Annotated in this window: 58 protein-coding genes (1 of these 58 running past the window's edge); 29 read left to right on the plus strand and 29 right to left on the minus strand. The window is 32.6% G+C overall.

All coding sequences use genetic code 11. The annotated features are described in order from the left end of the window. From ABTV69_RS12885 to ABTV69_RS12945, 13 genes are all read left to right on the plus strand, one after another. Positions 1–2,415, plus strand: the 3' portion of a protein-coding gene (locus tag ABTV69_RS12885) for a L,D-transpeptidase family protein (protein WP_433829345.1). Its footprint begins 231 nt before the window's first position; only the last 2,415 of its 2,646 coding nucleotides appear in the window; its start codon lies off the left edge, out of view; its stop codon occupies positions 2,413–2,415. 4 nt (positions 2,416–2,419) lie between these two features. Next, positions 2,420–3,565, plus strand: a complete 1,146-nt coding sequence (locus ABTV69_RS12890; protein WP_433829346.1) for an SH3 domain-containing protein — start codon at positions 2,420–2,422, stop codon at positions 3,563–3,565. Positions 3,566–3,665: 100 nt separating this feature from the next. Then, positions 3,666–4,826, plus strand: a complete 1,161-nt coding sequence (locus tag ABTV69_RS12895; RefSeq protein WP_433829348.1) for a tetratricopeptide repeat protein — start codon at positions 3,666–3,668, stop codon at positions 4,824–4,826. A gap of 253 nt (positions 4,827–5,079) precedes the next feature. Continuing rightward, entirely contained in the window at positions 5,080–6,249 is a 1,170-nt protein-coding gene (locus tag ABTV69_RS12900; protein ID WP_433829350.1) for a hypothetical protein, read from the plus strand. 34 nt (positions 6,250–6,283) lie between these two features. Continuing rightward, positions 6,284–6,796 (plus strand): type VI secretion system TssO, encoded by a 513-nt coding sequence (gene tssO / locus ABTV69_RS12905; protein WP_433829352.1) that lies wholly within the window; start codon positions 6,284–6,286, stop codon positions 6,794–6,796. 48 nt (positions 6,797–6,844) lie between these two features. After that, entirely contained in the window at positions 6,845–7,294 is a 450-nt protein-coding gene (locus ABTV69_RS12910) for a hypothetical protein (protein WP_433829354.1), read from the plus strand. Between the two features lie 18 nt (positions 7,295–7,312). Then, the gene (locus ABTV69_RS12915; RefSeq protein ID WP_433829356.1) at positions 7,313–8,680 is read left to right on the plus strand and encodes a DUF5458 family protein; all 1,368 of its coding nucleotides are present in this window, start codon (positions 7,313–7,315) and stop codon (positions 8,678–8,680) included. 92 nt (positions 8,681–8,772) lie between these two features. Next, positions 8,773–9,297, plus strand: coding sequence for a hypothetical protein (locus tag ABTV69_RS12920; protein ID WP_433829358.1), 525 nt, complete (start codon positions 8,773–8,775; stop codon positions 9,295–9,297). 19 nt (positions 9,298–9,316) lie between these two features. Next, positions 9,317–10,030: a hypothetical protein gene (locus tag ABTV69_RS12925; protein ID WP_433829359.1), complete on the plus strand. Its 714-nt coding sequence runs from the start codon at positions 9,317–9,319 to the stop codon at positions 10,028–10,030. Between the two features lie 3 nt (positions 10,031–10,033). Then, complete coding sequence (locus ABTV69_RS12930; protein ID WP_433829361.1) at positions 10,034–10,465, plus strand: GPW/gp25 family protein; 432 nt, start codon at positions 10,034–10,036, stop codon at positions 10,463–10,465. 153 nt (positions 10,466–10,618) lie between these two features. Continuing rightward, on the plus strand, positions 10,619–11,005 hold the full coding sequence (gene tssD / locus ABTV69_RS12935; protein WP_029269192.1) for a type VI secretion system tube protein TssD: 387 nt from the start codon (positions 10,619–10,621) through the stop codon (positions 11,003–11,005). A gap of 130 nt (positions 11,006–11,135) precedes the next feature. Then, the gene (gene tssD / locus ABTV69_RS12940) at positions 11,136–11,528 is read left to right on the plus strand and encodes a type VI secretion system tube protein TssD (RefSeq protein WP_433829363.1); all 393 of its coding nucleotides are present in this window, start codon (positions 11,136–11,138) and stop codon (positions 11,526–11,528) included. Between the two features lie 259 nt (positions 11,529–11,787). Continuing rightward, the gene (locus ABTV69_RS12945; protein WP_433829365.1) at positions 11,788–13,620 is read left to right on the plus strand and encodes a type VI secretion system baseplate subunit TssF; all 1,833 of its coding nucleotides are present in this window, start codon (positions 11,788–11,790) and stop codon (positions 13,618–13,620) included. 66 nt (positions 13,621–13,686) lie between these two features. On the opposite strand, the gene ABTV69_RS12950 is transcribed toward ABTV69_RS12945, so the two are convergent. The 7 genes from ABTV69_RS12950 to ABTV69_RS12980 form a co-directional block, all read right to left on the minus strand. Then, a complete protein-coding gene (locus tag ABTV69_RS12950) occupies positions 13,687–15,471 on the minus strand; it encodes a cytochrome-c peroxidase (RefSeq protein ID WP_433829367.1) in 1,785 nt (594 codons plus the stop codon). A 69-nt stretch (positions 15,472–15,540) separates the two neighbouring features. Continuing rightward, positions 15,541–17,016: a hypothetical protein gene (locus ABTV69_RS12955; protein WP_433829369.1), complete on the minus strand. Its 1,476-nt coding sequence runs from the start codon at positions 17,014–17,016 to the stop codon at positions 15,541–15,543. Between the two features lie 156 nt (positions 17,017–17,172). Beyond that, positions 17,173–17,805: a 3'-5' exonuclease gene (locus ABTV69_RS12960; RefSeq protein WP_433829371.1), complete on the minus strand. Its 633-nt coding sequence runs from the start codon at positions 17,803–17,805 to the stop codon at positions 17,173–17,175. A gap of 2 nt (positions 17,806–17,807) precedes the next feature. Further along, complete coding sequence (locus tag ABTV69_RS12965) at positions 17,808–19,730, minus strand: DUF294 nucleotidyltransferase-like domain-containing protein (RefSeq protein WP_433829373.1); 1,923 nt, start codon at positions 19,728–19,730, stop codon at positions 17,808–17,810. 291 nt (positions 19,731–20,021) lie between these two features. Continuing rightward, positions 20,022–20,393: a DNA topoisomerase IV gene (locus tag ABTV69_RS12970; RefSeq protein WP_433829375.1), complete on the minus strand. Its 372-nt coding sequence runs from the start codon at positions 20,391–20,393 to the stop codon at positions 20,022–20,024. Positions 20,394–20,674: 281 nt separating this feature from the next. Beyond that, positions 20,675–21,250: a DUF1572 family protein gene (locus ABTV69_RS12975; protein WP_433829376.1), complete on the minus strand. Its 576-nt coding sequence runs from the start codon at positions 21,248–21,250 to the stop codon at positions 20,675–20,677. A gap of 17 nt (positions 21,251–21,267) precedes the next feature. Further along, entirely contained in the window at positions 21,268–21,612 is a 345-nt protein-coding gene (locus tag ABTV69_RS12980) for a winged helix-turn-helix transcriptional regulator (RefSeq protein ID WP_433829378.1), read from the minus strand. A gap of 124 nt (positions 21,613–21,736) precedes the next feature. Between ABTV69_RS12980 and ABTV69_RS12985 the strand changes: the two genes are divergently transcribed. After that, complete coding sequence (locus ABTV69_RS12985; RefSeq protein WP_433829380.1) at positions 21,737–22,558, plus strand: DNA alkylation repair protein; 822 nt, start codon at positions 21,737–21,739, stop codon at positions 22,556–22,558. Here ABTV69_RS12985 and ABTV69_RS12990 read toward each other — a convergent pair. The 5 genes from ABTV69_RS12990 to murQ all read right to left on the minus strand — a co-directional run bounded on the left by ABTV69_RS12990 (position 22,545) and on the right by murQ (position 24,890). Beyond that, the gene (locus ABTV69_RS12990; RefSeq protein ID WP_250835504.1) at positions 22,545–23,117 is read right to left on the minus strand and encodes a pentapeptide repeat-containing protein; all 573 of its coding nucleotides are present in this window, start codon (positions 23,115–23,117) and stop codon (positions 22,545–22,547) included. The genes ABTV69_RS12985 and ABTV69_RS12990 overlap by 14 nt on opposite strands. Before the next feature lie 65 nt (positions 23,118–23,182). Then, a complete protein-coding gene (locus ABTV69_RS12995; RefSeq protein WP_433829383.1) occupies positions 23,183–23,419 on the minus strand; it encodes a type II toxin-antitoxin system RelE/ParE family toxin in 237 nt (78 codons plus the stop codon). Beyond that, positions 23,404–23,634: a hypothetical protein gene (locus tag ABTV69_RS13000; protein WP_433829385.1), complete on the minus strand. Its 231-nt coding sequence runs from the start codon at positions 23,632–23,634 to the stop codon at positions 23,404–23,406. The genes ABTV69_RS12995 and ABTV69_RS13000 overlap by 16 nt, the downstream gene beginning before the upstream one ends. A 27-nt stretch (positions 23,635–23,661) precedes the next feature. Beyond that, positions 23,662–23,883, minus strand: coding sequence for a DUF6095 family protein (locus ABTV69_RS13005; RefSeq protein ID WP_433829387.1), 222 nt, complete (start codon positions 23,881–23,883; stop codon positions 23,662–23,664). A gap of 194 nt (positions 23,884–24,077) precedes the next feature. Beyond that, positions 24,078–24,890, minus strand: coding sequence for an N-acetylmuramic acid 6-phosphate etherase (gene murQ, locus ABTV69_RS13010; protein WP_433829389.1), 813 nt, complete (start codon positions 24,888–24,890; stop codon positions 24,078–24,080). A 561-nt stretch (positions 24,891–25,451) separates the two neighbouring features. On the opposite strand from murQ, the gene ABTV69_RS13015 reads away from it, so the two are divergent. Beyond that, a complete protein-coding gene (locus ABTV69_RS13015) occupies positions 25,452–26,192 on the plus strand; it encodes a helix-turn-helix domain-containing protein (protein WP_433829391.1) in 741 nt (246 codons plus the stop codon). A 156-nt stretch (positions 26,193–26,348) separates the two neighbouring features. Further along, positions 26,349–28,727 (plus strand): TonB-dependent receptor domain-containing protein, encoded by a 2,379-nt coding sequence (locus ABTV69_RS13020; protein WP_433829393.1) that lies wholly within the window; start codon positions 26,349–26,351, stop codon positions 28,725–28,727. Positions 28,728–28,827: 100 nt separating this feature from the next. Here ABTV69_RS13020 and ABTV69_RS13025 read toward each other — a convergent pair whose 3' ends face one another. After that, positions 28,828–29,496 carry a ZIP family metal transporter gene (locus ABTV69_RS13025; RefSeq protein ID WP_433829395.1) on the minus strand — a complete coding sequence of 223 codons (669 nt, stop codon included), beginning with the start codon at positions 29,494–29,496 and terminating at the stop codon, positions 28,828–28,830. 93 nt (positions 29,497–29,589) lie between these two features. Beyond that, positions 29,590–30,354, minus strand: a complete 765-nt coding sequence (locus ABTV69_RS13030; protein ID WP_433829397.1) for a class I SAM-dependent methyltransferase — start codon at positions 30,352–30,354, stop codon at positions 29,590–29,592. A 137-nt stretch (positions 30,355–30,491) separates the two neighbouring features. Here ABTV69_RS13030 and ABTV69_RS13035 point away from each other — a divergent pair, with 137 nt between their 5' ends. From ABTV69_RS13035 to ABTV69_RS13045, 3 genes are all read left to right on the plus strand, one after another. Then, positions 30,492–31,649: a THUMP domain-containing class I SAM-dependent RNA methyltransferase gene (locus ABTV69_RS13035; RefSeq protein ID WP_433829399.1), complete on the plus strand. Its 1,158-nt coding sequence runs from the start codon at positions 30,492–30,494 to the stop codon at positions 31,647–31,649. Between the two features lie 167 nt (positions 31,650–31,816). Then, positions 31,817–32,053 (plus strand): hypothetical protein, encoded by a 237-nt coding sequence (locus ABTV69_RS13040; RefSeq protein WP_433829401.1) that lies wholly within the window; start codon positions 31,817–31,819, stop codon positions 32,051–32,053. A 12-nt stretch (positions 32,054–32,065) separates the two neighbouring features. Then, positions 32,066–32,758, plus strand: a complete 693-nt coding sequence (locus ABTV69_RS13045; RefSeq protein WP_433829403.1) for an aspartate/glutamate racemase family protein — start codon at positions 32,066–32,068, stop codon at positions 32,756–32,758. A gap of 143 nt (positions 32,759–32,901) precedes the next feature. On the opposite strand, the gene ABTV69_RS13050 is transcribed toward ABTV69_RS13045, so the two are convergent. Genes ABTV69_RS13050 through rlmD form a run of 3 tightly spaced genes read right to left on the minus strand, consistent with a single transcriptional unit; the run spans position 32,902 to position 35,672 of the window. Next, complete coding sequence (locus ABTV69_RS13050) at positions 32,902–33,744, minus strand: DUF6048 family protein (RefSeq protein WP_433829405.1); 843 nt, start codon at positions 33,742–33,744, stop codon at positions 32,902–32,904. Beyond that, a complete protein-coding gene (locus ABTV69_RS13055) occupies positions 33,716–34,252 on the minus strand; it encodes a DUF6452 family protein (protein WP_433829407.1) in 537 nt (178 codons plus the stop codon). The genes ABTV69_RS13050 and ABTV69_RS13055 overlap by 29 nt, the downstream gene beginning before the upstream one ends. Before the next feature lie 7 nt (positions 34,253–34,259). Then, on the minus strand, positions 34,260–35,672 hold the full coding sequence (gene rlmD / locus ABTV69_RS13060) for a 23S rRNA (uracil(1939)-C(5))-methyltransferase RlmD (RefSeq protein ID WP_433829409.1): 1,413 nt from the start codon (positions 35,670–35,672) through the stop codon (positions 34,260–34,262). Between the two features lie 152 nt (positions 35,673–35,824). On the opposite strand from rlmD, the gene ABTV69_RS13065 reads away from it, so the two are divergent. Further along, the gene (locus tag ABTV69_RS13065) at positions 35,825–36,874 is read left to right on the plus strand and encodes a sensor histidine kinase (protein WP_433829411.1); all 1,050 of its coding nucleotides are present in this window, start codon (positions 35,825–35,827) and stop codon (positions 36,872–36,874) included. 50 nt (positions 36,875–36,924) lie between these two features. Here ABTV69_RS13065 and ABTV69_RS13070 read toward each other — a convergent pair whose 3' ends face one another. The 4 genes from ABTV69_RS13070 to epsC form a co-directional block, all read right to left on the minus strand. Further along, positions 36,925–37,326 (minus strand): hypothetical protein, encoded by a 402-nt coding sequence (locus tag ABTV69_RS13070; protein WP_433829413.1) that lies wholly within the window; start codon positions 37,324–37,326, stop codon positions 36,925–36,927. Between the two features lie 141 nt (positions 37,327–37,467). After that, a complete protein-coding gene (locus tag ABTV69_RS13075; RefSeq protein ID WP_433829415.1) occupies positions 37,468–38,454 on the minus strand; it encodes an aldo/keto reductase in 987 nt (328 codons plus the stop codon). 102 nt (positions 38,455–38,556) lie between these two features. Beyond that, the gene (gene cysM, locus ABTV69_RS13080) at positions 38,557–39,444 is read right to left on the minus strand and encodes a cysteine synthase CysM (RefSeq protein ID WP_433829417.1); all 888 of its coding nucleotides are present in this window, start codon (positions 39,442–39,444) and stop codon (positions 38,557–38,559) included. 1 nt (position 39,445) lies between these two features. Continuing rightward, positions 39,446–40,237, minus strand: coding sequence for a serine O-acetyltransferase EpsC (gene epsC, locus ABTV69_RS13085; RefSeq protein WP_433836707.1), 792 nt, complete (start codon positions 40,235–40,237; stop codon positions 39,446–39,448). Positions 40,238–40,428: 191 nt separating this feature from the next. On the opposite strand from epsC, the gene ABTV69_RS13090 reads away from it, so the two are divergent. After that, positions 40,429–41,130 carry a DUF1003 domain-containing protein gene (locus ABTV69_RS13090; RefSeq protein ID WP_433829419.1) on the plus strand — a complete coding sequence of 234 codons (702 nt, stop codon included), beginning with the start codon at positions 40,429–40,431 and terminating at the stop codon, positions 41,128–41,130. An 81-nt stretch (positions 41,131–41,211) separates the two neighbouring features. On the opposite strand, the gene ABTV69_RS13095 is transcribed toward ABTV69_RS13090, so the two are convergent. Then, on the minus strand, positions 41,212–41,496 hold the full coding sequence (locus tag ABTV69_RS13095) for a DUF2752 domain-containing protein (RefSeq protein ID WP_433829421.1): 285 nt from the start codon (positions 41,494–41,496) through the stop codon (positions 41,212–41,214). A 108-nt stretch (positions 41,497–41,604) separates the two neighbouring features. Here ABTV69_RS13095 and ABTV69_RS13100 point away from each other — a divergent pair, with 108 nt between their 5' ends. Together ABTV69_RS13100 and ABTV69_RS13105 are read left to right on the plus strand one after the other, a co-directional pair. After that, positions 41,605–41,778: a hypothetical protein gene (locus tag ABTV69_RS13100; RefSeq protein ID WP_172426676.1), complete on the plus strand. Its 174-nt coding sequence runs from the start codon at positions 41,605–41,607 to the stop codon at positions 41,776–41,778. Between the two features lies 1 nt (position 41,779). After that, positions 41,780–42,331, plus strand: coding sequence for a Smr/MutS family protein (locus ABTV69_RS13105; RefSeq protein WP_433829423.1), 552 nt, complete (start codon positions 41,780–41,782; stop codon positions 42,329–42,331). A gap of 147 nt (positions 42,332–42,478) precedes the next feature. Here ABTV69_RS13105 and ABTV69_RS13110 read toward each other — a convergent pair whose 3' ends face one another. Beyond that, positions 42,479–43,483, minus strand: a complete 1,005-nt coding sequence (locus tag ABTV69_RS13110; protein ID WP_433829425.1) for a hypothetical protein — start codon at positions 43,481–43,483, stop codon at positions 42,479–42,481. Between the two features lie 87 nt (positions 43,484–43,570). On the opposite strand from ABTV69_RS13110, the gene ABTV69_RS13115 reads away from it, so the two are divergent. Beyond that, positions 43,571–44,695 carry a cysteine desulfurase family protein gene (locus tag ABTV69_RS13115; RefSeq protein ID WP_433829427.1) on the plus strand — a complete coding sequence of 375 codons (1,125 nt, stop codon included), beginning with the start codon at positions 43,571–43,573 and terminating at the stop codon, positions 44,693–44,695. A 91-nt stretch (positions 44,696–44,786) separates the two neighbouring features. Here the strand turns inward: ABTV69_RS13115 and ABTV69_RS13120 are convergent, their stop codons facing one another. Both ABTV69_RS13120 and ABTV69_RS13125 read right to left on the minus strand, forming a co-directional pair. Next, positions 44,787–45,347 carry an L-threonylcarbamoyladenylate synthase gene (locus ABTV69_RS13120; protein WP_433829429.1) on the minus strand — a complete coding sequence of 187 codons (561 nt, stop codon included), beginning with the start codon at positions 45,345–45,347 and terminating at the stop codon, positions 44,787–44,789. Between the two features lie 371 nt (positions 45,348–45,718). Continuing rightward, the gene (locus tag ABTV69_RS13125; protein ID WP_433829431.1) at positions 45,719–46,681 is read right to left on the minus strand and encodes a hypothetical protein; all 963 of its coding nucleotides are present in this window, start codon (positions 46,679–46,681) and stop codon (positions 45,719–45,721) included. A gap of 60 nt (positions 46,682–46,741) precedes the next feature. On the opposite strand from ABTV69_RS13125, the gene ABTV69_RS13130 reads away from it, so the two are divergent. Beyond that, positions 46,742–47,509, plus strand: coding sequence for a lipopolysaccharide kinase InaA family protein (locus ABTV69_RS13130; protein WP_433829433.1), 768 nt, complete (start codon positions 46,742–46,744; stop codon positions 47,507–47,509). Here ABTV69_RS13130 and ABTV69_RS13135 read toward each other — a convergent pair. Continuing rightward, a complete protein-coding gene (locus ABTV69_RS13135; RefSeq protein WP_433829435.1) occupies positions 47,490–48,260 on the minus strand; it encodes a glycosyltransferase family 2 protein in 771 nt (256 codons plus the stop codon). The genes ABTV69_RS13130 and ABTV69_RS13135 overlap by 20 nt on opposite strands. Before the next feature lie 19 nt (positions 48,261–48,279). Beyond that, positions 48,280–49,344 (minus strand): glycosyltransferase family 9 protein, encoded by a 1,065-nt coding sequence (locus ABTV69_RS13140; protein WP_433829437.1) that lies wholly within the window; start codon positions 49,342–49,344, stop codon positions 48,280–48,282. Positions 49,345–49,471: 127 nt separating this feature from the next. On the opposite strand from ABTV69_RS13140, the gene ABTV69_RS13145 reads away from it, so the two are divergent. Further along, positions 49,472–50,221, plus strand: coding sequence for a glycosyltransferase family 2 protein (locus tag ABTV69_RS13145; RefSeq protein ID WP_433836710.1), 750 nt, complete (start codon positions 49,472–49,474; stop codon positions 50,219–50,221). A gap of 82 nt (positions 50,222–50,303) precedes the next feature. Here the strand turns inward: ABTV69_RS13145 and ABTV69_RS13150 are convergent, their stop codons facing one another. Continuing rightward, the gene (locus ABTV69_RS13150) at positions 50,304–51,119 is read right to left on the minus strand and encodes a 2,3,4,5-tetrahydropyridine-2,6-dicarboxylate N-succinyltransferase (protein ID WP_008462641.1); all 816 of its coding nucleotides are present in this window, start codon (positions 51,117–51,119) and stop codon (positions 50,304–50,306) included. Positions 51,120–51,358: 239 nt separating this feature from the next. On the opposite strand from ABTV69_RS13150, the gene ABTV69_RS13155 reads away from it, so the two are divergent. The 3 genes from ABTV69_RS13155 to ABTV69_RS13165 all read left to right on the plus strand — a co-directional run bounded on the left by ABTV69_RS13155 (position 51,359) and on the right by ABTV69_RS13165 (position 54,174). Further along, positions 51,359–51,991 carry a PAS domain-containing protein gene (locus ABTV69_RS13155; protein WP_433829439.1) on the plus strand — a complete coding sequence of 211 codons (633 nt, stop codon included), beginning with the start codon at positions 51,359–51,361 and terminating at the stop codon, positions 51,989–51,991. Positions 51,992–52,140: 149 nt separating this feature from the next. After that, on the plus strand, positions 52,141–52,554 hold the full coding sequence (ruvX, locus tag ABTV69_RS13160; protein WP_433829441.1) for a Holliday junction resolvase RuvX: 414 nt from the start codon (positions 52,141–52,143) through the stop codon (positions 52,552–52,554). 126 nt (positions 52,555–52,680) lie between these two features. Further along, positions 52,681–54,174, plus strand: coding sequence for a malate:quinone oxidoreductase (locus ABTV69_RS13165; protein WP_433829443.1), 1,494 nt, complete (start codon positions 52,681–52,683; stop codon positions 54,172–54,174). A 39-nt stretch (positions 54,175–54,213) separates the two neighbouring features. On the opposite strand, the gene ABTV69_RS13170 is transcribed toward ABTV69_RS13165, so the two are convergent. After that, on the minus strand, positions 54,214–56,436 hold the full coding sequence (locus ABTV69_RS13170) for an FUSC family membrane protein (RefSeq protein WP_433829445.1): 2,223 nt from the start codon (positions 56,434–56,436) through the stop codon (positions 54,214–54,216). Positions 56,437–56,505: the final 69 nt, after the last annotated feature.

The raw sequence follows: 56,505 nt of genomic DNA on the forward strand, positions 1-56,505 counted from the left end.
AGCTTAAACAGAAAAGGAATTCGCATTCTGGCAAGAAGAGGAGAAGATGTTGCACGACTCAATATAACCACGCACCCCGCTGAAAAACCAAAAATCGAAAGTATTGAACTGCTAAATAAAAATGGAGAGAAGCCTACAAAAACGCTTTCATACGGGCAGACTCTAAAAGCAAGGGTTCACTGCCTGCACATGGAAAGACACAAAGTATATGTGACACTTTGGGAAGACGACGCAAATGGACCAGGACATAATAAAGCAAATGAAAAAAATATAATAAAAACACTTTCAGGAGTGGTTAAAAACGGTAAAGCAGATGTTGACTTTTTATTAAGCCCCAGTTTTGCTAAAATTGCCAGACAAAACGGCCCCGAAGAAGGTAAAATTCATGAATATTACGTTACTGTAGATTTTAATAAAGATAAAATCGCAAGTAACAATGTAAACGTAAATGATCTTGAAACTCCTGTAGCACCATTTAAAGGCAAAGTTTCGGTGCAACAGCAAGCGCCAACTAAGCCAAAAGCTCCTGTGCAACAGCCAGCAGAGCCAAAAGCTAAAACTCCGGCTTCTGGTTCTTCATCTGCTCCAAAAGTAAAAGCAGAAATTACTAGAGTACATATTACAAACACATCAAAGCAACCTATAAAAGGAACTCATAAGGAAAAAGAAATTATGGTTTGGATAGATTCTCAAGGGCTTATTGGAAAAGAAATTCGTTTTAAGTTGTATGATGAAGACTATTTGAGCAACGATTTATTAGTTGATCAAAAGTTTAAAATAACCAGTGATATATTTCCAGTAACTGTACATTTAGACAGAATACTAAGAAGTAAAGGAGGTATAAATGGAGAAGGAGCTGAACAAGAATTGTTTGCAGATGTTGAAGTAATAGATACCAAACAACATGCAAAAAGTGCTGTAGTAGATGTAGATGCTAAAGTCTTTAAACCTGATCCTGTAGAGTCTACTAATAAAGTTGCGAAGGTTGGAGAGGCAGATAAAAATGAAGGGAAAAATGGTAAGAAGGGGGCTTGTGATGAATGCACTAAGCCTATTACAGCTAAACAATTAATTGATATTTTTCCCAAAGCTGATTCCGCAAAATTAGAGAAAGTAGCTGCAACATATACTAAATATATGAAAGATTTAGGGATGGATACTTGTTGGAATAAAGCACACTTATTTGCTCAAGCAAGAGTTGAATCTGGTTTAAGCTTAGATTTAAAAGAAGGAGAAGGATTTAATTATTATTATGAGAGCTTATCAATTTTTAAAGCATTTCAAAGTGAAGAAGGAAAAGAAAAAGCAAAATTATGGGGTAGACCAACAGTCAAGCCTAAAATACCAGGGGTTTCATTAGAGAATCAAAAAAAAATTGCCAATTGGGCATATTCTCCTCCAGCAAAAAAGGCAAAAGAAATTGGAAATACTGAAGCAAATGATGGTTGGAATTATAGAGGTAGAGGGTTAGTCCAGGTAACAGGAAAAGGTTTTTATGAATATTGTAATTTATATACAAAAAAAAATAATTTAGATGTTGTTAAAAAACCAGACTTAATAGGTGAAAGCATTGAGTTATCGATATTGAGTTCTATGATTTTCTTTAAGTGGAAGAATTTAAACACAATATCAAATAAAACGCATGATGTAATAAACAAAATTTGTCCTAAAGTTGGTAATGATGTGGCTCTTAAAGATGAAAAAGGTAATCCTTCATCAAATCATAAAGAAAAGCAAAGAGCATTTAATGATATTACATCAAAAGCATTTAAAATTGATAAATGTAAATGGGGAGAAAAAGTTGAAGTTCCTAAAACTAAAGGTAAATTTTCAACATATGATAATGAATACTCAGCAGATTCAAAAACTGCATATATTAATGTTATCGTTCCTAAGGATAGAAGAACTGAAGGTTTATTTGTATTATTTGATGATTCTGAGATAGTACTTAAAGGTTATGCATTGGCGATGGGAACTGTTAACGATAACTTTTTTGAAAGAAATGGAAAAGGAAGTACACCTACTGGACTCTGGTCTTCTTCTTATTCAAAAACTCACATTGGTGAAGCGAGTTATGGAGACCATGGTTTAATTCACATAAATGGGATGACTGGAGATGCAAAAAAAGCCACTGCACCAGGAAAGAGAGATGGAATTGCTATACATAGTGGGCATACAACTAAAGTTGGAATAAATGATAATGGTCCTTTGATGGTTACTTATGGATGCGTTAGAGTATATAATGCTGATATGAAAAAATTAGTTGAAAATTATAATACAATTAAAGGTAAAGGAAAAACAATTTATGTCTATGTTGAAGAAGTAGATTCTATGGATGATGTGTATAAAGATTATGGTATGGTTGCTGATCCAAAAGACAAAAGAAGAAATTATAGTAAAAATGCAAAACAATAATGCAATGAAAAGAACAATTATTTTATTTATTATAACAATGCTAGTTATTAGCTGTAATTCTCAAACAAAGGAAAAAAAAATGGAAGTTAAAGGATCAATAAAGAAAAATGAAGATAAGTTATATGCTGAATATATGCCATCAATGAGAGATTTACTAAAAAATAATAATTACAAGTTCTTAGAACATAACGCATTTAAAAATAAAGTTATTGAATATTTTGGAGTTGATATTGATAATGCAAAATTTAATGATGTGTATTTAGAAAGTGGACTTGGATACACCGCTTTAAGTAATGAAGGATTTATAGATACTTATCAAGTTGATAGAGGTGTAATTGATGGAGCTGGAGATGCTTTTGCAGATATTCTAAAAGATGGACTGAATAACGATTATAATATTGATTTTATAAACTATAATAAGATTTTATTTAATGATGATTTATCCGCAATATCAAAAGTAAACATGGACAAAGATAAAATTGAAGATATTGTAGTGTATTTGAATTATGAAAAAAACAACCTTTTAAATAATTCATTTATAAAGAATATAAAGAAGGTTGAGAATTATAATGAAAGTTTTAAGTGGCATCTTTTATGGTATAATCATAAAGCAAAACAAGATGTAATTAGAAAAAAAATATTACAGGAGATAGCTAATAAAAAGCCTGATTTTATTTTTGATTTAGCTTATTTTCTGAATAATAATTCTAACAAAGTTAAAGAGAAAACAGATAGTGCATTGATTGATGAGACACTAGCTTTTTTAATAGAAGTTGAATTACAGCATTATGATGATAAAGATTTAAATGATAATAAAGGTTACAGTTTACTTAATAATTTTTACACTCAAAATTCTAAGATGTTAGAGAGATTTAAGTCTCAAAAATTTTATGGTTATCCTCTAATTGAAAGCTATACTAAAAAGTACTTGTTAATGTCAGAAGAAAATGAGATTTCTTATGGTAAAGTTATTGATCCTGATGGATATACTAATTTGAGAAAAGATAAAAGCAGTACATCAGTTGTAATTGAAAAAATTAAGTCTGGTGAAAAAGTTGAAATATTAAATGCTTCAGAAAATTGGTGGCTTATAAAAACAAATTCTGGAAATAAAGGATATGTTTATAAAACCAAAATTAAGGTTGAATAATATAAATAGCATATATGCTCCTTGACATATTGATAAGAAAAGCCCCGGCTAGCAAAAATGTAATGTTTTTGTTAGCTGAGGGATAATAAAATAGAATAATATGAGAAAAATAGTTTTTGGTTTACTGCTATTAAGTGTATTGTTATCCTGTAATCCTCAGGATAGTAAAGAAGATTATAAAGGTAATTGGATTGAGGTACAAAAACGAGGTAATGAATTTTTGATTATTGATTGCGGATATAAAGGTGAAGATATAAAAATTATAAATGATTCAATCTTTGAGAATGGTATAATGGAAAGTACTAAACAAAAGATTGATCATATAAAAGAAGATGAAACAGGAGTATCATTGTTTACAGATAAAGCGGAAAAATCATATTATAAATTTTTGTTTGTAGATAAAGAAAAAGGCCTTACCAAATGGGAAATTAAAAATAATGATTTACCAATTATTATAAAATACTTTGTAAATGAGGATAGTACTGATAAAATAAAAAAAATAAAAGGCACAAAAGCTGATTGTGTCACTAATGATGAGGTTGGTGATTCTGTTAATGATTCTCTTACTCTTGATGATGGAAATGTTCTTTTGGTTGAGGATGATAATTGCATATCATTACAAGACAAAAAAGAAAATTTAATTTTTGAAAGATGTTTTGATAATTGTAATGTAAAAATTCGCCATGTTAAAACTAAAGGCTTGCCATTAACGATAATAAGCGGGCAGAATTCGATCGATATAGATTTTTATAAAAAAGGAGTAGACTGGGTTTCTACTTCAGTTACATATTTTAAAAGTTTACGTACAGGAGAAGAAAAAAGTACTAAACAGATTGAAGTATCTCTGAAAGATTTTGATTTTGATAGTGTTATAGAACAATTTGGTGAAATTAGGAATAACGATTTAAGTTCTCTGGATGATATAAAAAATAAAGAAAAATTGATTGAATTAGATATTTATAAAATTGCAGATATATTAAAAAATAATCCAGTTTCAGAAAGTAATGTTACATTGTATAATGATGCAGCTTTTACTTTAATTGAAAAAGAAAATTTTAATGAAGCAAGAATAATCCTTTTGGATGTAATTAATTTTTCGCCAGATAGAGTTGTTGCATACTTAAACTTAGGTGATGCTCAATGGGGGTTTAATGAAAATGATGATGCAAAAAAATCGTATCAAAAATATTTGTCATTAATGAAATCTCAAAATAAGGGTTTAAGTAAGGTTCCTAAAAGAGTTTATGAAAGAATTAAATAATGCTTTGAATTAAGTAATAACAAGGTTCCTTGACATATTGAAAAGAAAAGCCCTTACTAACAAAAATATTTCTAATTGCCCCTATAGAACCTTTTCTTTTCAATAAAAATACCACCCAAAAAACAATTTCCAAAAACGCTCAATAATTATTAGCAGTTACTAATAATTATACCAATGTACCTTATGTAAGCAATTGCATGAGGTGTTTTGTTATGCATACAATTGAACAAAAACTATAAAGAATATAAAAACCATGATAGAAAAATTAAATCATTTTCCGGTAAACTGGATAGACGGAATGAAGATTAACAAAAATCATTTTTTGGCCATGCAGGACAATGTTTCTGAACTGGTAAATGATGCTGTCGGAATTCATACTACGCCAATAAGCTATGGTTTGCTGGATTCTGGAAATCACAGTAAAGAGTCAACCAAAATCACTTTAGGAATAGACAATCATAAATTATTAAGAGTTCGCGTAGAAGAATGTCATGCCATTACGCCAAACGGTTCTCGAATCGAAATAAGTAAAGCCAATACAGATACTCTAGATTTGCAGGTTCCGTATCCAGAAGATACTTACGAAATAAAGGAAGGGGAACATTTAGAGCTTCTAGCTTGTATTTCGGTAAACTCCAAAAAGAGAATTCCGTTTGGAGAGCCAGACCCAGATGAGGTTCCTCCGAGATATCCTTACACGCAGCCTGAGTATAAACTTCATCTAATCAAAGCAGAAGAATTTCGTTCGGGTATCGGTTATGGAGGATTTTATCTAGCAATTGGTAAAATTCTAATCGGCGATACTACGACACTAGACGAAAATTATATTCCAGCATCGGTAACAGTTGCCTGCCATCCGAAGTTGACAGATATGCAAGCAGAGATTGCCAGATCATTTGGGCAAATGGAGATTTATTCGGTCCAAATTTCTCAAAAAGTCAACCGTTTTCAGCAAAATGGCGTTTTGCCCGATACCATTTTGCAGTTGTCAGAAAACACAAGCTACTTTTTAGGAAACTGTTTAACGCAATTTCGTTGGTTTTCAATGCATCAGCATCCTGCTTCAATGTTGAGTGTCGTGGTTTCTTTTGCGAGAGTTATGAAAAATTTTATCGATTCTAAATCAGGTGCAGGAAAAGAAGAGCTTTTAAACTATTTCGCAGAATGGTGCGATTTGTCTCAGGGAGATTTAGAAATTCTTTTTACCACACTAATTAATACCAATTACGATCATGTGCATATTGATAAAACGGCTGCGCAGGTAATGAATTTCCTTGTAAAAATAGAAAAGCTTTTTGACACATTAAGCAAACTGGATTATATCGGGAAGAAAAAAGAAAGCATCGAGTTGTTTGTGGCAGAGACCGAGAAAAAAGATATCGTGCACAATCCAAAACGTCACGGTTTTTTTATTAAAGATTAAAAATTAAAACAAAAACAAAAACAAAAACAAAATTATGGAAGTATTAAACAAAGGAGAACGCAAAAAAGCTTTTATCGCATTTGTAATTGCATTTTTGGCCACATTTATTGTAATGCTGATAGCAACTTCATTTTATTTTCAAGTGCCTAAAGCCGAAAACAGAATGCTAAAGGCGGAGAATGAGATGATGAAGCGAGAATACGATTATCAGACCAATTTTTCAATCAAAATTGACAGCGTGAGAATGGTTGTAGATTCGATTAATTCTCCCAAAGTAGATAACGATTTTCAGCAACGATTGGCAAATGTTATGGTAGCCAATATCTATCAAAAAATACCAAAAGATACGACAGAGAATAAAAAGCTGTATAACAATATCATTTTGGCTTACAAAAATATTATTGACTATAAAAAACAAATAAGAAGTCTTACACATAATGCCCACTTGATAGATAGTTTGAATCAATCAGCTAAAACGTACAAAGAGGAACTCGAAAAAGTAAGCAGAGATTTGGATGTCTGCCGTCAGATTTATCAAAATCAGTAAAAATAAACAGAGAAAAATAATAATAGTAACCATTTAAATTAAAAAATTATGTTGTCGAACTATGGAATTGGAGGTAATGAAGTAAAAATAGATGCAGATGAAGCCATCATTGCAATACCTCAAAACAGAACACTTGTAGCTCAAAAATTAACAGTTGATGCACCAATAAAACCAGAACTTGTCGAGGGTATAACTACTGTAGAGAAAGCATTCGAACATTTTAAGCCAGAAGTAAAAGTAAATTTTGAAACTGCAGAAGGTGCAACAAAAGTAGAAGCGCTAAAATTTAAAAACTTAGGAGATTTTGGAATTAAAGGAATCACAGCACAAAGTAACTTTTTATCAGATCTGGAAACAGAAAAAGACCAGTACCAAAAAATCATTCGTCAGTTAAAAACAAATAAAATTCTAAAAGCAGCATTAGAAGATGTAGAAGCAAAAAAAGCGCTTTTAGAAAGTCTTGGATCTTTGATTAATGAATTAAAAGAGAATAAATAATAGTAAAAGATAGAAGATATGTTAAATAAACAAGCACAGCAAAATAGCACAGAAACTGCGGTTTTAGAACGTAAAGTTTCAGGAAGTTCGATAGAAAAAAATGTCGAAAAACTAGCAAAATATGGCGGATTCGATTTGTTAGAAATGTCTATAGAAGGCGTTCAAAATCTTAATCCAGATAGAAAAGCCAGAAGAAAAATTTTTCTTGGAGAAGTTAACAAGACCAAAGAAAGAGAAACTTTGCAAAAAACTTTAGAGTTATGGTCTTCTATCTTAAGCGGTAATGAAGCATTGACTGATATGGTGGCACAATGTGAGGATAAATGCAAAGAGTCTGAAGCATTGTTAAAAAAGAACCTTGCTAAAGCTGTTGAAGATACTAGAGAGATAGAAGCGGCTTACAGAACCGTTGCTTTATTCTTTAAAAATACAGAAACTGATAAGGTTAAAAACATTACAATTGTCAATGCCGATATTGAACAGTTAAAAGATCTGGATAATACACGTTTTATAGATGCCATACATTCAGAATTAGTTGACAATTATGATCGTTTGGATCTTAAAAACAACTACGGAATTTTAGTAATTCCAGGTTATTTAGGTTCAAATAAAGTAATTGAAAAATGGGCAAAAATAGCGCACGAAAATAAAGTGATGCTGGTTACCGATTTTGAGCACTTGGACGAACCAGATGATGTTATGGAAATGTTTGATGCCGCTTCGCTAACTGGTGGAGACGTTTACCGTTCTAATGTAATCATGACCTGCAACTGGCTTGTCGGACGTGGAAGATTTGATCAAATTGGTGAAAATGAAGATCTGCATATAGCACCTTCGGCGGCATTGGCTGGAAAAATTTATAAGACACTTATGTCTCAGGTTACCGCTGGTAAAAAATTTGGTGGAATAAACGAAGTTGACGGAGTAAAATTTGATTTGAAGAAGAGCGAAATTGCAAATCTTGAAAATCTAGGTTTAGTACCAATGGTAAATGAGTACGGAAAAGTAATGGCATTTTCGGCAAAAACACTATTTAGCGGAGACAATCTTGGATTGCAAACTTACTCTGTAGTTCGTGTTTTTGATTATGTGACTAAAGTATTAATGGATTTTCTTAACCGTCGCGCATTCGAAAACTTTACAGCTAAAACGCGTAAAGAGATTATGAACCAGATTGTGGCTTTCCTTGACGGAATTACAGGTCCAGACAAGCTGATAGAAAACTTCGAAATCAGAAGATTTGAACAAGATCCGATTCAAAAAGATAGAATTTACATGGATATCCATATGAAACCATATTTTCCTGCTAAAAACTTCCTAATCAAAATGGATGGACACAAGGGAGATGATGGAACAGAATGGGATACAGATTACGAACAAAAGTAAATAGCCTGATTAATAAAAGGAAACACATTTTTTGTGTTTCCTTTTTAAACAAAAACTTCGATTTTCTGATCAAATAAATTAAGACAGTCTTCATGAATGCATTTAAAATTTTACTTATAGCAAAATTAGCATTAAAAAGTTATGCTATTACAGCCCAAAAGAGTACTCAAAAAGACACTTTAAATTGTCCTATTTCGCAAAATGAATTATTGCTTGATAAAAAGAATTTTGCAAGTGCACCACTCATTTTGCTCAGAGTTTTTAATGAAGACTTTGAGTATGCAGTGCTGCAGTTGGGTAAAAGAAAACGAAAAATCTATTTGTATTTTAAAATCTTTACAGATAATGTCTGTGTAAAACAAAAACAACCTTTAGAGCTGTACTTTAAAACAGGTGAAAGGTATGTTTTAGAAAATTCTTTTAATGTCAATTGTGACGGAACCGCAGTAATGCAGTTAAGTAGAAAAGACAGAAAGAAAATAATGGGAAATGATATAAATGCTATAAAATTCTTTACCCTGAAAAAAGACTATGAGTTTAGTCCAAATAGTACAGATAATCAAAATATGAAAGAATATCTGAATTGTTTGAAGATTTATAAGATTAGAAAACGTTAAAACGAATTTAAGTATAGTTATGCCAATCCCAGAATTAAATCTTTCGTTAGGACTTACTGATAATGATGGATCTGTCTTTTATGCAGGAAGTGGAGAAGGAAAAGTTATAGTAAGAACAGATTCATCTTTGAAACAACATACAATTGATATTGTAATTTCTGAAAAGCAAGTCGGAACTGTGAATTTGAATACCAAATTAGCTTTAAAGGAAGTTCCTGCCGAAATAGAAATTCCGACTTATCAGATGATCGTTACTGATAATAAAACAAACGAAAAGGCAACATATCAGGTTACCAGAGACACTTATTTTTTTAAAGAGAAAACCACAAAAAAAGGGTTTTGGAATTTTTTGGGATTGAAGTTTTTAGAAGCTAAAAAATTTCTTTTCGAAAATATCAGTTATGAACCTTTAAAAGATGCTATAGAAACATTTGATATTTCTAAATATCGAAAACTTAATCAAGATGAATTGATTTATACTTTTCAAAGAGAAAGTCAAAATATTCAAATTTATGCTGGTGATATTAATGAGCTCAAAATCGAGAAAGGAATAAGCTATTTTGTTATTGTTGACGAAAATAAAGGACAGCGCTTTATAGGAGACATTTTGTACCGTGAAAAGTTCTTGAAACTAACCCCAAAAGTTAAGCTTCATATTATTAAAAGAAAAGCCGTTTCTAAAGCAATAGAAACAAGTAAGAGAGGAAAAACAGAGAAAACAATTTATATCTAAGAGATGAAAGGAGCTTTTTACAAATTGCCCATTAATTTTAATGCCATTCTTCAGAAAAAAGAATTAGAAAAAACATCCATAGAACATTCTATTGCGCAGCAGGTAATTTTATTGGCTACAACCACATTTGGAGAATGTAAGTTTGATGAAACCTTTGGGTCAAAAATATGGGAAATTGATTTTGATCTTTTAATGAATGAAAATAGTTTGAAGGAGATTATTTCTAAAACAATGCTAAAATCACTGCTGCTTCATGAAAAAAGGATAAAAGTAAATGAATTACGAGTCGAATTGTCAGAAACAATGTATCACGTTGTTGCTATTAGTAGAGGCAAAAAGAGGGTTGATATTATTATTGAAGCTAACATAAAAAGCACAAATAGAGATTTTAATTTTAGAGGATATTTTTTTCTAGGGCCATTGTCATATAAATAAAATTTAAGTCATTTTTTTAAAATACAATTCTGCGGTTCATATAAGTGATTTTTTATAATTGTAAAAATAATATTACAATTTATTGTTTTTTGTAAGAAATAATTTATACATTTACTCCATAAATAAATAAATTAATAACTAAAAATTTTTATTATGTCGTTTTTAACATCATTGACAGTTGCAGGAAAAGATTACAAAGTTCTTAACGTAAGTTATGATTTAGCTCAAGAAACAGATGCTTCTGGGCGTCCATCTACAGTAACTCGTGGAGGAAGAATCATGATCGAAGTAGAGTCAACTGGAAGCACAGAATTGTTTGAATGGATGACTAACAATTTCGAAAGAAAAGACGGATCTGTTAAGTTCATTAAACGTGATTCTAACGCTACCTTAAAAGAGTTGAAATTTACAGAAGCTTATATGGTGAAGTACAAAGAAAACTTTGATCATAATAGCGATAATCCGTTAACGGAAACTTTTATGATTTCTGCTCGTAAGATCTCAATGGGTGGGGGTGAGTTTGATAATGCTTGGGTATAACTTAAGAACTTCATCAAACTTAATTAAGCTTGAGACTATCAAAGGGGGTTCGTAAATGAACTTCCTTTTTTATTTTAAAAATATTTAATCTAATTAAACAAAGTACTCTAACAATCAAAAAAATATAATAATGAGTTTTTTATCAAAATTGCACATAGACGGAGAAGAATATAATGTTCTTGAATTTAATATCAATTTTAAGCAGGAAATTGATACTGCAAGTAAACCGGTTGGTAATGCCAAAGGCGGGATAATAAATATTACCATTGAAGCCACACATAATAGTCTTTTTTTGTCATGGATGCTAAACGGAGATTTAACTAAAGACGGAAAAATTATTTTTTATAGAAGGGATGCCTTAAGTAAAATGAAAGAATTGATTTTCGAAAAAGCATTTTGTATTGATTATCACGAGCAATTTACAAGTACAACTGAAATTCCGATGAAGATTACAATGAATTTGGTTGTAAGAGAGTTGACTTTTGGTGATGCAAAATTTACCAACAATTGGATTGAAATATAATAATCATTTTAAAAATAGTTTTTAATGTCAAAATTTTTAGAGCAAGCCCATATTTCGATTAGGTCGTTTATTAAAACATCATTTATTACGATTTTAAGCTAAGTCTTACTAGACAATATTATTATAAATTCTTAGTCGCTAGATATTCATGAGAACTTCATTAAAAAAAGCTGTAAAAGACATACGAATAAAGTTTAAGGACGAATGGGGAATGAAAAAAATAGAAGATAATAGAGAAGGTTACTAAATTAAGCTAAAAATGAGACAAGAACGTATAAAAGACCGAGTACTAAAAAGGGCTGCCAGATCTTGGGGATTTTCGGATATCGAAATGGATACATCTTTCGATCCTGTTGTGACTCTGATGCTGAATGCTTTGTCGTATGAATTAGAAAAAGTAGCAAATGAATTGGAAGATTCAAAAACAAGAGTTGTTGAGAGAGTTTTAGAAATCATGTTTCCTGAAGTAATCTCGGGTGCAAAACCTGCTAGAGCCATTTTGTACGCAATGCCAATTGAAAACAATAAAAACATCTCGGTTTTGAATCAAATGACAGCAATGAGAAGGATTCATAATATTTATAATCCGCTGGAACCTATTAATAAAGAAATTATGCTTTCTCCAACTTTGGAAGTAAAATTGGCGACCGCAGAGATTAGGTATAATGCCTATGAACGTCATTTATTTAAAATATCAAATTTGTTTTATAAGGATGCTGTGAGAGATTATAAACAGGTGCTTCCATCAGGAGAAATCATTTTAGGAATTGAATTAACTAATTCAAATGTGTCTGAACTTGAGGATTTAATGCTGTATATAGATATAAAAAATACACATCAGAAAGAGATGTTTCATTATTATTTGAAACAGTTAAAGTGTTTCCATGACAATACGGAAATAAAGGTAGAAGAAGGGTATAATGTCCCGCTTAATACTCTAGATGTAGAAAACATCATTAATCGAAATTATAGCCATCTTAGTGGGATTATGCAGGAGGTAAATGAGTTTTATTTTAACAATTTTTACACGTTAAAAGGAGCTTTAAAACATAAGCCGATTGAAGATTATAGTGAAGATTATAAATGCTTTGAAGAAATTACAAAAAACAATGAAAAAAAAATCATCTGGGTAAAACTTGTTTTTCCTGAATCTTTACTGCCAGAGATTATAGAAAACATTTCTTTTACAATAAACTGTTTTCCAGTTATTAATAAGAAGAGACATTCTGCCGGAAAAACTTTTGGCACTTTTTTATCTTATTTTTTATTGGATACAGAAAGTAATATTTTTTTGGACTTAGAATCTGTTATTGATCATGGCAATAAGCATTATGAAATAAAAGAATTTAGGGATGGCATTTTAGAAGAAGGAAATGCTGTTTTAAGAATGGGAGGGGTTTCTAGGTTTGATTCAAGAAGCGCTTCGGAATTATTACAAAATGTTTTAGACGTTTTGAAGGACGAAAGCTCTTCTTTTGCAGGTTTAGGTAAAGATTTTACAAATAGTTCTTTAATCCAAATTAATCAATTACTAGCTTCTGTGGAACAGAAAGCGAAAGAAAGTAGTTTTTCTATAAATAATGATCCATATTTAATGATTAAACCTAAAAATGACGAAACGGTTGGTAAAAGTTTTCACATTAATTATTGGTCAACTTGTGCAGAAGATGGAAACGGAATTAAAGCAGGAACTGTATTAGAATGTAAAGATTTAGCATTTATAAGTAAAAATACGGTCTTAATGACAAATACAGTTGGAGGTTTAAATAAACAAAATAATAAAGACCGTATCCTGGCTTATAGAAACGCTTTACTGACCAGAGGTAGAATTGTAACTTTTGCCGATATAAAAGCTTTTGGTTTTAATCATTTTAAAAGCTCGATCTCTGATATTAGAATCGAAAAAGGAACCCGAAAAGAAATTTCTGTAAAAGCAGGCTTTAGTAGAACTGTTGATATTTATATCAAAACAAATTGGGAAGAAAAACAGCATCTGTCTAATTCAGAGTGGGAGTATCTGTGTGATAGCTTTATAAAACAGCTGAAAAATAGATCTTCCAATGTGTTTCCGTATCGAATATTTGTAGATTAATGCAATTTAAAACGCCAGAAACGTAATGTTCTGGCGTTTTTGATTTACTGAAATCTATTTTGGTTTTTATTGGTATTTCTTATCTGTAAGTGCTTTCATAAAAGCGACAAGCGCTTTTTCTTCCTTTTTAGTCAGCTTTAATTCATCGAAAGGTAATGTTTGATTTTCGACTTCATAGCCTAAACCTTGTCCACCTCCTTTGTTGTAAAAATCAACGACTTCTTCTAAAGTTTTAAAAATTCCGTTGTGCATGTAAGGTGCTGTTATAGCTGCATTTCTAACGGTTGGAGTTTTGAAAGCGCCAACCAATTGAGGCATTTTATTATATAAATAACGCCCTTGATCTGAACTCAATTTCTTGCCAGAAGCATCTTGAGGAGTTCCAATAACCTCGTGCTCAGTTTTAGAATAACTAGGCGGAACAGTCCCGTTAAACAAAGGGGTGAAGTGACAGGTAGCACATTTTGCTTTTCCCATAAAAAGATTCATTCCTTCGATTTCCTCGTTGCTTAGAGCATTTTTATTTCCTCTCATATATTCGTCAAATCTCGAATCGAAAGCGTTTAAAGAACGTACATAGCTCGCAATTGCGTTCTGAATCTGCCAAGCTTCTGCTTTTGCTGTCGTTGGATAAGCTTTTTTGAAAAGGTTAATATATTCTTTATTCAATAAAATTTTAGCATGGATGTCATCCATTGAGCCGTGCATTTCATCTTTATTCTGAATTACATCTACACTCTGTTTTTCAAGATCCAATTGACGCATATCCCAAAATTGAGCATTCTGTAAAGAAGCATAGGTCAGGGTAGGAGTGTTTCTGGCAAGTTTAGATCCTGTTAATGAAACGTTTGTTTTTAAACCATCAGTAAAGGCTTTTTCAGGATGATGGCAAGTTGCACAGCTTCTGTCATTATTTTTAGAAAGGCTTGTGTCATAAAACAGTTTTTCGCCTAGTTTGGCTTTATCAGCTGTAAAATTATAATCTTTAGAAAGCACAAACGCATTTACATCAAAAGCATCTTTATCAAATAAAGTTTCAATTTCTTGTTTTAGTGGACTTGTTTTCTTTACGTTTTTAATATTCTCTTCTTTCTGAAAAGCTTTAATCTTTTTAGAAATCGGATTTAGATATTCAGTTATAAAAAAAGCTCTGTCAAATGCATTGAAGTTAGTATTATCATTACAGTATTGCTGCGCTTTTGCCACTATTTTTTTTAATTCTGGTAATGATTTATTGTTGGGATTAATAATTGCAAGAGGTTCAGAAATTGATAATAAACTTTCTCCAGCCTCAGGAATGGAAGATTGCAGAATCGGACTGTCAAAACCTGTAACTCCTAAAGCGATCACTCTAAAAACATTTTGTTCTAAAGCATCCAAAACATAATTATCAGAAATGGTGATAACATCAAATGTACTTTTCAATTGTTTAATATTAGACTTGAAAATGTTTATTTCGCGTATTACATTTTCTTTATCCGAAAATTTGTATTCCGGGTAAATCATTTCTTCTATAACCTGAAAACCATGCGGTTCAAAAGATCTGTTTTCTTCCAATTCCATTTCGTCCAAAGCGGGACCATTCATGAAGCGAGCTGTTTCGGGTATAAAATATTCAATTGCCCATTCGACTTTTTTGTAGAATAAACGGGACTTTTTAAACTGTTCGACAATTTCTTTTGGAGAAGCATTTTGATCTACAAGCTTTTCAAATTGTACGATTTCATTGTTTAATTTATTTAAATCAACGAGAAGATGCTGTTTGATTGTTGTTTTTGAAGTTTCATTTTTTTGGCACGAAAAGAACAAACAAAGTGCTAAAAACAGAAATGAAAAATAGTTTAATTTCATAATGGTGTTTTAATAGAAACAACCCTTATCGAAAAATAAGGGTTGTAATATAGATTTTGACTGAAATTATTATCGCTGTACGTTTCTGATAATTACAGTTTGTCCTCCCTCTTTGTTGGTATTGATTCCAGAACCATCAGCATTTTTAAACGCATCGCTCTGCCAAGTGTGTGGGTGAATGTTTACGGTAAAAGTATCTGGAACACCAATGATATCTGAAATATCCTCCATTGCACCAAATTCCCAACTTCCTAATCTCGTTTCACCTGTTTGATTATAAAGCGTATTCCACGCTACATCAGTTCTTTTGTGATTCATGTTTAACCAAGGCTTATTTTGTTTGGAAGCAATACTATATTGCCAGATGTATGAATCGTGTTTAGCATCAGCATAATAGCTGTCACCATCTTCTTGAATGTAAACGTAGTTTTCAGTTACACATAAGTTATCTGGATTGATGATTCCGGTTCCAGGAGTACTATCGCCTTCAACAGCTAATTCAAGAGTTCCTTTTAACGGATTTGTAGCATCCAATTTCACTTTGTAAACTCTTCCCCACATTGTGTAACCAGCGACAGGAGCATTGTTGGTTGCTTGACCTGTAGCTGTAAAATAAACTTCTCTATTGTTGTTTGCGCTTCCTTTTCTGTAATCTACGTCTTCAACTCTAGAAAAACGAATCGCTTTTAAATCATTAACAGTTGTATTGATAACAGCACCAGTAAGATTTTTTGCATTTGGAATTTCAACAAATTCAACTGGGTAACTGCTATCTAATTTGATATCAGTTTCGACCTGATTTCCATCAGTTCTTTTTAAAGCATATAATTTTCCATTTGACAAATCACCGACAGTACTTACATACATAATTAATTGTCCGGCACTTACATGTGAAGTAGCGTAAGATTGGTCCTCACCAATTAAAATAACAGTTTTTCCAGGATAAGCTTCTTTAGGAAGCGGTACAGCGTTTTCCATACTGGCTTTTCCTAAAGCCGGCAAAACTCTATCTGTTCTTGCTTTATCTGAAGATTGTCCTAACGGATTAATTCCGTGAACCATACTCTCTTGTCCACTTTCTCCGGCTGTTAAGAAGATTGGTCCAAATCCGTGAATTTCTGGAGTTGCCAATGTAGCAGAACATAAACGAGTTAAACCACCGACGCCATCAACGATATAATCACCTTTTACAGGTTTGAATGTTTTATCTAAATAAACTCTTGAAACAGATTGAAGAATTTCATGGTTAGTAATCATGATGTATCCATCACCAGTTGGATTTTTCATTAGTCCAGCTCCATCAGGCTGTGCGCCATAAACAAAGGAAGGAGATTCTGGAAGAACATCTGTACTAGCAATTAAAGTACTGATTTTTAAGTTCTCAAAACCTGTCATAGCATATACAAAAGGTGGTACTTTTGAATGTGAAGTAAAATCGATACTAGTATTTACACTGTTCGAATCTTTGTCATCATTTTGACAGCTTATTGCAGTAAGACCTGCAATTCCAAGCAAGGTAATTGACTTTAAAAAGTTAGCTTTCATAATTGTTTTGTGTTTTTTTGATTAGAGCAAAGCTATCTTTCAAAAACAAAATATATGTTACGGCTATTTTTCTTTTTTGCTAACTTTTATAAGTCTTGTATTATTAAAAGGTAAAGTATTGGCTTGAAATGTAAATTTAAGATTCTTAAAAAAATCTTAAAGCTTAAAAAGCTGATTTAAATTAGTTGCTTTTTTCTCTCTTAATTTCTTTACAATCTTAAGAAATGCAATGGCTGTGATGTAGGCATCGCCTAATGCTGTATGACGATCTTTCTTAGAAATATCAAATTTGTCAGCAAGATCATCTAAGGTATAATGATCTTTTCGTTCAAACAAGTGTGATTGAATTAAAGTCTTTTTATATAAATAAGCCGTATCTAAGTTTTTATTGGTTAATTGCGGAAGCCCATTTCTTTCTAAAGCTTTATTGATCATCGTAACATCAAAAATAGTATGATGTGCAATGATAATTGAGTCTCCTAGAAAATCCAGAAACTGCTGTAAAGCTTCTGATTCGCTCGGTCGCTGAATCACAAATGCTTTTAGAATTCCGTGAATCTGTGCAGTCGATTTATCGTAATGATCTTGTTCCAAATAGACTTCAAAGCTATCCTGAACAGAAATAATTCCGTTTTGCATCACTAAGGCTCCGATGCATAAAATACGATCATTTTCGTAATCAAAACCAGTAGTTTCAGTATCTAAAACTACAAAACGAGTTTCTTCAATTGTAATGTTTTCGTCAAACAGATTGATTTCCTCTTTTTTCCAAAAATTGAATAAACTCATTATTATACCAGATTTGAGATATTAAAGCGTACTGAAATGAGTTCTTGAAGTTCCTTAATGGTTTTAAAAGTACGTTTCAGCTTAATTTTTTCCATTTTCGTTAAAGATTCTAGCTCGATAAACTGACCCGAATCATGGTGTAAAAGACCTTGCTTGGTTCTGAATTTTAGTAAAGCTTTAAATGAATAAGAGCAGGACAAATACAATTCTCTATTATTAGGTTCAAGTTGCGCTAATTTTTCAAAACGTTCTGCTGTATTACTTATTCCTTTAACCGAATGGGATAAAATTAAAACACGCGCGGCATCTGTTAGAGGCATTAAAGCTCTTCGTTTAATATCAAAATTATCTTTGTTAGCACCATCTTGTTCAACCAAAAATTGTCTAAAGAAGCCTGTAGGAGAGGGACTTTGCAGAGCGCCGCTCACCAAGTGCATATAAAAAATCGGATTAGCTTTTAAATCCTCAAAAATATAGTCGGACAACTGATTGGCTACTTCGGTATCTCCATAAGTTAGACTGTAATCAAAGAAAATAAACGACAATAAGACCTCATTTTTCCCTGGATTTGTAATCCAATGATGAACGTGGCTTTTCCATTCGTCCAAACTCATACACCATTTTGGATTCGAAGCCATCATTTCGGCAGGGCAATAATCGTAGCCAATTTCAAAAAGGCCTTTATTGACAAGACCAGCAAATTTGTGAAAATACACTTTGGTTTCATCTCTAAAGACTTCGTTCACATTTTCGTAAATAATTGCATTATCTTGATCGGTATGCAACATTTGTTCGCCACGACCTTGGCTTCCAAGTGCCAGCCAAGCAAATTTTACAGGCGGCGGACTGCTCATTTTTTCCAAACAAATCTCGATTACACGATTGGTACACGCTTCGTTAAGTTCGGTGATGATTTTCGTAATCAAAGTCATCGGAATATTTTGATCCAAATAACCTTGTAGCAATTGCATGATTCGATTGCGAATTGGCTTTATTTCCTTAATTTTTTTAGTTCGTTTTAAAGCTTTTATTAAAACCGCTGGATTGTTTCCAAGTGCTACCATTACATCATGTTTGGACAAAATTCCAACCGCTTTGGTATTTACCGTTCCGTCTTTCGTTAAACACAAATGACTGATGTTACTTTTCATCATGGCCATTTGGGCTTCGGTAACTGTCATTTTTTTAGGATAGGTAATAACAGGTTTTGTCATTATCGTTTCCGCAGTTGTTTCGATAGGAAAATCTCCCGTTACGATTTTATTACGAAGATCTTTGTCAGTCAAAATACCAATCGGAAGCATTTCATCTACAATCAAAATTGCACCGACTTTCTTCTTGTTCATTATTTTGGCAACCTCTTTTACCGTAGTTGACGGACTGCAGGTCACAATTTTCTTCGAATATTTTATTGGCGCTAAATCAAAAGAATGATTGCTCGAATACAGATTTTCGTTCAACTGATCATCATGGCCGTACAATTTATCTTTATGAATATCTGAGTACGGATTTCGAGTATTCGACGCATAACTTTCAATCAAGAAATTACCAACATTTCTATTCTCCAACGCGTAAGGTTTAAAAACCGCAATCGGAATAGCGTACAAAATACTTTCTTCGTGAGCCACCGCTTCCATGATATAATTTTCTTGCGCCAATAACGGACGCAATCCAAAAATATCACCTTCATCACACATATCTAAAACCGTATTTTTAGTACTTTTTTTAAGAGCAACAGCACCTTTATGTACCACATAAAAAGAATCGTGCGTTTTATCGTTTTCAGCAAAAATGACTGAATCTTTTTCTTTATAAATAATAGAAATCTGTTCAGAAAGCTTTTCTAAGTCTTTCTGATGAAGAAAATTAAACGGCGGATAATTCTTTAAAAAATCAGCAACTCTCTGCGAAATGGTATTTTTCATTGGGTTAGATTAGATTTTTAAAAATACTATTTAAAATAGAAATGTAAAAGAAACACCTTTAAGTTTTTTTTGTATTGAGGTTCAAAGGGGCAAAGTAACAAAGTGACAGAGGTTTATCATTGATTACTTGATTGGTTTGTCATTTCGAGGAACGAGAAATCGCACTAGAAATTCCGCAAAGCATTTAGCCAATCTTTGTAGATTCTCAAGTGCGATTTCTCGTTCCTCGAAATGACAAAAATGAGAATAAAAAAAGCTCCTAAAGGGAGCTTTATATCTTTTAATCAGAATTTAATCAACTTTATAAACGGTACCGCGTTGTTTCTCTTCAGAACCAACCAAACCAAATTCAAAAGTATAAGAATCTTTAGTAGTTGTTAAAATCTTCATGCTGATGGCTTTTTCTTCGGCCATATTTTTAGGATGTTTCTTCTGCAAAACATATTCGCAGTCACTTACCCAGCGAATTGTTGCTGTATCTGTTTTTCCTTCGTAGGTTTCAATTTCGATATCGTCTTTACGCTCAAAATAAGTTGTTTTTTTCTCGCCGTTTACTTCGGTTTCAAATTTGAATTTTCCAGTTTTAAAATCCTTGCAATTGTGTTCTGCATTATAGCAAGAGGCTAAAACCAAAATAGGGAATAAGAATAGTATTTTTTTCATTTTAAATAAGTAGTTTTTTAAGAAGCTAATCCTGCTGTCCGCTGGATCTTTTGTGGTGAACCCCACCACAAAAGGATGCCGCTTCCATCAGGGCTAGGGCGTTGGTTTTCAGAAGAACCTTTTCTAATTAAAGAATAAAAAGAAAATTACTAGAGTTAGAAAAGTTAGAAAAAGTAAATTTCGTTTTTTATTTTTAGGACTCTGCTCTTCGGTTAAATTTGTTTTGCAGAATTTAATCAAGATCCACCAGCATGTTCCTCCAAAATTTGCATAATATTCTATCATTTCAATCTTTTTAATTCGTCGTCTGTAAAGTTCTTGATTTCTTTTTCCTTGGCAAACTTTTCGGCGTTATAATTTCCCGATTTGTTTTTCGGAATCGATAAACTATTCCATTCGCTGTTTTTCAGCTGTTTGGCATAAAAAACAATCTGCCCAACATGATACGGATAGTGTGCCAATTGACGATTTATAGCTTCTATAACGGTATGACCTTCATTTCTGATATAAATAATATCCGAAAGCTGATCTGGTTTTAAACTCTCAAGAGCATTTTCTAAGCAATTCCAGCCTTTATTCCAGAGCTCCAAAACTACTCCTTTAGATTGCAAATCATTTTCAAATTCAGCATCTCGGTTACGCCATTCTTTTTCTCCGTCTGTAGTTAAGAAATCAGTCCAACGTGAAAGCATATTGCCTGAAATGTGTTTTACAATTGTGGCAATGCTGTTTGTGTCTTCATTTACAGAAGTAAAAAGCTGATCTGGTTCAAGCTGATCCATGGCTTTTTCGCCAAGCATTTTATAATACAAAAACTGCTTTTTAACACTTTCTAAATAAGATTCATCTGTTTTCATGAAATGACTTTTTAAGATTAAAGTTCAATTTTATTTTCGGAAATCAATATTTTTCCCCAATCGTTTAATTTCCATAGAATTTCTACTAATTGCTTTCCAGTTTCGGTTAGAGTATATTCCACTCGAGGAGGAAGTTCGTTAAAGGATTCTTTTATCAATATTCCATCTGCAACCATTTCGTTTAGTTGCTGGTTCAGAACACGACGGTCTACTTTTGCAATTCCTCTCAAAAATTCGCTTGGTCTTTTTTTTCCATCATTAATTTGCCATACAATCGGAATTTTCCATTTTCCGCTTATTGTATTGACGGCAATTTCTAACGGGCAAGTTTTATTTTCGGTAGTTCTTTCTTTTGTTTGCATAAAATTGACTTTAATATCCCTATGGGATAAAAATATGCGGTATTGCTGGGTTGAAACCACTTTACGATCTTTACAAAAATAATCAAAATTTTAAGCGAAAGTAGCATTTAGCAAATTGAAAACGATGAAAGAGATAAAACGAAAAGGGGCAAGATCAACAAAAGATATTCCAATCTCTATTTTAGAACAGCTTAATAAAGGAGAAATTGAAACTGCAAATTTGGTAGAATGGCTTGCAGTAAGTCAAACTAAGCTTTTGGAAAATGTGTTGAAAGAGTCTGATCGAATGGAATATTTGGAACCTATTTTAACAGATATTGGAAATTTGAAAAAGCAAACTGTCAATACGGTAAATGAAGCGATTGGGACGGGAATATTAGCAGAATCAATTCTTAATAATGATTCGGATATACTTTCCATAATTTCGAGACATAAATCAGATGTGGTGAGATGCTGGTCTGCTTATACAATTGGGAAAAATCAAGAATTTAAGATTGAAGAAATTTTACAGCAAATTCAGTTTCTGTCAGCCGATAAGCATTTTGGCGTTAGAGAAATTTCATGGTTGGCAATTCGTTCTAATATCATAAATAATTTAGAAGAAAGCCTTGAAATACTATTGAAATGGACTTTGAGTAAAGATGAAAATATAAGACGTTTTGCAACTGAAGCGACACGCCCCCGTGGCGTTTGGTGCGAACATATCGAAAAACTCAAACAAGAACCAGAATTAGGTTTGAAGATTTTAGAGAATCTTAGATCAGATTCTTCTAAATATGTTCAAGATAGTGTAGGGAATTGGCTGAACGATGCCAGTAAAACGCGACCAGATTTTGTGAAAAAGATATGTGAAAAGTGGAAACTGGAAAATCCAGAAAAAGAAACTTTATATATTATAAAAAAAGCACTTCGAACAATAGAAAAAGAATCAATTAAACGATTTTAATGTCGTATTTATCTAATAATCCAACAATTCCCTCTGTAGAAAACTGCGCTTTTTTCATCGGATTAAATTCAGGATCAATTTTGTAATTGTACGCCGTTTTGAAATTGACCGACGCCAATTGCGTTTCATTAAAAATTGCCCCGTCAAGATCGCAATTATCAAAAACAGAACTCGTTAAATTGGTTCCGATGAAAGTTACTTCGCGAACAGAAGAATTGATGAATTTGGTTTTGGGCATTTTTTTATTCGAAAACAAAGCATAATCCAAAACGCATTCGTCAAAATAAACTTGAAATAGAAAATCATCACATTCATTAAAAGCAATTCCTAAAAGTTTGCAATTTTTAAAAGTGACGTTTTTTAAGCTTGTTCCAGCCAAACTTGTCATGGAAAGATTGCAGTCAATAAATTCGCAATCCAGAAAAGTATTAGAATTGAAATTGCTGTTGGAGAAATCACAGTTTTTAAAAACGCAATCTTCAAACTCGCGATTGTTTATTTTTTTGTCGATATAAACAACTTTCTCAAATGTTTTCTGAATGTGAATTAAAGCTTCCATGAATGTTTTTTGGGTTTTTGAGCATTGTGGCGCACTCGAAGAATATAGATAACTTCTTCTGTTACTTAATAGGAGATTCCATAATCATAAACAGAATAAACTCTAAATGTGCCATCATTATTGGCTTTTTGTTTATCGAGTTTATAGATTTCAGGGTTCGTTTTTAAAATCTCGGTACTGTCGAAAATTGTATTAACAACTTTGTCGGCAATTTTAAGAGATTTGCTTTCAAAGAAAATGTAAAAATGAATGTCTTCTAATTGGTCTAAAGCATTTTTTGACCAGATTATTTTCTTCCCCATTTTTTTGCTATTTCTTTCGCTTCATCTTCAGTATAGAAATTGCCTTTTTTAATATTTTCTAAAGCATTTTCGATATCTAAATTATAAGCGGAATCCGAATCAATAGCGGTATTATTGATAGATTGTAAAAGATGTTTTAACTTTTCTACAAAAGAAGGGTCTTTTACTTTATCAATTTCTTGATGAATCCAATTAATTTCTGCTTGTATATCCATGACAAAGAATTTTAGTAAAGATACAAATTAGTCATTAAATATACCTCTCACTATAGTTCTCAAGCCTAAAAAACTAAGCAACATAGAACTAAGGCAAGCTATAATTCCAATTGCTAGAACGAGATAATGCCAGTTGTTGCCTTGATTCTGAAAGGCATTATATATCAATGTAGGCCCAAGGAACATTAAAGGCAGAGCGCCTGTTAAATATTTAATTCCTTTTCCTAATAATTGTCTGTTTGTTGCCATTAGTTTGTTTCAAGTTTCAGGTTTCTTTTTGTTTCAAGTTGTTTGACTTGTATTTAAACGCAAAGGTCGCAAAGTTTTTTTACATTATAAACTTTAAATAAAGCAGAAAGTTCGCAAAGCTTTGTTAAAAAAAACTTACGAACCTTGCATAAATCTTAGCGTGCACTGCGGTTAAATAACCAGAGAAAACCTTATTACTTTTTATAATTGTCAACAGCATTTCTCACGCTGCCGTATTTTTTTAATAATTCAGAAGCTTCGTCATACGAAACCGCAATCTCATCCATAATCATTTTTACACCGCGATCCACCAGTTTTACATTGCTTAACTGCATATCGACCATTTTATTGCCTCTTACTCTTCCAAGCTGAATCATGGCAGCGGTCGAAATCATATTTAAAACTAGTTTCTGTGCAGTTCCAGCTTTCATTCTTGAGCTTCCTGTTACAAACTCTGGTCCAACAACTACTTCAATTGGAAATTGAGCGGTCAAGGCCAACGGACTTCCAGCATTACAAGTAATGCAACCTGTAATAATATTGTTTTGGTTGCAAGTTTCTAATCCGCCGATGACATACGGAGTTGTTCCCGAAGCAGCAATCCCGATTACAACGTCATTAGAATCGATTTTATGGTTTTGAAGGTCAATCCAAGCTTGTGTTGGATTATCTTCAGCATTTTCTACTGCGCGTCTAATAGCGGTGTCGCCACCTGCGATAATACCATTTACTAAATCAAACGGAACGCCAAATGTTGGCGGACATTCTGAAGCATCAACAACACCAAGTCGTCCAGAAGTTCCAGCTCCAATATAAAACAATCTGCCGCCAAGCTTTAATTTTGCTACTATTTGCGGGATCAAAGCTTCGATTTGTGGTAAAGCTTTTTCTACTGCATAAGGCACAGTTTTATCTTCTTGGTTTATATTAGATAACAATTCATGAACAGACATCTTCTCTAAATGTTCGTATTTTGAGGCTTGTTCAGTGGTTTTCGTAAATGTCATTTTATCGTTATTTAGACTCGTCAAAATTAATATATTTTATATCAATCTTGCAAAGTCTCAGAGATTTAAAATCAATTTTTTTCTTCTATTTTTTCTGTATAGAGACGGTTATAATTAGGCTTTGTTACAAAAGCGAAAATATTATATTTGTTTATTATAAAAAGATAAATGGATAAATTAGTTTTATTAGAGGGAATTGCTCGAATTTCAGTGTTTGTTTCTTTGTTAATGGCTTTTTTTCTGTTAACAGTTAAAACCAAAAATAAACTGGCAAATCGCTTATTTGCTTTCTTTTTTATTTTTTCAGCGATCGATCTCAGCGGATTTTTTATGTATTTGTATACAGAAGATCATCGAAATCTGGAAATTTTCAGATCAACATTCTGTTTGTTGGGAATGCCATCGTTTTACCTTTATGTATTAGCTGTATGTTATTCTGACTTTCGATTACAGTGGAAACATTTGGCTCATATGATTCCTTTTATAATTGTCAATTTAGTTTTTATACCACGAATATATTCAAGTATTAGTAAAGGAAGTTTTATTGGACCCTTAAATTCAATGTCTGAAATATATTTTATTCAGATTTTAATCGAATTTCAATATGTTTTCTATATCGTAAGTGTATTTTTAATTCTGAAAAAGTATAAGGAAATCTATCTGGAAAATTACGCGAATCCAAGTATCTCGGCCTATAAATTTCTTTTTCAAATGACTTGTGTATTTCTAATTGCACATTCTATTGTAGCCCTAAAAAATGTATTGCGATACATTGGTTTTAGAGAAGTTTTTCTTTGGGCAAATGTATTGGTCGGAACTATAGCATTATTTATCACGTGTTGGTTTATAATGAAAGCTTTAAAATATCCTGAACTTTTTAGAGGAGTAAATTCTAAATTAGTATTAACTAAAGATATACTTCCAGAAATGGAAGAAAAACCAGAAGCTGTCACTCAAAAAAATGATTTAATCGATACTCAAATAGCAACTCTAAGACAATATATGGTTGAGAAAGAACCATTTTTAGATCCGTCATTAACAATACAAGAATTGAGTAATCAAATTAGTATTCCGGTTCGGAATTTATCGATTTTGATTAATCATCATATTGATCAGCATTTTTTTGATTTTGTGAATGAGTATCGCATTCAAAAAGCGATGCATATTTTAAAAGATCAATCGAAAAGTGAGCTTACTGTTCTAGAAATATTGTACGAAGTTGGTTTTAATTCGAAATCTTCCTTTAATACTTCATTTAAAAAATATACCAATTTAACGCCAACAGCTTACAGAAATAGTTGAAAATAAAGGTTTTGTAAAAAGTCGAACGCCTCACGTTATAAAGTCGAACCAATTTCTATTTGAGAAATTGGTTCGACTTTTTTTTGTCGGTCGCGTAGGGAAGTTTTCTAAGGCAACTTTGCTTCAAATTAATCGAACAAGTTAAAACTAGAAATCATGAAAAAATTAAATCTCCTAATCTTATTACTATTGCCTTTATTTTGTTTAGCGCAATCAACATTAAAAGGGAAAGTAACTAGCGAAACTAAATCTTTAGAATGGGCAGAAATTTCAATAGTAAATAAGGAAGGAAAAATTATTGACGGAACTACAACTAAGGAAGATGGTGCTTTTGAAATCAATCTAAAAAATGATTCATACAAAATTGAAATCACTTTTTTGGGTTTTACTGATTATCAAAAAGAAATTTCGTTAGAAAAAAATACCGATTTAGGAACCATTATTCTCAAAGAAAACGAAACCAAATTAGTTGAAGTTGTCGTTCAGTCTAAAAAGAAAACCATCGAGCAGAAAACAGATCGTTTAGTTTATAATCTAGAAAATAATGTTACAACTACTGGTGGTGATGCATTAAGCGCGATTAATACGGCGCCTGGAGTTGTGGTGAAAAATGATATGATTACTATTTTAGGAAAAGGAACTTCGCGCGTCATGATCGATGGACGTTTGATTGAATTGACCGGCGAAGAACTGAATAATTTCTTGAAATCAATTTCGGCAGCAGATATTAAAAATATCGAAGTGATAAGTAATCCGCCAGCAAAATACGAAGCCGATGGAACAGGAGGACTTATTAATATTATTATGAAAAAAGGAGTTCGTGATTCGTGGAAAAATTCGACAACAGTTTCTTACGATCAGAACAAATACGGAATTTACACTTTGAGAGATAATTTCTTCTACAGTAAAAATAAGTTCAGATTCTCAGCAAGTGTAAATGGTAAAACAGGTTATAAAAACGCTACAGAGAATTTAGATATGTATTTTCCTGACGGACTTTCAACAATGAAAGCTGATACAAAAGTTAAAAACGAGAATTTTTCAGGAAAACTAGCTTTAGATTATGATTTATCAGAGCGAACAACGATTGGTTTTCAGTTTATGAACGACAGAAATAATCCTGATTTTGGATCTGATATTAGAATTGAAAAATACAATATGCAAAACGAATTGCAGCAAGTAACATTAAATAATAGTTTTACAGATAAAGGCTCTAAAAATCAGACTTATAATGCACATTTCATTAGCAAATTAGATCCACTAAATCGAAAATTGTCTTTTGATGTGGATTACTTCAATTACAATTCAAAATTCGACAGAGATTTTATTGCAGACAATTATAATCCGGATATGGAATTCATCGATATCAACCAGTCAGGAAGAAATATTTCGAATCAAGATATTGATAATTGGAGTTTTAAGGCAGATATGGAACACCCGTTTCAGACTTTCAATTTGTCTTACGGAGTAAAAATGAGTTTTACAAATAGTTTAAGTGATGTAGTTTTTTACAATACGATTACTGGAACTCCAGAATTAGATCCTAGTCAGTCAAATCGATTTAAATACACTGAAAATAATCAGGCGGTTTATATTAATGGTGATAAAAAAATAAATGAAAAGTGGACTTTGCAAGCGGGATTAAGATTAGAAAACACACAAACAAACGGATTTTCTGAAACTATGAATCAAGAAAATATAAATGATTATTTGAAGTTATTTCCAACATTTTATGCTTCATGCAAGAAAAATGACAACAATACTTTTAGTCTAAATTATGGAAAGAGAATTAACAGACCCCGTTTTGATTTGTTGAATCCGTTTAGAGTTTATATTAATAGCAACAGTTATTCTGAAGGAAATCCGTTTTTGAAACCTTCGTTTAGTGATAATTTTGAATTGGCGCATTCGTATAAAGAGGTTTTAAGAACAAGCATTTTTGTAAATGCAATCACAAACGGATATGGGGTTGTTTTTACCTCAAACCCAGAAACCAATACGCAGATTATAACGCGCGAAAATTATTTTAAAGGTTTGAATTATGGTTTAGGAGAAAGTTATTCTGCAAGTTTTGCAGATTGGTGGCAAAGTGAAAATACGCTGTACTTTTTAGGTTCTGAAACGAAATTTATAAAAGATATAAATGCAACGCCATCAAACAGTCTGCAGATTGATTTTACAACGAATAATACGTTTATTTTAGGAAAAAACACAAAACTTCAGATTGATTTTAATTACAGTACGCCTTTTAAAAGTGGCTTATATGAAATAGGATATACTTCTAGTTTTGATATTGGATTCAAGCAAGATTTGTTGAATAAAACGCTTCAAATTGCTTTTTTAGCGAATGATATTTTTAATACTTCTTATTTAAAAGATTTTACTTCGGTTGTAAATGGCGTGAAGCAGGTTTATAGTCAAAATGAAAGTAATCGTTTTGTGCGTTTGTCTGTGATTTACAATTTTGGAAACAAAAAGATTAACTTGAAGGAACGCAATTTTGGAAATCAAGAGGAGAGAAAGCGTGTTAATTAGATAATTAGATAATGTGTCAATTAGAAAATTTTCTCATTCTCTAATTGACTCATTTTCTAATTGGCACATTCTCTAATTGACACATTCTCTAATTGACACATTATAAAAAGAATGCTAATAGAATTCCGAGAACAATCATAGAAACCTTAGCAACATTAAACTTATGCCCTTCGCTGCTTTCAAAAATGATTGTTGAAGAGATGTGGAATAAAATTCCGATTACGATTGCTGTTATTTCGGTATAATATTTACTTAAAAAAGGCAAATATTCTGAAGCTATTGTTCCAAGCGGTGTCATGATGGCAAAAGTCAGCATGAAGGCAAAAATGGCTTTTTTGTCTAAATCGGCATTGATAAAAAATGTCGTTAAGATAACTGCAATTGGCAAATGGTGGATGGCAATTCCGACTGCTAAACCGTGATGATGACTTACCGGAAAACCTTCTAAAAAGGCATGGATACAAAGGCTGATGAACAAAAGCCACGGAATCTGAGACATTTTTGCATGTCCGTGAACGTGTCCGTGTTCAGCACCTTTTGAGAAAAATTCGAGTACAATCTGAAATAAAATCCCGACCATAATAAAGATTCCGATATTATGATTGTGAGATTCATAAACATCAGGAAGAAGATGCATTACGGTTAATGACAATAAAAAAGAACCGCTAAATGCCAGTAGTAACTTTAAATTATTTTTGTTTTCTGGTTTTATAAATAAAGCCAAGCTATATCCTAAAAGCACAGAAAATAAGGGTAGTAGATAATTCATCTTTTTGTTTAATCGTTTTTTGTTTAATCGTTTAATCGGTTTTTCCGTTAGTCTGTTTAGCGATTAAACAAATTAACGGTTTAACGATTAAACCTATTTAAAAATCATGATTAATCTTTCGCTTTCGGTTTTATGGAATTTTTTGAGTTTGTAGTCACCAAAAATGTCCAGAAGGAAAATTCCAGCTTCGTCCATTAAATCCTGAAAGTCTTTCAAAGTTAGTGCTTTTACTTTTTCGGTAAAATGATATTTTCTGCCTTGATCTTCAAAATCGATCTCTTTAAAAATATGTCCGTCTTCAACATATCTTTTGATGTGAAAATCAATTTCATCGACTGTTTTTACTTCCTCTGGAACAAGATTTTCTATAACGTTTGGTACGTTCATAAAATCGATTACAGCAAAACCGTATTCAGATAAGCTTTCTTTAATGGCTTGTAAAGTCGTTAGGTTGTCATCATCGCGTTCGAAGTACCCAAAACTGGTAAAAAGATTGAAGATAGCATCAAACTTTTCCTCAAAAGGCTCACGCATATCGTGGACCTTAAAATGAAGTGTTTCGTTGCTGTTCTTGCTGGCTTCTGCAATACTGTTTTCAGACAAATCTGCCCCTAAAACATCATAGCCTAATTGATTTAAATAAATAGAATGACGGCCTTTTCCGCACGCTAAATCCAATACTTTTGCTTTTTCTGGCAAGTTAAGATAATGCGTTAAATTGTCCATAAAAATCTGAGCTTCACGATAATTACGATCCTTGTAAAGAATGTGATAATATGGCGTGTCAAACCATGAAGAATACCAGTTTTGATTGTCGTCTTCTTGATTTTGGATTGGTGCGTTATGTTTTTCAGACATTTATTCTATTTCAATTAATTCAAAAGTCCGGCAAATTTAGTGTATTTTTGCCGAAAAATAACTATTTCGCTTCGATACGTATTTATAGCAGTATAATAAAATGTTATGGCGATTGGCTTTTTTTAATTGAAAAAGAAATGGAAGAAAATTTTAAAATGATTGCCAAATGTTTTTTTGGCTTTGAAGAAATATTAGAAAACGAATTACGTACACTTGGCGCTCAAGATGTTGAAAAAGGGGTGAGAATGGTGAGCTTTAAAGGAGATAAAGGTTTTATGTACAAAGCCAATTTATCTTTGCGTACGGCGCTTAAAGTTTTAAAACCTATTTATTCTTTTAGAGCTAACAATGAGCAGGCTTTGTATAAAGGTATTTCGGGTTTAAACTGGTCTAAATATTTAAATGCAAATCAGACTTTTGTGATTGATACAACGGTGCATTCTACTTATTTTAATCATTCTGAATTTGTTTCTCAGAAATGTAAAGATGCGATTGTGGATCAGTTTAGAGAAAGAACAGGGCAGCGTCCAAGTATTGATAAACAGCATCCAGATTTACGTATTAATATTCATATCGATAGAGATCAGGTTTCTGTTGCTTTAGATACTTCTGGGGCTTCGCTTCATCAGCGCGGATATAGAACGGCTACTAATATTGCGCCAATTAATGAGGTTTTGGCAGCTGGAATTCTTTTGTTATCGGGTTGGGACGGACAAAGCCATTTTCTAGATCCAATGTGTGGTTCTGGAACTTTCTTGGCAGAAGCGGCTATGATTGCTTGTAATATTCCAGCAAATATTAATAGAAGAGAATTTGCTTTTGAAAAATGGAAAGATTGGGATAACGATCTTTTTGATAAAATTGTGGATAGTTTAATGAAAAAAACTAGAGAGTTTCATTACACAATTAAAGGTTTTGATAAAGCGCCAAGTGCAGTTAGTAAAGCCAAAGACAATATCAGAAATGCTAATCTTGATGATTACATAACCATTACTGAAGGCAACTTTTTTGATACCGAAAAAGAAGTAGAAGGAAAATTGCATATGGTTTTCAATCCGCCTTATGATGAGCGTTTAGATATTCACATGGAACGTTTCTATGCTAATATTGGTGATACTTTAAAGAAAAATTATCCAGGAACAAACGCTTGGTTTATTACAGCCAATCTAGAAGCTTTAAAATTCGTCGGATTAAAACCTTCAAGAAAAATCAAACTTTTCAACGGAAGCCTTGAAGCACGTTTGGTAAAATACGAAATGTACGAAGGAAGTAAGAGAACGAAATTTCAGGTTTAAGATTTTAAGATACTAAGTTGCTAAGATGCTAAGGTTCTAAGTTTTTAATTTAGAACGTAAAAAAAGCTTTTAGTGACTCAAAAAATAATATTAAGATTTGTGTTTTAAGCGGCTAAGAAAAAACTTAGCATTTTAGAACCTTAGAATCTTAGCAACTCAAAAAAAAAATGTCAAAACTACAAGTAAAAGCTTTTTTATATCAATTAGCCGCCTTCGCAATTCTTTTCCTAATATTTAGATATTTGATTGCAGCTTATACAGGATTAACTGGAATTTGGATTCCGATGACTGCGTTTGTAATTGGAACTATTATTGGACCAAAATTTCAGGCGGTAAGAACCAAAGACGGTGAGAAACTTTTTATGAAATGGCTTTTTATAAAAGGAATCAAAGAAATTCAATAATATAAAAACTATATGAGGAAAATTGGACTTATTGGGGGAATCAGCTGGGTTTCTACATCAGATTATTATACTTTAATTAATAAAGGAATCAATAAAAAACTCGGCGGACTCAATTTCTCTGAGTGTTTAATTTACTCTTTTAATTATGCTGATATTAAAAAAAATAACGATGCCAACGATTGGGATTCGACTTTTAATATGCTTTTAAAAGCAACAGAAATTTTAAAATCGGGCGGGGCAGAAGCGATTCTTTTATGCGCCAATACGATGCATTTAATTGCAGATAGATTACAGGAAGCCATTGATATTCCTCTTATTCATATTGCAGAAGAAACAGCAATTCAAATTCAGAACAAAGAAATAAAAAAAGTGGGGTTGTTAGGAACAAAGTTCACAATGGAATTGGATTTTTTTAAAGGCAAACTTGCAGCAAAAGGAATTGAGACTATAATTCCAGAAAGCGAAGAAGTGAAAGATTTTATTCATTACACTATTTTCGAAGAATTAGGAAGAGGAATTGCAACTGAAGAAACGAAAAAGCGTTATCTAGAAATTTCAAATGATCTAATTAAAAACGGAGCGGAGGGAATTATTTTAGGATGCACCGAGATTCCGCTAGTAATAAAAGAAGGAGATTTAAGTGTTCCTATTTTTGATACGACTTTAATACATACACAAGCGGCAATTAATTTCCAGTTGGCTTAAAAAAGGTGCTGAGATTCTAAGATGCTAAGTTTCTGAGTTTTTTCTCAGTCTCGTAAAAATAAAAAAAGTCTCAAATTCAAGAATTGAATTTGAGACTTTTTTTAAACTTAGTAACTTAGTATCTTAGCGTCTTAAAAAAAAATCTATTTTTTCTTCTTAGGCTCTTCTTTTTTTGCTGTTTCAGACGCCATTGTCTTTTTCTTGTAAATAGGAATAAAGTAAGAAACTGTGTAATTGAAACCAATTCCAAAACTTCCGTCGTAAGTTCTGTTGAAACCTGGAATGTAAAGATTTTCAAAATTGCTTGGTTCTTTATTTGAAGCCAGAAGTTTAAGCTGAACACCAAATCCAAGAAATACGTTTTTTACTACTTGCGCTTTCAATCCTAAAGCAACTTCAATCCAAGTAGCTGTAAGCCCGCTGTATTTTTGATCTGTTGCAATTGGAGGCAATTCTCCCCAATACGGATTTGGATTATAGATTTTATAGCTATGCAATTCTTGGGCAAAACTACTAAACCCGCCGCGTAGTCCTATAGAAATAATGTTTTCCATGTCAAGCCAGTTCTGATAGAAATTATAATCAAAACCTGCTTTTATATACGTTCCATTAGCAGAGGAAGTTAAACGGTCGTCTTCTGTAGTTTTGTCTTCGTAGCCTAATTCTGCTGCTAAATAATATTTTTTTGTTAATCGCCAATCTCCAACAAATTCTATTCCTTTATAATTTTTGTCATAAAGTCCGCGAGTAAGCTTGTATAAATCAACACCAACACGAAGTCCGTAGCGATCTGTTTTGACAATGCTATCTTTTGGAGCTTGCGCTTCCTGAATTTCAGGTTTAGCTGTTTTTACAGTTTCTGTTTTTGGCTTTTTAGGCGGTATTGTATCCAAATTTTTAGAAATCTCTGGCACATCCTGAGCATAACCTAAAAACATTGAAAACAATAATGAAAGACTAGAAAAAAACTTTAATGTGTGTTTCATCTTCAGATTCAATGTTATAGTTTTCTATATTAATATCAGCCATCCAAGGAGTATCTCCGTCTGGATCTGTTTGTACAAGTGGGAGAGGATTTCTTAACTGAAAAATGGTTTTAAAACCACAAGCTCTCGAAACATATATGTTTTGGGGAGTATAGTTAAATTTAAGAACATCAGTATTTATCGATGTAGTATTTAGCGAATTGTTGATAAACTTGAAAGTACATGTACTGTCATTTACCTTTAGCGGAATTGAAACTGTACTACCGCTGGTTACATATCTCAACGAATCGTCTTCTGCAAGACTTTCATTAAAAACAATTCCCTCTGTCATTTCATCGCCAATAACTTTTAAGTTACTCACATTTTTTGTTTTTGTCGGATTAGAAACATCATAAAATGTAATAACCAATCTTGGTGTAGTTGGCGTATTAGCATCACAGATATCATCTTTCTCGCAGCTGGATAAGCCAAAAGTAAAGAGTAGTAAAAGAGAGATTAGTTTTTTCATGTATTTTTTATCGAAGTTCTAAAAGTACAACATTTTCAACATGATGTGTCTGCGGAAACATATCTACAGGACGCACACGTGTTACTTTGTATTTTTCATCCATTAAAGCCAAATCACGTGCCTGAGTGGCAGAGTTACAGCTTACATAGACCACTCTTTTTGGTGCAATTTTTAAAATTTGCTCTACGACATCTTTATGCATTCCGTCGCGAGGCGGATCTGTAATTATAACGTCTGGTTTTCCATGCTGTGCAATAAAAGCTTCATTAAATACTACTTTCATGTCACCAACAAAAAACTCGCAATTTGTAATATTATTGCGTTCTGCATTGGCTTTTGCATCAATAATAGCTTCAGGAACACTTTCTACACCAATTACTTTTTTTGCTTTTTTAGAAACGAATTGAGCAATGGTACCTGTTCCTGTATACAAATCATAAACGACTTCATTTCCTGTAAGTCCAGCAAAATCTCTCGTTATTTTATACAATTCATAAGCTTGATCAGAATTGGTTTGGTAGAAAGATTTTGCATTAATGCTAAATTTCAATCCTTCCATTTCTTCTAAAATGTAGTTTCTTCCTTTATAAAGAATTACGTCTTGATCGTAAATCGTATCATTTTGTTTTCCGTTTACCACATATTGTAAAGAAGTAATTTCTGGGAACTTCTCATACAAATGATCCAAAATTAATTCTCTATTTTCTTTGTCCTCTTCAAAAAACTGAATTAAAACCATGATTTCTCCCGTAGAAACCGTACGAATCATTACAGTTCTTAATAATCCAGAATGTTCTCTTGGATTGAAAAAAGCTAAATTATGTTCGTTTGCAAAAGCTCTAATTTCGTTACGAATCGCATTTGAAGGATCTTCTTGTAAATGACATTTATTGATGTCAAGAATTTTATCCCACATTTTCGGAATATGAAAACCTAAAGCATTTCTATTTCCTAAATCTTCATTGCTTCCAATTTCTTTTTCTGTTAACCAACGGCTATTCGAAAAAGAAAATTCCATTTTATTTCTATAGAAAAACTGTTTCTCAGAACCTAAAATAGCTTCAAATTCTGGAAGTTCAATTTTTCCTATTCTCTGTAAGTGGTTTTTAACTTCATTTTGTTTAAATGCAAGCTGTTGGCTGTATTTCATATTTTGCCATTTACAGCCACCGCATACTCCAAAATGTTCGCAGATTGGTTCTACTCGATATTCAGATAATTCATGAAATTTTACAGCTTTACCTTCGTAATATGCTTTTCTTTTTTTTAATGTCTGTACGTCTACAACATCTCCAGGTACCACATTCGGAATAAAGATTACTTTTCCGTCAGGTGCTTTGGCTACCGAAACTCCTTTTGCACCAGCATCAAGAACTTGAATTTGATGAAAGACAACTTTGTCTGTATTTTTTCTTCCCATAGCGCAAAAATAAGTCTTTGAAAACTTCTACAAATTTAATTTTAGAAAAAATTTAGAAATTCTTCAAAATATTAGTTTAATTGGGTATAAAAGTTAATTTTGTTTTTGTAATAAACCCAATAAAATTACATATTAATCTACTATATCTTCTTATGAAGTTGTATCATAAACTCTCGCAAATTAGCCTTCTTAAAAAGAGTTACGCTCTAAAATTTTTATTTGTTGCTTTTATTGGTATTCATATTCCTTTAATTGGAATTTTGTTTTTCGTTTTGTTTTTTGAGCATAAAGTATCATCAGAATCGATTCTTATTTTTTCTTTAATAATGACATTGCTGGCAACAGCAGTAACACTTTTGGTCTTAAACAGATTGATAAAGCCAATTGCAATAGCATCAAAAGCTTTAGATGAATATAGAGCATCTAGAAAAATTGCTGCTTTGCCAACAGAATATACAGACGAAGCAGGATTGCTTTTGCGCAACATACAGGAATCTATTAATGAAGCAGAAAGTTTTATAAACGAAAAACAGGATTTAGTTTATATGCTTTCGCATGATTTAAAGAATTTTGCTGGAAATCCTCAAGGTTTAGCTAAATTGATTATAAGCGAAAATCCATCAGAATCGGTTCAGGATCTAGCCGCGTTAATTTGTGAATCGACGGATCTTCAATTTCGATATATCGAAAATTTTATCAAATTATTAAAAGAACAAGATCATGTTACGAAAGTAAATCAAGAAGTTAAGATGATTTCGTTTTCTGCTATTGTTCCTTTTATTAACGAACAAGTCGAACAACGTTTGTTGGATAAAAATATAAAAATGGATTTGGTTTTGGAAACTACAGAAGCTAAACTGAAAATAGATGAAGGGCTTTTAGTTCAAGTTTTAGTCAATCTAATTAGCAACGCAATTAAATTCTCGTATTTTGACAGTGAAATTAAAGTGAGAATCTTTTCTGAAGCTTCAAAATTGATTGTTACTGTAAAAGATTACGGAATTGGCTTTGACAGAAATCAGATCGAAGAATTATTTAAAAAGTTTACCAAAATGAGCCGATTGGGAACGGCAAACGAAGGCTCTACAGGAATTGGGCTGTATTTGTGTAAAAAGATAATTGAAAGAAACAAAGGGCGATTAACTGCCTCGAGCCAAGGAAAAAATCATGGTGCCGAATTTAGAATTGAATTCGATATTTAAAAATAAGTCTACTAAAATTTGGAGCAAAATTTTAGTAGACTTATGCAGCGTTAATTTTCAGGAAGACCATATTTTATAACAGGTTTCCCATCTATGCATTGTATTTCAGATGGAATCATAGAAGGGGACGTTAGTATACAATCTGCTAAAATTCCCCATTTTACATGAAATTTTCCTCTAGCAGCGATGTATTGATCAACTTTTTTTTGAAAAGCAACTGCATCTATTTGTTTGTTGTACAAAATGTATCCAGAGCAGCCCGAATTGCCAAACTTCGTATATGTCCAATCCTCTGGATTGGTGCAAGGTTTTGAATTGACTTGAGAATCTGTTATAATTTCGTTATACATTTTATCAAGTCTTGCAGATTCTTCGTCCTTTGTAGATTCATCATTACTGCAAGAAAAGCATATTAGCGAAGTAGCAAATAAAATAAAACTTAGTTTTTTCATAGGTAATGGTTTTATTATTAGATGCGCTAATAAAGAAAAGGTTGCGTAAAAGTCGTAAGAAAAGTTTTCTTATAAGTTTTGAGTTTTTTAAGATGCCGAAGGAATAAGTATTTTCAGCATCTTAAAAGATTTTTACATGGTTTACCAAAGCTGATGAACAGAGGCTTTGATGAGATCGTTGTAAATTTTGTTCATTGCAGTAATTTGCTCTTCAGTTAATTTAGGAGCGTCGTAAACCGATAAATTTGATAAAACGTGTTCTGTTTTGGATGCTCCAGGAATAATGCAGCTTACTTCATTAAAACTTAAAATCCACTGAAGTGCAATTGCAGCTAGATTTTTTGATTCTGGGAATAAAGCTTTTAATTGCTCAACAGCTTTTAATCCTAATTCGTAATCAATTCCAGAAAAAGTTTCTCCCTTATCGAATGATTCTCCGTTACGATTGAAATTACGATGGTCTTGAGGTTCAAAAGTTGTTTTTGAATCAAATTTACCTGTCAAAAGGCCGCTTGCTAGTGGAACTCTCGCGATAATTCCGATATCTTTCTTTTTTGCTTCCGAAAAAAATAATTCAGAAGGACGCTGACGAAACAAGTTGAAGATAATCTGAACTGTGGTTACATTTGAATATTCAATTGCCTTTAATGCTTCTTCGACTTTTTCAACACTTACACCAAGATTAAGAATTTTTCCTTGTTCTTTCAATCGATCGAAAAGTTCAAATATTTCTGGACGATAATAAACCTCTGTTGGTGGGCAGTGTAATTGAATTAAGTCGAGTGTTTCTAAACCAGTTCTTTTCAAGCTGTCTTCCACAAATTTTTGAAGCACTTTTGGTGTATATCCTTCATTAACATGAGGATTTATTTGGCGTCCGCATTTTGTGGCAACAAAAATTCGTTCAGAGCGCGAACGAACCACTCTTCCAACAGCAGTTTCGCTTAATCCATTTTCGTAAACATCAGCCGTATCAATAAAATTTACGCCATTGTCAATAGCAGTATTCAAAAGTTCGTCGGCCGTTTTATCATCAAAACCCGATCCCCATTTTCCTCCCACTTGCCAAGTGCCAAGCGAAATTTCAGATATAGTAAAGTTTGTTTTTCCTAGTTTTCTGTAGTTCATTTTTTTCTTTTTAGTTACAAAGGTTCAAAGCAACAAAGTGACAAAGGTTTTTGTAGGGAAGTAAAAACTTTGTCCCTCTGCTTCTTTGTCACTTAAAAAAAATCAGTCAAATAAATCCGAAGACAAATAACGATCGCCTCTATCGCAGATAACGGCAACCACAACTCCAGATTCTAATTGCTCGGCGATTTTTAATGCTACAGCAACAGAACCTCCGCTGCTCATTCCAGCAAAAACACCTTCTTCAAGCGCTAGTCTTTTTGTCATAGCACGTGCTTCTTCTTCGCTCACATCTATAACGGTATCAACTTTAGAAGCATCAAATATTTTAGGAAGATATTCCTGCGGCCATTTACGAATTCCAGGAATCTGAGAACCATCACTCGGCTGTGCGCCAACAATCTGAATGTTTGGATTCTTTTCTTTCAAATAAGTGGAAGTTCCGATAATAGTTCCTGTTGTTCCCATTGCCGAAACGAAATGAGTTACTGTTCCATCAGTGTCATTCCAAATTTCAGGTCCAGTAGTTTTGTAATGCGCTTTCCAGTTGTCATCATTAGCAAACTGATTTAACATTAAGTAGCCACCTTGAGCCACTTTTTTATCTGCATAATCTCTAGAACCGATAATTCCTTCGTTTGCAGGCGTAAGAATCACTGTTGCGCCATAAGCACGCATGGTTTGAGTACGCTCTTTTGTAGAATCTTCTGGTAAGACCAATTCGATTTCGATTCCAAATAATTGCGCAATCATAGCAAGAGCAATTCCAGTGTTTCCGCTGGTTGCTTCAATTAATTTATCTCCTTTTTTGATGTCGCCTCTTTCTAATGCTGCGGCAATCATGTTATAAGCAGCTCTGTCTTTTACACTTCCTCCAGGATTATTCCCTTCAAGTTTCAGTAAAAGTTTTACATTTTTATTTTTAACTAGATTGACCGTTTCCATTAAAGGAGTATTGCCAATTAGGTTTAATAATTTATGTGAATTCATGTTATTTTTTTTCTTTGATTTTTACTTCAGTAGTAGTCGTGTTTAAAACAATAGAATCTTCTGGAATAGATTTAGTAACCCAAGCATTTCCTCCAACAACACTGTTTTTTCCAATTACAGTTTCTCCTCCTAGAATTGTTGCATTGGCATAAATGCAAACATTGGCTTCAACAGTCGGGTGTCTTTTGGCATTTTTCATTTCTTTGCTTACACTTAATGCTCCAAGCGTAACACCTTGATAAATTTTTACATTTTTCTTGATTATAGTAGTCTCTCCAATTACGATACCTGTTGCGTGATCGATAAAAAAGGGAGATGCAATATCAGCTCCTGCGTGAATATCGGTACCTGTAATTCTGTGTGCGTATTCGCTCATTAATCGAGAAAATAGCAATAAATCAAGATGGTATAATTCGTGGCTTAGTCGGTAAATGGCAATGGCGTAAAAGCCAGGATAGCCTAAATATACTTCATCAATGCTGTTTGAAGCAGGGTCGTTTTCAAGAATATATTCGGCATCTTGATTTAACTTTTCTAAGACTCCAGGAAGTTTTTCTAAAAAGCGATCCCAAATCGATTCGCATAAATTTTGCGGCTTTTTGCAGGCCAAAACAGCAATTTCTTTAAAACGAAACTCCAATTCGTCAATGCTTTCATCAAGTGCTGCATTCGAATCAAAAAGAGTGTAAAAAAGCTTTTCTGTAAAGTCTTCTGTTTTGGTTTTAATGCCGTAATTTATGTGTGAATGGCTCTTTAAAGCCCTTATATTTTGTATAATATTGTCTTTTGTCACAATGGTAAAAATGAATGAATAATTTTGGAACGTTAAAAGTAAGGCGTTTTTTGGAAATAAAATCACGATTTAACGAAAGAAATTTTCTTTGTAAAGTTTGATTTGTGATAAAAAACGAATTGTAAACGGTTCTTTTTTATGTAATTCGTAAGAAGTTAATTGCGTAAATTAGCTTTTAAAACGTAATGAAAATGGAAAATAAAGAAACATTTAAAAGTGCAATTTCTGGGATTTCTTTTGGGGAAAAAGAGAAAATTTGCGGTAAAGATATACATGATCCTATTTTAGGATTAATCAAAAAAGAATATCCTGACTTTAGCACCGAAGACTGCATTGCTGTAAATGAATTAAATATTTACCGTCAAAAATACATTTCAAATTACCTTTCTACTGAAATTGGAGCGCTTTCTGCAATGGAGAAGAATGTTATTTCTTCCTTGAAGGAAGATAAATCGATTGTTAGTATTGTTGAAGACGAAGAAGAAATTAGAAGTTTAGGGCAAAAAGTAGCGGATAAAGTAGCTGATTTTGGCGGTAGCTGGACTTTTATTATTTCTTTCGTCATATTTATTTCCGTATGGATTGGTGCTAATGTTTATATTTTTCTAAATAAAGGCTTTGATCCGTATCCGTTTATACTCTTAAATTTAATTCTCTCTTGCGTTGCGGCTTTGCAAGCGCCGGTTATTATGATGAGCCAAAACCGACAAGAAGAAAAAGACCGTAATCGTGCTAAAAAAGATTATATGATCAATCTGAAATCTGAATTAGAGATTCGATTAATTCATGATAAAATCGACCATTTGATTATGCATCAGCAACAAGAATTAATCGAAATCCAAAAAGTTCAAATCGAGATGATGAATGATATTTTGAATCAGATTAAGAAATAAAATTTTGTTTAAAATTCCAATTTTTTAAATCCCAAATTCCAAAAAAGAGCGTAGCGATTTCTAAAATCTAAAATCTAAAATTTAAAAATAAAAGTGTTTAAAATAATAACCGCCAAGCATAAAAATGAAGTTTACTATGGCAACGTTCCAAATCAGTTTTTTATAATTTCTTGATTTATCTAAGTTGTGAAATGCAATAAAACTAATAAGTAAAAGGCAAGTGTAAATGGCTGGATACATTTTGAAAGCAGCTGAGAATTCACCCTGAAAAAGTAAGAAAAGAGATCGCTGAAATCCACATCCTAAACAGTCATAACCAAAGAAGGTTTTGAACAGGCAAGGAATCATATATTTCTCTAAACTCATGGCAGATCTTTTTTGCAATTTTACTAAAAAAATATGACAAACGTTTGGGGAGTGTAGAAGTGCTATTTGAAAGTTTTATACTTTTGAAATCTTAAAAATACAGAAAGGATGAAAGCTTTTAAAATTATAATAATGATTCTTGCGATTTCGGTTGCGTTTTACGAGCAGGTTTCAGAAGAAAAAAACATCTATATCATGATCATTGCGATTGTGGTTTTTATGTTTGGAATGATGCAGTTGAGTGCAAAAACGCCAAGTAAAAATAACGATAAAGAAGAGTAGGATGTTGATAAAAGGAGATAAGGTTTCAGTACTTGATGAAGCCATAAATGGAACAGTGGTTTCGGTCAAAAATAGCGAAGTTTTAATAGAGACAGAGGATGGTTTTATGATGACATTTTTAGTCAACGAATTACTTAAAATTCAATATACCAGTAATTTAATGAATTCTATTAAAAGGATTGATTTAGATGAGGTTGTAAAAGAGAAAACAGAGCCAAAACCAAGAAGTTTTGTCAAAGAAAAGAAAGATAAACGGGATGTTGGTGTTCCAGAATTTGATTTGCACATCGAAAAATTGGTTCCAAATAAACGCGGAATGTCCAATTATGATATTTTGACTTTACAGACAGAAACAGCTAAAAGACATATCGAATTTGCGATCAGAAATCGCATTCCGAAAATCGTTTTTATTCATGGCGTCGGCGAAGGGATTTTAAAAGCAGAGCTTGATTTTTTACTTGGTCGTTATGATGGAATTGATTTTCAAGATGCCAATTATCAAAAATATGGTCTTGGAGCTACCGAAGTTTATATAAGGCAAAACACTAAATAATTAAGCTTTTTTTGAAGTCAAAAGCTTACTTGTAATGCATAAAAAAACGTCTGTTTTTTGTCCTGATTTAATTTTAAAATCATTTCAAAAAACAGACGTTTTTTTGTAAGAATTATTTTTGCTGATTTCTTTTTGGATATTTATGTTTTAATTGTTTTCCTGTCTGTCAATTTTTCCGAGAAGGAAGTTGGTTCCAAGATTAAAAGTGCTGTTCCCTCTTTGTAGTGTCACATTTTTAAGCACGATGGTGTGTGTGTAAACTGTTCCTAATGCATTCGGTGAAGAAGTAGTCGTTACTTCAATAATGCCACTTTCATTTTCTTTTCCTGCAACACCTGTCCATGTCTCCTCAATTACAGGAGAAGCAGGCTGCACATTAGCACAAATAAAGGCTGGCGTAATCGATCCTGTTTCTGCTTTTGCCGTTCTGTAGAACACTTTGTTTTGTGTTGAGGATATTAAACTTGTACGTGGTTTATCGTCAGTAACATCATTAACTAACAATTTGGGATCGATATCATCAATCGATAAGTAAAATGAAAGGTTGTAGTTGTAAACTCTTTTAATATCATCACATTCGTAAGCAGACCCATTTGGATTGGTTCTAAAAGTCAAATCGGCTGGCGTTACTGTAGTGTTATATATTCCAAATTCAAATTTTGGCTCTGTTTGCTTTCCTGTCGGTTTTTGAAATGTTATATTCTTAAATACTATAGTATGCTGGTATCCTGTTATCCTTGTGCCTAAGTCCGGATTATCTTTGTTTGTTGGCGCATCCTTTTGTATTGATGTAATTTCAATTGTACCATCTAATCCAAGCCATTCTTCTGTTACTTTTGGTATGCTTGGAGGGATTGTGCCACATATATTTTCTTTTGTGATCGCTCCGTCATAAGCTCTATATACAACGCGATATGTGCTCGAATTGATAGGGTACGAATAGGTTGAATTATCATTTTTTATAGAGCCTTCTGGCATTTGCAATAAAAGTGCTTCTTGAGGTTTTAGCTTATATAGTAAGGCATTTGTTGTAGCATCACAGGCTTGTCCTTCCGCGATATCTTCAAAATCTATTTCGTCTACAGTTAAATCTCCATCATCGCACCCGTTCAAGAAAAGAGCAAATAATAGGAGGGCAGCATATTTTTTCATCGTAAAATTTATTTGGGTCAAAAATAGTGAAAAAAATGCCAGATTATATTTAAGTTTTCACAATTGATATTTCTTAACTTTGCATCAATGAAAAAAGTATATCTAGATAATGCCTCAACAACAGCAATGCGTCCTGAAGTAATTCAGGAAATGACGAAAATAATGCTTGAGGATTACGGAAATCCGTCGTCTACGCATAGTTTTGGACGAAACGGTAAAACAATATTAGAACTTTCAAGAAAGAGCATTGCCAAGCATTTAAATTGCACTGCTCAAGAAATAATTTTTACTTCTGGCGGAACTGAAGCCGATAATTGGATTCTTCGTTCTTCTGTTGAAGATTTAAAAGTAGAAAGAATTATTACTTCCAAAATAGAACACCACGCTGTTTTGCACACCGTTTGGGCACTTCAAGAAGAATACAAAATTCAAGTAGAGTATGTTGCTGTAAATGCAGATGGAAGTTTGGATTTAACACATTTGTCTAATTTGCTGGCGGAAGAAAAAAAGACTTTGGTTAGCTTGATGCATGTGAATAATGAAACAGGCACTGTTTTGGATTTAGATCGTGTGGGTTTGATTTGTAAGCAATATAACGCATTGTTTCATTCCGATACTGTCCAGTCTATCGGAAAAATTGAAATCGATCTGCAGAAGACTCCTGTTGATTTTATTTTGGCCAGTGCGCACAAATTTCACGGGCCAAAAGGTATTGGATTTGCTTTTGTTCGAAAAAACTCTGGTTTACAGCCGTTACTTTTTGGGGGAGAACAAGAAAAAGGGCTTCGCGCAGGAACCGAAGCCGTACATCAAATTGCTGGAATGGCAAAAGCTTTGTCTATTTCTTGCGAGAAATTGGATGAAGAAAGAGCTTATATTTTAGGTTTGAAAAATTATCTGATAGAACAATTAGAAATCCATTTTCCAGATTTTAGGATTAACGGAAAAAAAGATGATTTCTATAATATCATTAATATTATCCTGCCTTTTTCATCCGACAAAACTTCGATGCTACTTTTTAGTTTGGATATGAAAGGAATTGCAGTTTCTAGAGGAAGCGCTTGCCAATCAGGGAGTATAAAACCTTCGCATGTATTAAACGAAATGCTTTCGGAGACGGATTTAAAGTTACCAAATCTCCGAATCTCTTTTAGCCATTATAACTCAAAAGAAGATATCGATTGGCTTATTGAAAGCCTTAAGGCTGTTTAAAGTTTGAGGTTTCAAGTTTCAGGTTTCAAGTTTCAAGTTTCAGGTTTCACGTTCAGTTTTAAACTTGAAACCTAGAACCTGAAATAAAAAACTATTTTCTAATCACTTTTACCTGAGAATCGTTTGTCAATTTGATTATTGTAGACGATTTTCCGTTTATTTTATCTTGGTTTAGTTTTACCACATAATCCACTCCATTAATGATTTCTGGACTAATGTCTTTGAAAGCAATTGGTGTTGGTTGTCCAGAAATATTAGCGGAAGTAGAAACTAAAGGTTTTTTCATTCTCTCCATTAATTTGTAACAGAAAGGTTCTTTTACCAATCGTACTCCAAGAGATTTGTCAGCAGCGATGATATTTGGAGCGACGTTTTTGGCATCGTCTAAAATTAAAGTGGTTGGTTTGTCTGATAGATCCCAAATTTGCCATGCTACTTCAGGAATATCTTTAAATACGTTGTAGATCATCTTTTCACCATTTACTAAAACTATCATGCTTTGTGTTTCGGCACGCTGTTTTAATTTGTAGATTTTGGCAACAGCTTCGGCATTGGTAGCATCACAGCCAATTCCCCAAACCGTATCTGTCGGGTACAAAATTATACCTCCGTTTTTAATTACTTCATATGCGTTGATGATTTCTTCGTTCATTTTACAAATTATATTTTAAGATTACAAAGTTATGCATTTTACTTGTAATTGTTTTTTATCGTATTTGTAATTGGAAAGCCTATTGTGTTTTAAAGTGATTTGAAGAAAAAGAGATATTATGATTTTACCGACGAAGATTTTAATTTTATTTTGGCCAATTCCATCAATGGATGTTCGATGTACTTAAAAGTCAATTGGCTAATGAGAATTAATGGAAAAACAGATAAGGGAATAATGGGCCAAAATTCGATATCGGTTCAATTATTAGCTTCTTCAAATCCAATAATGATCATTATAAGCGCGGACTTTTGCAAACATACTGGCCTGTTTTGAATGCAAAAAATATTACGGTTAAAAATATCTTAGACAAATTACAAAGAGTTGCCTTTAAGAATAACATGATTGGTCCAGCCTTTTAAGGTGTATTTTTCTAGAATTGAATTAGGTATTTTTTCGTAGTCATTTTCGAAAAATTCCATCGGTATAATTGGATTTTTTTCGTCAATGACTAAAATGTTGTTTGGATTATAAAAATCGTAATTTTTAATATCTGCATTTGTGGTTATGAGCTTCTTTTCTAAACCCAAGCTTTCAAAAACTCGAAAAGTAAGTCCGCTTTGCCCAAGTCGGTTGATGTCTAAAAGTACTTTTGAGCGATTAATATAATGATTTACCTCGCTTAAAGGCATATGGCTTTTTATATAGGTAATGTTTTGATCATTATCTTTCTGTTTTTTATCATAGACAATGAATTTAAATTTTGAATGCTGCGAAGCTAAATTAGCAGCAATCCTTTTTAGTATCGGAAGCCTCTTGTCGATTGAACTGATATTGAAAACATCATATTCATGCTCGTCTGTATTATTTGTATTTTCTGAATTGTAAATCCAATTTGAGGCGAATTTTAAATTATAGTTGGTGCAATCTTCCTTTTCAAACGAAAATACATCATCAAAAGAATGAAGCACTCGTTTTATTTTTGGACAACGATAGATATTATCATTAAAGAATCCGATTGATTTTTTGGTATATTTTTTAAATTCCAAAATGCTTTCAGGAGTTATAAAATCACCTTTTATGGTCAGAATTACATCTTGAATCTGATTATTTTTCTTTAATTCGTTGATTATTTCTTTTCCGTAATGCTGATGCTTCAAATTAGTTTTAAAGAAGGCTTTCAATATAACATTATAGACTTTATGGAATACCGACGGATATTTATATTTAAAAGTATTAAAGTCGATATGACGAACAGTATGTCCCTGTTTTTCTAAGTCTACAGCTATATGTTTGTTGAGCCCCCAATTGTCTAAACTTATAAGAGTAATGTGCATTATCTTTGAAATAGTTTTTATTAGTTGGTAAAACTAGCTAAATTTGCTGAAACAATTTTTATGATTTTAAGATTAAATCGCGGATATGAAAAATTTGAAAATATTCTTCTTGAATATATTCGTTTTTTTAATATAAAAGGAGAGGACTTTGTAATTGGCCAGCGCAATCAGATAAAGCTTTTCGATTTAGACGATAAAAAGATAAACATAAAATCGTTTAAAGTTCCACACTTAATTAATAAAATCGCTTATAAATACTTCAGAAAATCGAAAGCAAAACGCTCTTTTGAGTTTGCAAATAGATTATTAGAATTAGGTGTTGGAACTCCAAAACCTATTGCATTTGCTGAATTTTCATCTTTAGTTGGTTTAGAAAAAAGCTTCTATGTTAGCGAACAACTAGAATGTGATCTTACTTACAGAGAATTGGTAGAAATACCGGATTTTCCAGATCGCGACAACATTTTAAGGCAGTTTACTAAATTTAGTTTTGGTCTTCACGAAAAAGGAATTGAATTTTTAGACCATTCTCCAGGAAATACTTTGATTAAAAAGAATGCTAGCGGCAATTATGATTTCTTTCTGGTAGATTTGAATAGAATGGAATTCCATAACGTGATGTCTTTTGAAATGCGCATGAAAAATTTATGCCGTTTAACACCATTAAAAGAAATGGTGGCAACAATGAGTAATGAATATGCTAAATATTATAAAGAACAATCTGAAGAGAAAATTTTCGAAACTTTGTGGAAATTTACTTCAGATTTTCAAGAGAAATTTTACAGAAAAAAACGCTTAAAAAAGAAGCTTAAATTTTGGAAGAAGTAAGTCGCCTTAATTCTTTATAGCGAATAAAAACGCTGTACGCATTCAAATAACAAATCGTTATGCCTTTCCCTCCGTCTAAAAAACCAAAACGAATTATGTATTGGTATAAGAACGTGTATAAAGGATGAAGAAATTGCAGTAAAAAAAACGGTTTGATTCCTTTAGCAAATTTTTCATTGGCTTTAAGAGTGCCATACTTGTACATTTTCGATTTGTAATCTTCATAGGAGGAGTATGAAAAATGTATGATTTCGTTTTTTAAAGTAGAAATTGTGCCATTTACAATTAGTTTTTCGTGAACGGTTCTCTCTTCATTATATCTGCATTTTGATTTATTAAAAAGTCTGAAAATTTTGTCGGTCTGCCAACCGCTATAATTTAGTCTACTTGCTTTAAACATAAAAATGCGATAGATAAAATACGCGCTTGCCGCATTTTCAGAATTAATTTCAGTGCTAATTTCAGATTTTAATTCGGGAGTCAATCTTTCGTCGGCATCAATAAATAAAACCCAATGGTTTTTAGCTTGATCTAAAGCAAAATTTCGTTGAGAAGTATAATCAATAAAGGGATTCTGAATTAATTTTATGTTTTGAAAAGATGCTACAATGTCTGCTGTTTTGTCGGTACTATATGAATCAACAACAATGATTTCATCAGCAAAATCAATATCTTCAAGAAGCGATTTTATATGCTGTTCTTCATTAAGCGTAATGATTAATACTGATAATTTTTGCTTTTCACGATCCATTGGTAATGCCTTTACTTTTTCAATTTTTATATTCTTGAAAATAAGTCTCTAATTTTTGCAGCATAAGTTCCAACGGATATTCAGCGTAATATTCGAAAGTATGTTCTTTTATGTATTGTTCGGTGTGTTTTTCGTAGATTTCTGGTTTTAAATCTTTTAAATGTACAGAAACGTTTTTTGCTTCATTTTCAAACAGCTGCCAAGTTTCTTTTCTGACAGAAGGAGTAAAGATAGAGAAAGTCGGAATCTCTAATGCTTTAGCCATATTTACAGCTCCACCTTCGTTTCCGATCAGCATTTCACATTGAGAAAGTATTGCTAAAAACTGACGTAGATCTGTAGCGTATAAATCAAAAACAATATGCTTTTTGGTTTCTTCGGAACAGTAATTATAAACCTCCAAAGCTTGCTCTTTTTGATTCGGGATATAATTAAAGAGAATAGTTGCGTTGGTTTTCGCTACAGTAAAATCGATAATTTTCGCCATTCCATCCAACGGATAGGTTTTGTAATGCTCGCTTCCTAAAATTCCAAACATAATAAGCGGTTTTTCAGGGTCAATAGCATAGCTTTTTAAAATGCTTTTGGCTTCTGCAATTTCAGAGTCTTTCAAAAAGATTTTAGGCTTTACATTGGTGATTTTTTCAGAGAAAAAAGGTTTAAGAAGCAGCAATCTATTTTCAATTGCCAAACCATATTCTGATTTTATGGCATCAAAACGTTCGTAACTGTAATTGTAAAAAATATTAGAATACCATTTGTGGTACGAAACTTTATATTTTGCTCCAGAAAAAAACGTAATTAAGTTGGTTCCTAATTTACTGTACACATCTATAACAGCGTCATATTTTTTTCTGCGAATTTCAAAAATGAACTTAACAAACCCAAGAGTCGATTTTCGAATTTTATTAGTTACCGGAATAATGTTGTCAATATTCGGATTTTCTAAAAGAACATCAATCGAATTAGGATAGCACATATAGTCAATTGTAGCGTCAGGAAACTTGCTTTTTAGGTTGTTGCAAATAATTGTACTGGTTAAAACGTCTCCGATCCTTTTTTGCTGAATGACTAATATTTTCATCTGGTTTTTTTATTCAATTTGAAAGCTAAAATACAAACTATTTTATGAAGTGTACAAGTCAAGGTCGTAATAAGATTAAACTAAATTAAAAAGTTATATTTTTGTGCTCAACAAATTAAAATTTATAATGGGAATTAGCGGTTTGGTTATTACTTTCAATGAAGAGAAAAACATTGGAAAATGTATTGATGCCTTATTTAAAGTTTGTGATGAAGTTATTATTGTAGACTCTTTCAGTAAAGATCGTACAGTAGAAATAGCTAAAGAAAAAGGAGCACAGGTTGTTCAGCAAGCATTTTTAGGGGATGGTCCGCAGCGTACGCATGGATTGCCTTTTTGTAAAAATGATTGGATTTTAAATCTTGACGCAGATGAATTTCTGGATAAAGATGCTGAGGAGTTTATTCTACAGAAAAAATACCTAGAAGGAAACTACGATGCTATGAGTTTTAGAGTGAAAAATTTTTTAGCAGATAAATTAATTGATTTTTCAGGATGGTATCCCGATCATAAAGTTCGTTTTTTCAATAAACAAACGGCTCACCCTTCAGGCTCTAAAGTGCATCAGAAAATTGTGGCGCAAAAAGAGAAAAAAGTTGCAGTACACATTTTACATTACGGATGGGATTCTTTCGATCAGATTATTGCTAAGAAAAATCAGTATTCTGGATGGCATGCCCAGCAATTATATGATCAAGGAAAAAGAATAAATGCTTTTAAACCCGTTCTTAACGGAACTGTTGCTTTTATTCGTTGTTATTTCTTTAAAAAAGGAATTTTCAATGGCCTTGACGGATTGACAATCGCCATGATTCAGGCATTTTTCTCTTATATGAAATATGCTAAGCTTATAAAGCTTCAAAAAAAGAATAGATAAAAATAAACTTCAAATAAAAAATTCCAAATCCCAATTGTAAGAATTGGAGTTTGGAATTTTTTTTATGATTGATTTTTAAAACCTATACAGCTACATCGTACTCACGAAGTGCGTTGTTTAAAGAAGTTTTTAAATCTGTAGATGGTTTACGAGTTCCAATGATTAATGCGCAAGGAACTTGGTATTCTCCAGCAGCAAATTTCTTAGTGTAGCTTCCTGGTATAACTACAGAACGAGCTGGCACATACCCTTTCATTTCAACTGGTTCATCACCTGTAACATCGATAATTTTTGTAGATGCTGTCAAACATACGTTAGCTCCAAGAACCGCTTCTTTACCAACGTGAACACCTTCAACAACGATGCAACGAGAACCGATAAAAGCACCATCTTCGATGATTACTGGTGCAGCTTGCAATGGCTCAAGAACGCCACCAATACCAACACCACCACTTAAGTGTACGTTTTTACCAATTTGAGCACAGCTTCCTACAGTTGCCCAAGTATCTACCATTGTTCCTTCGTCTACATAAGCTCCAATATTAACATAACTTGGCATTAAAATTACACCGCTTGAAATATAAGCACCGTAACGAGCAACAGCATTTGGTACCACACGGATTCCTTTTTCAGCATAATTTCTTTTTAGCAACATTTTGTCGTGGTATTCAAAAATACCAGATTCCCATGTTTCCATTTTTTGAATTGGGAAATACATTACAACCGCTTTTTTAACCCATTCGTTAACTTGCCATTTGTCACCAACTGGTTCAGCGACACGTAATTTACCTGCGTCTACTAATTCGATTACTTCTCTAATGGCGTCAGTAGTTGTAGTTTCTTGCAATAAAGCTCTGTTTTCCCAAGCTTGTTCAATTATAGTCTGTAAAGAATTCATACGTTTAATTTTTTGGCAAAGATAACGTATTTGTAGAAATGCAAAAAAGCAAAATAGCTTGAAAATGTTACAAATTTAACTTTTTGTTTCTTATTTGTTTTAGTTGCATTTTGATTATCTCTAAAAGTTTTTTTTATGTCAAAATATGACAAAAGTCAGGCTTTCTCGTTTTTCTTCACTCTAATTTCGCAGTGTTGATCAACATTCCATTCCATAAATAATCATATAAGCAGTAAAATATGAATCAAGAAAATCACCTTCAAAATAGAGTAATTATAGATAAAGAAGTAAGCTGGGATAAAACTCAGGTTATTATGAGTAAAACAAATGCTTATGGCATTATAGAATATGCAAACGAAGTGTTTGTGGACGTTTGTGGTTACGAAGACTATGAATTAATGGGCCAGCCTCATAATATTATACGTCACCCAGACATGCCAAAAGTAATTTTTAAAGTGCTTTGGGAAAATCTTAAAAACGGGAAAAACTTCCATGCTATTGTAAAAAATCTTGCAAAGTCTGGAAGGTATTATTGGGTAATCACAGATTTTGAAATTGCTCGCGACGAAAACGACGTTATTGTCAATTATTTCGGAAGAAGACAAGCTGTGCCACAAGAGGTAATTGCAATGCATATTGAACCTCTTTATAAAAAGTTATTGCAGATTGAAGCCGCAAGCGGAGTTGAGTTTAGCGAAAAATATTTAATCGGTTTCTTAGAAGAGAAGAAAAGAACTTACGTTGAATATATAAGGGAGTTGATTTACGAACATGAAAAATCGCAATCTAAGTTCGCCAACTATTCAGAAGAAGAAGAGGCAGGAGAAGAGGAAGAGCATAGAGGTTTCTTTAGCCGATTGTTCGGTAGATAAATTGAGTTATTTTTTAGGTTTGAATATTTGGATAAAAATCCGTCTTGAAATTTTTTTGAGGCGGATTTTTTATGCAGCTTCAATAGATTTTTTAAACGAAGTAAAGTATTCAATGGTATTTTGAAGTAAATTTGCAGAAAAAATAAACCATGCCAAGAATTCTCTCAATAGATTACGGACAAAAACGTACTGGAATTGCAGTTACAGACGAAATGCAAATTATTGCTTCTGGTCTAACAACAATTCCGACACATACATTGATTGACTTTTTGAAAGGTTATTTTGCTGAAGAAAAAGTCGAGGCAGTTTTAATAGGCGAACCAAAACAAATGAACGGTATGCCATCAGAAAGTGCCTCTGTAATTAATGGTTTTGTAACTCATTTTTCGAATGTTTTTCCAGGCATGAAAGTGATACGGGTTGATGAACGTTTTACTTCAAAAATGGCATTTCAAACCATGATCGACAGTGGTTTAAATAAAAAGCAGCGTCAGAACAAAGGATTAATAGACGAAATTTCAGCTACAATCCTGCTTCAAGATTATCTTTCCGCAAAAAAATAACGCTCTTCGTCGTATTTTTTATTTATAATTTAATGGTTTTTAGAAAATCCTAACTTTTATCATGTAAAAATTAGTTTTTTTTTGCAATTAAAAAAGTACCTTTGCACTTTAAATAAAAATACTGTTATGCCTGACGAAACCATACGTTCAAATAGTGATGTAGTACTCATTGGCGCTGGAATAATGAGTGCCACTCTTGGAGTAATTTTGAAAGAATTACAACCAGATATTAAAATTGAAATTTACGAAAGATTAGATGTTGCCGCTGCTGAAAGTTCTGATGCTTGGAACAATGCAGGAACTGGACACTCTGCTTTTTGTGAATTGAATTATACTCCAGAAAAGGCAGACGGAAGCATAGATCCTAAAAAAGCAATAAGCATTGCAGAATCATTTGAGATTTCTCGTCAGTTTTGGTCTTACTTAGTACAGCAAAACAAAGTGCCGTCTCCGGATAATTTTATTAAAAGCGTACCTCATATGAGTTTTGTGTGGGGAGATAAAAATGTAGATTATTTAAAAAAACGATTTAAGGCGCTTCAAAGCAATCCGATTTTCGCTGATATGACTTTCAGTACCGATTTTGAACAGCTTAAAAAATGGATGCCGTTGGTAATGGAAGGCAGAAATGCTGATGAAAAATTAGCTGCGACACATATGGAAATTGGTACCGATGTAAATTTTGGTGCTTTAACTAGAAGCATGTTTAATTACTTAGAAAAATTAGACGGTGTTTCTTTATTCTTTAATCACGAAGTTAAAAAACTAAGACAGCGTGAAGATAAATCTTGGAGAATTAAGATTAAAGATTTGTCTACAGGAAATACTCGTAAAGCTTATACTAAATTTGTGTTTATCGGCGCAGGAGGTGGTTCTCTTCCTTTATTGGAAAAAGCAAATGTACCAGAAGGAAATGGTTACGGAGGTTTTCCGGTAAGCGGACAATGGCTGAAATGTACAAATCCTGAAGTAATTGCTAAACACCAAGCAAAAGTTTACGGAAAAGCAAGTGTTGGAGCTCCTCCAATGTCTGTTCCTCATATTGATACTCGTGTAATCGACGGAGAGAAAGCGCTTCTTTTTGGTCCCTTTGCAGGGTTTTCAACTCGTTTCTTGAAAAATGGTTCTTATTTAGATTTGCCACTTTCAATTAAACGTAACAATTTGATTCCGATGTTGGCTGCTGGATACCATAATATTCCTTTAACGAAATATTTGATCGAGCAAGTGCGTCAGTCTCCAAAAGATAGAATGAAAGCTTTACGCGAATATCTTCCAACAGCGCGTTCAAAAGACTGGAAATTAGAAAAAGCAGGGCAGCGTGTTCAGGTTATTAAGAAAGATGAAAAAGAAGGTGGAGTTTTAGAATTTGGTACTGAAGTAATCAATACGCATGACGGAACTTTAGCGGTTTTATTAGGTGCTTCACCTGGTGCTTCTACAGCAGTGGCGATTATGGTTGATTTGGTGAGCAGATGTTTTACAAATCAGATTAAAACACCAGAATGGCAAGCAAAATTAAAGACAATGATTCCTTCGTACGGACAGACTTTAAATGATAAGCCAGAACTTTTAGAAGAGCTAAGAAAGCAAACAGCAGAAGTTTTAAAATTAAATTAAGCTTTTACTTATTTGAATATAAAAACAAATCCAGATGAATTAATCTGGATTTGTTGCTTTTAGGTCAGTTGTGTTTTTTAGAATTTTCTCAGCTAGATTGCTCATCCAGATCAATTGCTCAATTACCATTTGGGCTTCCTGCATTTTTGCCTGACGCGTTTCTTTATCCAAATCGTCATCTTCGGCTAAACGCGTAAAATGTTTTCGTTTTAATTCTTCAAACTGTAAAGTCACATCTTCTTTTTCAAAAAATGTGTCTTTTATAATAACTTCATTTCTTAAGACAGAAATAGAATGATCCAGATTGGCTAAAATAGTTTTGATTATATAATTGAAAGAATCCGATGCGGAAGTGGTTTGGTGTGACTGAATATAAGTTGACAAAGATGCCAAGGCAGATAATAAGGAGTGATTTAAAACCACTAATTTATTGACTAAAGGCATTGTTTTCTGCTTCGATTTAGGTTCTTGCATCATTCTCTGAAAAGAAGTCATTAAATTTCCTATTTCAACAAAAGCATTTTTACGTGCCAAACGGTATGAAGTAGGAACTTCTCCTTTTTTATTGTAAAAATCGGCAATTTCTTTGAGATAATTTCGATTGGCTCGAATCGTATTTTCTATATGAATTGGCGTGTTGATGAACTCCCATGCAGGCCATAAAAACTGATTAGCAATGAAGGCCAAAATAGCTCCGGCAAGTGAATCTAATATTCTGTATTGAATTACTTCATTTATATCTGGTGTTAGAATGCCGTAGATAAATACCACATACATCGTCACAAATGTTGCGCTTATCTTATAATTGATTTGGGTAAACGAAATTCCTAAAAGCATACATATAATAGAGAAGATGCTCAATGCAACATGGTTCTGAATTACCGATACAATTCCGAAAGCTAGAATTCCTCCCAAAACAGTTCCGAATATTCTATTGTAAGATCGTTCTTTGGTTAAGCCGTAGCCAGGACGCATTATTACAACGATTGTAAGCAGAATCCAATATACGTTTTGAAAAGGCAGAACTTGTCCGAGGAAAAAGCCAATCAAAATGGTAATGGTTAATCTTATCGAATGTCTGAAAATAGATGAAGAATAACTTAAATTTTCAATTAAAGTTCGAAGAGGATAATATTGTGGCGTAAGGAATTTTTCAAGCTCTTTGTCTTTATCTTTTAATTTATAAGACTGCATGGCTAGAGAAAGAGCTCGCTGAATGGTTTTAATTTTTCCAACCTGATTCTTAGCATATTTCAGCATATTGGTTAACATCAAAACACCCTCTGCAGCTTCTTCTTTTCCTAATGTTTTTTCGTAGTCAAAAATAGCAAACTCTAATGCGTCTAACTCATTTTTTAGATTATGTTTATCTACATAAACGCTAATATGGCTAACATTTTTTGAAAGTTTCTTTAAAGTGGATGCCAGTTTGTAGGCCACATTTTGATATGTTCTTAAAACGTCAGGATGTTTAGCAAATTTCTGATGAAGTTTACTATGGTCAAAAGAAGTGTAAAGCGCTAATTCTTGAATTTCGACCAAAGTGATAAAAACCAAAAGCATTTTTCTATTCTGGCTTGTAATTCCAGACGCATTCTGATTTCCGATCAGCATTTTTCTTAAATCTTCATGAATAAGATTTAATTCTACCTGCACAGCCAATTGTTTTTTGATAATCGCCTGTCTGTTGGCTTCAGGACTCCATAAATCGCCTCTTAATTTTAGATATTTGGCAGTGAGTTTTATTCCTTCAGCTATTTGCAGTTCTATATATTTATAAGGTTGTATAAAATGAAATGCAAGAGAAACGATTAAATAGAGAATTCCTCCAATAAAAATAAAGCCCGAATATTCAAAAGCTGCCCAGCCCTCATGCAAATGTCCAAAAGATAATGAAATGGATAGCAAAGCAGAGAAAGAAATCAAGGTTGCACGCTGTCCGTAAACCGAAATCATAGAGCATAAAAACAGCAGAAAACCTAAAAATATATAAAACAGAAAAGGGTAAGGATAGACAAGATTGACCAATAGATTGACTCCAGAAACAATAAAAGAAGCTGCAATTAGTCCTTTTATTTTATGGCTGAGAGAACTTGGAATGTCGCTGGGATAGGTGTAAAAAGCGCCAAGTGCAATAGTAAAGCCAATTTCAAAATGACCTAGAAAATTTAGAACTAAAACAGGAACAACTGAAGCAATGGTTACTTTAGACGCATTGAGAAAGGAAGTACTGTTTGTAAATTTCGTAATCTTATCAATCATAAAGGCAGGTTTACTAGCAAAGGTAAGAATTGTACGAGTGATTTTGGCATAATAATGGATGAGATTTTT

The sequence above is a fragment of the Flavobacterium anhuiense genome, from assembly GCF_050990855.1.
In the GTDB taxonomy this organism is placed as follows: Bacteria; Bacteroidota; Bacteroidia; order Flavobacteriales; family Flavobacteriaceae; genus Flavobacterium; species Flavobacterium anhuiense_C.

What these genes read in the sequence shown, in the direction of transcription:
- ABTV69_RS12950 (WP_433829367.1), bottom strand. Translation starts at nt 15,471, where the DNA reads ATGAAATTAAACTATTTTTCATTTCTGTTTTTAGCACTTTGTTTGTTC.
- ABTV69_RS12960 (WP_433829371.1), bottom strand. Translation starts at nt 17,805, where the DNA reads ATGAGTTTATTCAATTTTTGGAAAAAAGAGGAAATCAATCTGTTTGAC.
- ABTV69_RS13115 (WP_433829427.1), top strand. Translation starts at nt 43,571, where the DNA reads ATGAAAAAAGTATATCTAGATAATGCCTCAACAACAGCAATGCGTCCT.
- ABTV69_RS13035 (WP_433829399.1), top strand. Translation starts at nt 30,492, where the DNA reads ATGGAAGAAAATTTTAAAATGATTGCCAAATGTTTTTTTGGCTTTGAA.
- ABTV69_RS13025 (WP_433829395.1), bottom strand. Translation starts at nt 29,496, where the DNA reads ATGAATTATCTACTACCCTTATTTTCTGTGCTTTTAGGATATAGCTTG.
- ABTV69_RS13075 (WP_433829415.1), bottom strand. Translation starts at nt 38,454, where the DNA reads ATGAACTACAGAAAACTAGGAAAAACAAACTTTACTATATCTGAAATT.
- ABTV69_RS13130 (WP_433829433.1), top strand. Translation starts at nt 46,742, where the DNA reads ATGATTTTAAGATTAAATCGCGGATATGAAAAATTTGAAAATATTCTT.
- ABTV69_RS13110 (WP_433829425.1), bottom strand. Translation starts at nt 43,483, where the DNA reads ATGAAAAAATATGCTGCCCTCCTATTATTTGCTCTTTTCTTGAACGGG.
- ABTV69_RS12920 (WP_433829358.1), top strand. Translation starts at nt 8,773, where the DNA reads ATGAATGCATTTAAAATTTTACTTATAGCAAAATTAGCATTAAAAAGT.
- ABTV69_RS13125 (WP_433829431.1), bottom strand. Translation starts at nt 46,681, where the DNA reads ATGCACATTACTCTTATAAGTTTAGACAATTGGGGGCTCAACAAACAT.
- ABTV69_RS13135 (WP_433829435.1), bottom strand. Translation starts at nt 48,260, where the DNA reads ATGGATCGTGAAAAGCAAAAATTATCAGTATTAATCATTACGCTTAAT.
- ABTV69_RS13065 (WP_433829411.1), top strand. Translation starts at nt 35,825, where the DNA reads ATGAAGTTGTATCATAAACTCTCGCAAATTAGCCTTCTTAAAAAGAGT.
- ABTV69_RS13000 (WP_433829385.1), bottom strand. Translation starts at nt 23,634, where the DNA reads ATGGATATACAAGCAGAAATTAATTGGATTCATCAAGAAATTGATAAA.
- ABTV69_RS13090 (WP_433829419.1), top strand. Translation starts at nt 40,429, where the DNA reads ATGGAAAATAAAGAAACATTTAAAAGTGCAATTTCTGGGATTTCTTTT.
- murQ (WP_433829389.1), bottom strand. Translation starts at nt 24,890, where the DNA reads ATGACATTTACGAAAACCACTGAACAAGCCTCAAAATACGAACATTTA.
- tssO (WP_433829352.1), top strand. Translation starts at nt 6,284, where the DNA reads ATGGAAGTATTAAACAAAGGAGAACGCAAAAAAGCTTTTATCGCATTT.
- ABTV69_RS13040 (WP_433829401.1), top strand. Translation starts at nt 31,817, where the DNA reads ATGTCAAAACTACAAGTAAAAGCTTTTTTATATCAATTAGCCGCCTTC.
- ABTV69_RS12910 (WP_433829354.1), top strand. Translation starts at nt 6,845, where the DNA reads ATGTTGTCGAACTATGGAATTGGAGGTAATGAAGTAAAAATAGATGCA.
- ABTV69_RS12925 (WP_433829359.1), top strand. Translation starts at nt 9,317, where the DNA reads ATGCCAATCCCAGAATTAAATCTTTCGTTAGGACTTACTGATAATGAT.
- ABTV69_RS13170 (WP_433829445.1), bottom strand. Translation starts at nt 56,436, where the DNA reads ATGATTGATAAGATTACGAAATTTACAAACAGTACTTCCTTTCTCAAT.
- ABTV69_RS12915 (WP_433829356.1), top strand. Translation starts at nt 7,313, where the DNA reads ATGTTAAATAAACAAGCACAGCAAAATAGCACAGAAACTGCGGTTTTA.
- rlmD (WP_433829409.1), bottom strand. Translation starts at nt 35,672, where the DNA reads ATGGGAAGAAAAAATACAGACAAAGTTGTCTTTCATCAAATTCAAGTT.
- ABTV69_RS12995 (WP_433829383.1), bottom strand. Translation starts at nt 23,419, where the DNA reads ATGGGGAAGAAAATAATCTGGTCAAAAAATGCTTTAGACCAATTAGAA.
- ABTV69_RS13145 (WP_433836710.1), top strand. Translation starts at nt 49,472, where the DNA reads ATGGGAATTAGCGGTTTGGTTATTACTTTCAATGAAGAGAAAAACATT.
- ABTV69_RS13015 (WP_433829391.1), top strand. Translation starts at nt 25,452, where the DNA reads ATGTCTGAAATATATTTTATTCAGATTTTAATCGAATTTCAATATGTT.
- ABTV69_RS13070 (WP_433829413.1), bottom strand. Translation starts at nt 37,326, where the DNA reads ATGAAAAAACTAAGTTTTATTTTATTTGCTACTTCGCTAATATGCTTT.
- ABTV69_RS13150 (WP_008462641.1), bottom strand. Translation starts at nt 51,119, where the DNA reads ATGAATTCTTTACAGACTATAATTGAACAAGCTTGGGAAAACAGAGCT.
- ABTV69_RS13045 (WP_433829403.1), top strand. Translation starts at nt 32,066, where the DNA reads ATGAGGAAAATTGGACTTATTGGGGGAATCAGCTGGGTTTCTACATCA.
- ABTV69_RS12890 (WP_433829346.1), top strand. Translation starts at nt 2,420, where the DNA reads ATGAAAAGAACAATTATTTTATTTATTATAACAATGCTAGTTATTAGC.
- tssD (WP_433829363.1), top strand. Translation starts at nt 11,136, where the DNA reads ATGAGTTTTTTATCAAAATTGCACATAGACGGAGAAGAATATAATGTT.
- ABTV69_RS12895 (WP_433829348.1), top strand. Translation starts at nt 3,666, where the DNA reads ATGAGAAAAATAGTTTTTGGTTTACTGCTATTAAGTGTATTGTTATCC.
- ABTV69_RS12985 (WP_433829380.1), top strand. Translation starts at nt 21,737, where the DNA reads ATGAAAGAGATAAAACGAAAAGGGGCAAGATCAACAAAAGATATTCCA.
- ABTV69_RS13120 (WP_433829429.1), bottom strand. Translation starts at nt 45,347, where the DNA reads ATGAACGAAGAAATCATCAACGCATATGAAGTAATTAAAAACGGAGGT.
- ABTV69_RS13105 (WP_433829423.1), top strand. Translation starts at nt 41,780, where the DNA reads ATGTTGATAAAAGGAGATAAGGTTTCAGTACTTGATGAAGCCATAAAT.
- ABTV69_RS13020 (WP_433829393.1), top strand. Translation starts at nt 26,349, where the DNA reads ATGAAAAAATTAAATCTCCTAATCTTATTACTATTGCCTTTATTTTGT.
- ABTV69_RS12970 (WP_433829375.1), bottom strand. Translation starts at nt 20,393, where the DNA reads ATGAAAAAAATACTATTCTTATTCCCTATTTTGGTTTTAGCCTCTTGC.
- ABTV69_RS13100 (WP_172426676.1), top strand. Translation starts at nt 41,605, where the DNA reads ATGAAAGCTTTTAAAATTATAATAATGATTCTTGCGATTTCGGTTGCG.
- ABTV69_RS12900 (WP_433829350.1), top strand. Translation starts at nt 5,080, where the DNA reads ATGATAGAAAAATTAAATCATTTTCCGGTAAACTGGATAGACGGAATG.
- ABTV69_RS13050 (WP_433829405.1), bottom strand. Translation starts at nt 33,744, where the DNA reads ATGAAACACACATTAAAGTTTTTTTCTAGTCTTTCATTATTGTTTTCA.
- ABTV69_RS13155 (WP_433829439.1), top strand. Translation starts at nt 51,359, where the DNA reads ATGAATCAAGAAAATCACCTTCAAAATAGAGTAATTATAGATAAAGAA.
- ABTV69_RS12955 (WP_433829369.1), bottom strand. Translation starts at nt 17,016, where the DNA reads ATGAAAGCTAACTTTTTAAAGTCAATTACCTTGCTTGGAATTGCAGGT.
- cysM (WP_433829417.1), bottom strand. Translation starts at nt 39,444, where the DNA reads ATGAATTCACATAAATTATTAAACCTAATTGGCAATACTCCTTTAATG.
- ABTV69_RS12930 (WP_433829361.1), top strand. Translation starts at nt 10,034, where the DNA reads ATGAAAGGAGCTTTTTACAAATTGCCCATTAATTTTAATGCCATTCTT.
- ABTV69_RS13095 (WP_433829421.1), bottom strand. Translation starts at nt 41,496, where the DNA reads ATGAGTTTAGAGAAATATATGATTCCTTGCCTGTTCAAAACCTTCTTT.
- ruvX (WP_433829441.1), top strand. Translation starts at nt 52,141, where the DNA reads ATGCCAAGAATTCTCTCAATAGATTACGGACAAAAACGTACTGGAATT.
- ABTV69_RS13140 (WP_433829437.1), bottom strand. Translation starts at nt 49,344, where the DNA reads ATGAAAATATTAGTCATTCAGCAAAAAAGGATCGGAGACGTTTTAACC.
- ABTV69_RS13055 (WP_433829407.1), bottom strand. Translation starts at nt 34,252, where the DNA reads ATGAAAAAACTAATCTCTCTTTTACTACTCTTTACTTTTGGCTTATCC.
- tssD (WP_029269192.1), top strand. Translation starts at nt 10,619, where the DNA reads ATGTCGTTTTTAACATCATTGACAGTTGCAGGAAAAGATTACAAAGTT.
- ABTV69_RS13005 (WP_433829387.1), bottom strand. Translation starts at nt 23,883, where the DNA reads ATGGCAACAAACAGACAATTATTAGGAAAAGGAATTAAATATTTAACA.
- ABTV69_RS12975 (WP_433829376.1), bottom strand. Translation starts at nt 21,250, where the DNA reads ATGAAAACAGATGAATCTTATTTAGAAAGTGTTAAAAAGCAGTTTTTG.
- ABTV69_RS12980 (WP_433829378.1), bottom strand. Translation starts at nt 21,612, where the DNA reads ATGCAAACAAAAGAAAGAACTACCGAAAATAAAACTTGCCCGTTAGAA.
- ABTV69_RS12945 (WP_433829365.1), top strand. Translation starts at nt 11,788, where the DNA reads ATGAGACAAGAACGTATAAAAGACCGAGTACTAAAAAGGGCTGCCAGA.
- ABTV69_RS12990 (WP_250835504.1), bottom strand. Translation starts at nt 23,117, where the DNA reads ATGGAAGCTTTAATTCACATTCAGAAAACATTTGAGAAAGTTGTTTAT.
- ABTV69_RS12965 (WP_433829373.1), bottom strand. Translation starts at nt 19,730, where the DNA reads ATGAAAAATACCATTTCGCAGAGAGTTGCTGATTTTTTAAAGAATTAT.
- ABTV69_RS13165 (WP_433829443.1), top strand. Translation starts at nt 52,681, where the DNA reads ATGCCTGACGAAACCATACGTTCAAATAGTGATGTAGTACTCATTGGC.
- ABTV69_RS13030 (WP_433829397.1), bottom strand. Translation starts at nt 30,354, where the DNA reads ATGTCTGAAAAACATAACGCACCAATCCAAAATCAAGAAGACGACAAT.